This window comes from Flavobacterium sp. FlaQc-28 (assembly GCF_044007415.1).
In the GTDB taxonomy this organism is placed as follows: domain Bacteria; phylum Bacteroidota; class Bacteroidia; order Flavobacteriales; family Flavobacteriaceae; genus Flavobacterium.
The window spans coordinates 57,672-115,342 of record NZ_JBIPCM010000007.1 but is presented as its reverse complement, the minus strand read 5'-3'; the positions used below and the strand labels follow the sequence as shown (position 1 = coordinate 115,342).

Below are 57,671 nucleotides of genomic sequence, written 5' to 3'. Positions count from 1 at the left end.
CAGTGAAGTATATTTTTTGTTTTCAGCAGATGCGGACAGTTAAAGGTTCTGCAATTAATAATTTTATGAAATTGTATTATGAATGAAATTGTAACCAAGGAAGATCTGAGACAGTTTGGTCTTCTTCTAGTTGATAAAATACAGGCTGTATTTAAAGATAAGGATTCTGGACGGAAAGAAACTTTGGAACCAGAGTGGATTAAAAGCAAGTCTGTGAGAAAACTGCTTGATATTTCAGCAGGTTCAGTACAGAATCTTAGAACAAGCCAAAAAGTCCGTTTCAAAAAAGTGCTTGGATCGTACTACTACAATAAAGAAGATCTTCTAAAACTTTTTGATGATGATAAACACTAAAAGATTAAAAGAAAGCTTTATAATGAGTTATCTGTCAATGTATAGTAATGATCCTAAACTAAATGTCTGGCACCTATCAATTTTGACAGCAATACTGGGATTAGGCTATAGGCAGGGCCAAAGAAGAAGGATTAAAGTCAGCCGTAGTAAAATTATGGAGCTATCACATGTGAATACGCTGCCGACTTATCATAAGTATTTTAAACAGCTTCAGGATTTAGGATACATTAAGTACACCCCATCTTATCATCCAGGATATAAAAGCGAAGTTAAGTTGTGTAAAAAGAGGCTATCTCAAAATATTTGAGATAGCCTCTTTTAATTTTAAATATATTTTGAAATTTATTTATCACGAAGAAATGTTGTATTTCTTTTTGATTGCCTGAATTTCCTTTTCGAGCCTGCTGAGAACCGCCAAATCAGGCTTAGACATTTTGGACCCAGTTTTATTGAGTTTTTTATTGAGAATAGACATTTCACGTCCGATTGTGGCCTGCTCCGTTATAGCATATGCCTCAGTCTGTTTTACTGATGCATGACCCAGCAGTTCTTTAACTACATTAATAGGGACGTTGTTATTTAATGTCACAGTGCTTCCAAAAGTACGGCGTGCCATATGCGTGTTTAATGTAAAAGGAAAGCCGCACAAGACTGCCACCTCTTTTAGATACTCATTCATTTTCTGGTTGGATGAAACAGGAAGCACGGTTCCACGCTGGATACACAGCGGGTGCTCTTTATATTTTTCAACTATTTTCAGTGCTTGGGGAAGAAGAGGGACATTAAATGATGAGTTTGTTTTCTGCCTTTCGGACATAATCCATAGATTTCCATCAATGCCTTCTTTGATATCAGTTTTCTTTAATTGATAAGCGTCTATGTAAGCCAGACCAGTGTAGCATTGGAAGACAAATACATCCCTTACGACATTGAGCCTGTCAGTTGTGAAATAATGACTTTCAAGTTCGTACAATTCCTGTGCGGTGAGTGGTTTTTTTACCAGTTTTGTTTTACGTCCCTTAAAGTTCTTAAATGGGTCCTTGGTGATTAACTCCTTATCAATGGCGCGGATTACAATCTTTTTGAAATTTGCAATATACTTTAGGGTGGTGTTGTTGCTGCAGTCGCGTACAGTTCTAAGGTAAAACTCGAAGTCCTTTACAAACTCAAGATTCAAATCCGCAAATTCAAGATCGTGCTTTTTAAGCTTGAATTTTATAAACGCAGTCAAATGGTTTTTAGTAATGGTAAACCGGTCAAGGGTGCCTTTTGCATAGCCTTTTCCAAGAAGCGCCTCCATTTCATCATTATGCTTTTGAAATTCTTCGAGAACCTTAATCTTTGGCGCGGTCCTTCCCAGAACCTCGTCCATAATTTTCTCAGCGGTTATGGTTTTGCCGCTATACATCATTTCGGTTTTGATTTCATTGATTTTTAAAGTCAGCGAATCCAAAAAGAAGTTCAGCGACTTTGCATCTTCCTTTGAGCCGACCGCTCTTTCGAACCTTTGGTCCCATCGTGTATTATCCCATTTTCTCTTAGTTGAGCTTTCCTTACGGATACCGTCAACAGTTATTCTGAAATATACGATCCATTCTTTACTTTCTATTTTGGGTCTTTTTAAAAAGAATCCCAAACCAAAACTGCTTTCCAACATAATCCTACTTTTTAAATTAATAAATGTAGAATAATATTACTGCCAAATCAAGTCGTTAATCTCGTTAACCCCCATGATATAAGGGATTTTTACTGTTTCTGGTGCACTTTTCAGCGCGCCGGAAAGTGCACCGATTCTGCACCTTTAATTTTGTGAGGATTTATAAATATTGAAAACAGGCCTAAAATAAAAAAAACCTGCAAATCCTTGAATTTGCAGGTCTTCAGACATTTTTTGTGGCTTTTTGAAAAGATTGAAAACTTTAAGTTTTCCGCCTTTTTGGCCTTTCCGTGGGGAGAGCAGGATTCGAACCTGCGAAGTTCACACAGCAGATTTACAGTCTGCCCTCGTTGGCCGCTTGAGTATCTCCCCGAAGCTTTGTATTGTTGCGCTTTGTTGTTCTAAGCGGTTGCAAATATAGGAACGTTTTCTACATCTACAAACAAAAAACGAACTTAATTTTAAGTTATTTTTAAATTATTTTTTAATTGATTGGAATTGAATAAAATAAAAATCTCCTAAAATGTATTTTTTTTTAAATATTTTTAAAAGTAAGAATATTTGTATGGTAATTTTGTGGTTTTTGCTTTGGATTTGATCTTTAATAAAGCCGTCAGTCCTTGCTTTTATAGATATATTAATTAGAATTAAGGGAAGAATATTTGTTTGGAATTACTCTTTGTGATTGGCTTATTCAAAAGTTTTATACATCAGAAAAATTTAAGTCATCATTATAGTACTCTTTTTTTAACTGAGTATTAATTTCTACTTGATTAATTTCTAATTTTAAATGAAATGGTATAAAACAAAAAAATCTCCACTAGGGAGATTTTTTTTATTTTATTCTAAGAATAGTATTATTTAGCTAAAAGCTCTAATACTTTAGCTCTCAATTCAGGACCTCTTAAGTCTTGAGCAACCACTTTTCCTGATGCATCAAGAATAAAAGTAGCTGGAATTGATTCCACATTATATTGCTTTGCAATTGGTTCATCCCAAAATTTTAGGTTTGAAACGTGTGTCCAAGTTAAACCATCTTTTGCGATAGCTTCCGTCCACTTGCTTTTGTCTTTGTCTAATGAAACTCCAACAATGTTTAATCCTTTTGAATGCAGTTCTTTGTAAATAGCTACAACATTAGGGTTTTCTTGTCGGCAAGGTCCGCACCATGAAGCCCAAAAATCAACGATAGTTACTTTACCTAAACTTTCTTTAAGCGAAACTACTTTTCCTTCTGGATTTGGCGCAGAAAAGTCTGCTCTTCATTTAGCGTTACCAACTGCTGGAGCTGTAGCACCAACTGCAGGCATTTTCGCTTGACCTAATTTTGTTTTAACCTCTTTACCTGGAGCAGTATTTTTTAATGACTCATCTAAAGCATTAAATAAACTTTCTGTTTTTTTAATGTCAGCGCTTGGGTCAGCAGCCATACCTTGAACAATTAAAACCGAGATAAATGATTTTGGATGACCTTCAGCATAAGCTAAATATTTCTTTTTGCTGTTTTCTTGTACTTCAGTTTGAATAGTCATGTATTGTTTCATTAAGCCATTGATAGTTGCTGTATCTTGAGCTTGTTGAGCTTGCTGCATTTTCTGAGTATTTTTTTTCTGAAAATCAATTAAGCTTTTTTGAGTTTTGTTAAGATCTTCTTGAAATTTTACATACTCATCGTTGCTGTAAGTTCCAGAAATTTTTGATTTATGGATACTGTCTTTATCAATTGCAATGTTGATTTCTCCTGTTTCTAAGATAAAAGGAATTGGTCCGTTTGCACCTTGAAGAATTAATGTATGGAAAGCTGGTTCAGTAACTTTTCCTTTTATTTCGAATTTTCCGTTTTCAACTTTTACTGTATCAAGTGCTAAAGGCATTCTTGTAGCTGGGTCTAGACCTTGAAGGATAATGGTTTTTCCGTTTTCAATTCCAGTTGCGGTACCAGTAATTAAGTATTCTCCGTCTTTAACTTTACTGCATGAAATGATAGCCGCAGAAGCTGTAAGTAAAAAAAGTATTTTTTTCATTATAAAAAATTAATTAGTTAATTGATTTGTGCAACAAAAGTATCTAAAATTATAAAACATACAGAATTTTGTAACCTAAAATTTTGTTATAGTTTTTTAGGTGTTAATTTGCCTATAATCAAGATGTTTGGTGCTTTGATTTGATTTAAAACTCTAGTTTTGGTTTTATTCTGAGGGATGATTTTGCTTTTTTTTAATTTTTAAGCATAAAAAAAACACTCTGTAAAAGAGTGCTTTTTAGAATATTTTTTAAGAAATCTATTCTTGATTTGTTTTCTTTCTCCAAGTAAAAGAGTTCAAAATGTGTCTTTTTGCAAATCTTCCAGGAGAATCTGCGTTAACCATTTTTACATAAGTAGCTTTAGGAACACTAATGTATTCGTAAACACTTCCGTTAGAAAAATCGATAATTAAACGACCTTCAACAAATTTATAATCAGTAATTGATGAAGTTGCGATAGTTTCAGTATATTCTGGTAAATTTAGTTTAATCGTTTCAGGATTAATACTTACCAAGAAATGGTACGCTTCAATGATAGCTTTACTTTTTTCTTCTGCCGCTTTTAAACCAGCATCATCACCTTGAAATTTATCAGGATGAGCTTCTTTCATCGCATTACGATAAATGGTTTTCAAATCTTTTAATTCAGCAGTTTTGTCTACGTTTAGTAACTTGCGGTATTCAACTATTTTTTTCATAAATAAAAGGTAACTTCTTGTCTATTAGTTCGAAATGAGTGTTTTTACTTCAAAACGACAAATTTTTTGCAAAGGTACACTTTTTTTTAACTTTTTAGTTTTCATCTAAAAAATATTCCAGAAAGTTATTGTAAATGCTGATTTAACCCCAATCTTCATAGCTGTCGGGAGTTACGTTTTTCTATATGCAGGGTTTTATAAAAAACACAAAGTTCGCAAAGCTTTGTATAAATACAGCTTTGCGAACTTTTTATTTTCATTTCAAACCCAAAGTAAAAAAAACTTAGTGTGCTTTGCGGTTAATTACCTTATTTCAACCTGAAGTCTGAAACCTGAAAAAAACTATTCCGGCTTATGATTTGCCTTATCAAAGTTTTTAGATTTTTTTGGATATTTATCGTAACTAATATCACTTGGATTTTCGATTATAGATTTTATTGTGATCCAATCACCAACAGTAAAGTTTGAATGTGCTATTTTATAATCTAAAAGATATTCACCACAGAAATAATTATTGTTTTCATCTTTTTCGATAATACCTGTATAAACTCCTTTTTGAGGCATTCTTTCTTGCGAATCTTTAGACATGATTTTTTTGTTTTAAATTTATGAGGCAAAGTTAATCAATTTATGTTTGTTTTAGGGAGTTCGAGACAATCTGAGTATATTTGCACATGCAGAAAAACTTTAAGCCACATCCAAATTCTTTTAAAAATACCTTTTGTGTTTTTCATGAAGTACTTCCAAATGAAATTGAAGGTTTAAAAAAACAGTTCGAAAGCAAAGCTGGGAGCTCTTACTATTATACAGAAGAAGGGATGTATCGTGTTTCGAACCATTGGGGAAGACTGGCAAACAGCAAATGGCGTTTAGTGGCACGTGAACCAGAGACGGAATCAAAAACAAAAATTGGTTTTGCCGCTTGGAACGAGTTTTATCCTGATAATGCTGAGGAAAAACTGTATTATTTAGAAGCAGATTTTGATAAAAACCTAGCAAATTATCAGCATAAGAATAATCCAAAATATGATAAAAAAGCAATTTTAAGAACAAGTTTTGAAACTGCAAAAAGGCTAAAACAAATTAGAAATTTGCAGCAATTAACTTCATGGGCAAAGTATTTTGATTATGATGATTTGGCCGATTTGCGAAAGCAGATTATTGATGAATTGATCTATACAGAGAAAACATTAGAAGAAATTAAAAGAGAGATATAATGGGACGCAATAACGAACGAAATATCAAAATTCACAATGACAAGTTGCATAAAGCGCAGGCAAAGAAAAAACAAGCCGAAGTTTCCCGCAAAGAAAAACTCAAAGAGATTGTAAAGAAATTCAACGAAAGTAAAAACGAAGAGTAATAAATTGTTTTTAAGATTCGGGTTTTATGTTCCAAGTTAACGTTGAGAACCTAAAACCTGAAACTTGAAACTTGAAACAAAATAACAATGAATTCAAAATTTGAAACCCTAAAAGCAAACGTTCAAGAAATTATCGATTTGATCGCTGCAAAAAACGACAGAGAAGCTAATAACAAATTGCTTGAAGTAAGTGATGAATTAGACGAAATGTTAGATCACGCCGAAGAAGATGAAGAACTTAGAGAAATCAGCAGATATCAAGTTTTATTGAATCAGCTTCATGTGAAAATTAACGGTGAAGAACAAGTTGACGGCGATGCATAAATGTTATTGTGATACAGGTTTACAGTTTGAAAACTGCTGTGGTTTGTATCTTGAGAAAAAACAAAAAGTGCCAACAGCTTTGGCATTAATGCGTTCTAGATATTCGGCATATGCGACTCATAATGCAGATTATCTTTTAGAAACTACTTATGTTTCTGAAAGAGGATATTATTCTAAATCTGAAATTTTAAAATGGGCAACCGTAAATAAATGGCAGAAATTGGAGATTTTAAGTTTTACAGAAAGTACTGTTGAATTTAAAGCTTATTTTTTGGATTCGAACAATCAACCACAAACGCATTACGAATTTTCTACTTTTAAATTGGAAGAAAACGAGTGGTTTTATGTCGACGGAAAGTTTGAATAATTGACATAATTCGGATAACTTTTGAATTGTTGTACCATAATACTTTAACTAAAAATTAATAAACGTTTCGTTTTTCATAATTCTAAAAAGCCTTAATTTTAGAATTATGAAAAACGAGTTTAAAAAAGGTTTTTATTTTAAGTCATACGAAGCTCCATTTCAGTCTCCGTTTGAGAAACTTTTTGGTATTTTCAAAGAGTTAATTACCCATACTTCGGGTGATTTTGATGAAGCTATAGATTGGCTTCGGGAATTGGATAAGGAATATAAGCTTACCGACGAAAACTATACTATCGATGATTTTATCGAAGATTTAAAAAAGAAAGGTTACATAAAAGACGAAGTAAAAGGAGATGGTACAAATGGTTTTGGTATCACTGCTAAAACAGAACGTGCAATTCGTCAGCAGGCTTTAGATCAGATTTTCGGAAATTTGAAACGTTCAGGAAACGGAAATCATAAAACGAAATACGCAGGAAATGGTGATGAACATACAGGAGAATTTCGTGAATTTAATTTTGGTGACAGTTTAGAACGTATTTCATTGACTGAAAGTCTAAAAAACGCTCAAATCAATAATGGAGTTGAAAGTTTCCAGTTGACCGAAAATGATTTGGTAGTTGAGGAAGCGCAGTATAAAGCACAAATGAGTACCGTTTTGATGATTGATATCAGTCACAGTATGATTTTGTACGGCGAAGACCGAATAACTCCGGCAAAGAAAGTTGCAATGGCTTTGGCTGAATTAATCACAACCCGCTACCCCAAAGATACACTTGATATTTTAGTTTTTGGAAATGATGCTTGGACAATTCCAATTAAAGATTTACCGTATTTGCAAGTTGGCCCTTATCATACCAATACCGTTGCCGGATTGCAATTGGCAATGGATATTTTGCGCCGAAAACGAAATACCAACAAGCAGATTTTTATGATTACGGATGGGAAACCAAGCTGCGTGCGCGAACGCGACGGCTCGTATTATATGAATAGTAACGGACTTGATGAATATATTGTAGATAAATGTTATACCCAAGCACAGCAAGCTAGAAAACTGCATATTCCAATAACAACTTTCATGATTGCAAATGATCCTTATTTGCAGCGATTTGTAAATCATTTTACCGAAGCCAATCAAGGAAAAGCATTTTATACTGGACTAAAAGGTTTAGGAGAAATGATTTTTGAAGATTATGAAACGAATAGGAAGAAGAGAGTTCGTTAAATAAGGTTTAAAGGTTCATAGTGGCAAAGGGACAAAGGTTTTTTTGACAACATGTATAGTATAGGTGGATAGCAGTGCGTTTAACACAATGTATGACACAATACTTATTATCTACAGAAAATAATAAAAACAACAAAACACATATTTCAATAAAATGGAAATAGCAACTATAAAAACATTAGGGCAGTTAAAAGCCTCAGGATATAAAAGTATTAGTATTAAGGATGAATTAAGAAATAATCTACGTGAGAAGATTAAATCAGGAAAACCTGTTTTTGAAGGTGTTCACGGTTTTGAAAACACAGTAATTCCAGAATTAGAACGTGCCATTCTTTCTCGACATAATATTAATTTGTTGGGACTTCGCGGACAGGCAAAAACTCGTTTAGCGCGTAAAATGGTCGAATTATTAGATGAGTATATTCCGTATGTTTCTGGTTCAGAAATCAATGATGATCCATTAAATCCAATTTCACGTTTTGCTAAAGATTTAATTCTAGAGAAAGGTGATGAAACTCCAATTTCGTGGCTGCATAGAAATGATCGATTCTTTGAAAAATTAGCAACGCCAGATGTTACCGTTGCAGATTTAATTGGAGATGTTGATCCAATAAAAGCGGCAAATTTAAAATTATCTTACGCAGACGATCGTGTAATTCATTTCGGAATGATTCCGAGAGCAAATCGCTGTATTTTTGTAATTAATGAACTTCCGGATCTGCAAGCCCGAATTCAAGTTGCATTGTTTAATATCCTGCAAGAAGGCGATATTCAAATTCGAGGATTTAAATTAAGAATGCCGCTCGATATGCAGTTTATATTTACAGCAAATCCAGAAGATTATACCAATAGAGGAAGTATTGTAACGCCTCTTAAAGATAGAATTGGTTCGCAGATTTTAACGCATTATCCTGAAAGTGTTGCCATCGCAAGAACTATTACAGAACAAGAGGCAAAGCTGGACGCAAATCAAAGCGACATCGTTTATGTGCCGAGTTTAGCCAGAGATATTTTAGAACAAATTAGTTTTGAAGCCCGAGAAAGTGAATACATCGATAATAAAAGCGGTGTAAGTGCCAGAATGAGCATAACAGCTTTTGAGAATTTAATTAGTACCGCAGAACGCCGAGCCTTAAAATCTGGAACAGATAAAACCATTTTACGTTTATCAGATTTTATGGGAATAATTCCGGCGATTACAGGAAAAGTCGAATTAGTTTATGAAGGAGAGCAGGAGGGAGCTGCTGTCGTTGCTCAATATTTAATTGGTTCAGCGATTAGAACATTGTTTTCTGAATATTTCCCGAAAATTGAAAAATTAGAAAAACCAGGCGAAAAAACACCTTATTCAGATTTAATAGAATGGTTTTTTACAGAAAGCGGTTTCGAATTATTAGACGATGCCTCAGATGCTGAATATAAAGGTATTTTAGATGAAATTTTGCCATTAGATATTTTATTAAAAAAATATCAGCCTCAATTAGACAAACAAGATATGCATTTTATGAAAGAGTTTGTTTTATGGGCATTGGTAGAGTATAAAAAACTTAGTAAAGATCGTTTTGCGCAAGGTCACCAATTTAAAGATATGTACGGAAGTTATATTAGTAAATTGTAGCACCTTAAGTGTAGTTTTTTTTAACACATAGAAGCATAGATTAATTTTTAGAAAAAGACGTTTAACTTATTAAAAGATGCATATAGCGGCTATGTTAAAGAAATGTGTTTCTTTTTGTATTCCTTCCTTATGCACAATAAAGTCTATGTTTCTATGTGTTTAAACTGTATTCAGCAAATTAAATACTGATTTTACAATCTTACCTGACAGTTATTTTTAAACTGTCGGGTTTTATTTTGCGAATTATGTTGATATATCAATTATATTTGTATCAAATAAGTAAGTCATGAAAATTGAAAATCCAACAGGAACAGCTCTTTATTCTATAGAAAAAGCAATTAAAGAATATCGAAAACTAGCACAAAAAAACATTACCAAAGTGGTAAAAGATATTACAGTAGATCAATGCTTGGTGCTTATAATACTACAGCAAAATGAGAGTATTTCTCAAAACGAATTGGCAAATCTTGTTTTTAAAGACAGTGCTTCTATCACAAGAATGATCGAATTAATGGTAAAAAATGATTACCTAACCCGAACAATTCACGCAGAAGACAGAAGAAAGTTCAATCTTGTAATTACTGAAAAAGGTTTGAAAACCATTGAATTAATAGAACCTGTAATTCAATTCAACAGAGAAACAGCTTTGCATGGTTTATCAATAAAAGAGATAACATTGCTTGATCAAACACTGCATAAAATAATAAGTAATTGTAAAAAATGATTGGTATGAAATCAAAATTGATCTTAGTAATGTTCTCGGTATTTGCTATTGGGTATTCGCAAAACGAATTGAGCAGCAAACTAGAAAAGTATATGGATGCGCAATTTGCTGTTAATGATTTTAGCGGCACTGTTTTAATTTCTAAGAATGATATAATACTATTAAAAAAAGCCTATGGTTTTGCTGATAATGAATGGAAAGTAAAAAACACAATAGATTCAAAATTTAGTTTAGCATCCGTTTCAAAACAGTTTACAGCAGCAGCAGTTTTACAATTGGCTGAAAATAAGAAACTTTCATTAGAGGGGCCTATAAATGAATATTTTACTGATTTTCCAAAGGGAGAAAAAATAACGATAAAAATGCTGCTGGCTCATAATTCAGGTTTGCAAATGGATTTTGATGAATTGTATTTATCAAAAACAGATTTAGATAAAGATTCTGTTTATGAGTATATCATAAAAAAGCCATTTCTGTTTGAACCTGGCACAAGTACGGCTTACAGTAATATAGGATATTATTTACTAGCAAGAATTATAGAGAAAGTATCAGGACAAACTTATGCAGCTTTTTTAAAAGAGCAATTGTTTGATAAAGCCAAGATGTACAATTCAGGCATCACAACAAATAGTACAATAGTTGATAAAATGGCTAAATCGTATTATTTTGAAAATGACAAACTAGTAAAAAATCCTTATATCAATTGGAATTTTAATATAGGCCATGATGGTGTTTATTCGACTATTGAAGATTTGTATTTGTGGAATAAAGCCTTGTTTGACAGCGAGATTATTTTGTCGAAAGAATCAAAGAAAAAGATGTTTACTTCATACAACGATCAAGATTTTGGGTTTGGGTTTTTGGTTAATCCATTCTACAGTCAAAATCATCAGTTAATTGCGCATGACGGCGGTTTTTTTGGAGCCATGACATCGTTCAATAAATTTACAAACGATAATATACTAATTACTGTTTTATCTAATAACCAGTCAAAGTCTTATTATATTGCATATGGTCTTGCTGGAATCTGTTTTGGAAAAGAAGTTGAACTTCCGTACAAACACATTCAAACTGCTGTAGATGCAAAAATCTATGACCAGTATGTGGGAGAGTATGAAAATATTAAAATTTTAAAGAAGGAAAACAAGCTGTATTATCTTGATTATGATATTGAGTTAGTACCAGAATCTCGAACTAGATTTTTTCGTTCAGACAATAACAATACTACAGTCGAATTTGTAAAAGATAAAAAAGGAAAAGTTACGCAGCTGGAAATTAGAAAGGCAGGAATAAAAGAGGTAAAAGTTAAAAGTAAGAAGGTATAAGTACTATTTTTGCATTCAAAATTTAATTCTATGCTGTTTTTAATTCTAAGTATACTTTGCAGTGTTACCGTTGGTGTAATCTTTAAAATTACCCGTAAATACAATGCAAATCCCATTCAAATTATTGCGTTCAATTATATAGCAGCATTAGTACTTTGTTATTTTACTTTTAGTCCAGATCTTACTACAGTTCATGAAGATGCTCCGTGGAATATTTATGCGGCAATTGGTATTTTGCTGCCTATTGTTTTTCTTTTTCTGGTATTTTCAATAAAACATATGGGAATTGTAAAAACCGATGCGGCACAACGATTATCATTATTTATTCCTATACTTGCGGCATGGTTAATTTTTAAAGAAGAATTTAATTCATATAAAGTAATTGGTCTTGTAATTGGGTTCATTGCGCTTTTATTCATTTTAAGAAAGCAGATGCAGAACGAGCAGAACAAGTGGATTTTTCCTGTCGCCGTTTTTGTTGGTTTTGGAGTAATAGATATACTTTTTAAGCAAATAGCACTTTATACCACTCTTCCTTATACCACATCACTATTTATTGTTTTTAGTATTGCATTAGCAGTCTCATTGTTAATAGTGCTTTACGATGTTATTTTTAAAAAGAATGGATTTAGTGCTAAAAATGCTTTGTTCGGAGCTTTAGTTGGGATTTTTAATTTCGGAAATATTCTATTTTATTTAAAAGCGCATAAGGCATTTGCTGAAAATCCATCAACAGTTTTTGCAGGAATGAATATGGGTGTAATCATATTAGGAAGTCTTGTTGGTCTTTTCTTCTTCAAAGAAAAACTATCCAAGATTAATATAATTGGGCTTTTTTTAGCGTTAATTTCTATTATTTTTATTGTTTTGTCGCAGTTTTAGTGCATTTTTTATCTTTTTAAAGCTTTAGTTTTCAGTTGGTTTTGAGTTGAATTAAAAGTTTTTAAAATAAACCCTACTAATTCTATAGAATTTATAAAATATATTTTATAGATTTGCATTAACAATGAAAAACTCTAGTCTAAATATCATTCCGTTTATGTGCCGCTTGACGATGTGCTGCATGATGAACAATGCAATGAAATGGCGTTAATAGAAAGTACTTGTTAGTTATTTTTTTTTTTTAGCCTTTCATGCACCATGAAAGGCTTTTTTTAGAACTAGTAAAAAACAAACAAAATGAGATCAAATAGAAATATCAATATTATGATGCCATACTGCTCAACAAAAGTTCCGTGTTGTACGTGCATCAACTGCTGATTTTAATCAGAAACAAAACAATTAAGTAAACCCAAATAAAGTAAATCATAAAAATTAAAAGCAACTATTATGAGTACAGAAATTATAAAACAGAATCCCTTTCAATCTATGATTGATCGTTTTAATATAGCTGCAGATATTCTAAAGTTAGATGAGTCAATCAGGCAAAAGTTGCAGCGTCCTGAAAAACAAATTGTAGTAAATTTTTCGATAACATTAGACAACGGAACCGAGCAGAATTTTGAAGGTTACCGCGTAATACATAATACAGCTTTGGGACCGTCTAAAGGTGGTATTCGTTATGACAATGCCGTAAACCTTGATGAAGTAAAAGCATTAGCTGCTTGGATGACATGGAAATCTGCTGTAACTGGAATTCCATTTGGAGGAGCAAAAGGAGGTATTATTTGCGATCCAAGAACACTTTCAAAAACAGAGTTAGAACGTATTACGAGAGCTTATACAAAAGCATTATCGGATATTTTTGGACCGCAAAAAGATGTTCCTGCACCAGACATGGGAACTGGTCCAGACGAAATGGGCTGGTTAATGGATGAATTTTCAATAGTTCATGGTAAAACAATTCATGCCGTTGTAACAGGAAAACATCTGCATTCGGGAGGTTCATTGGGCAGAGTAGAAGCAACTGGAAGAGGCGTGAGTATTATTAGTTTACTGACTCTTCAAAAACTAAAAATCAGGCCGGCAAGAGCAACAGCTGCTATTCAAGGTTTTGGAAATGTAGGATTACATTCGGCTTTATTTTTATACGAAAAAGGATTAAAAATTGTTGCAGTAAGTGATGTGTCTGAAGCATTTTATAATCCGCAGGGAATTAATATTCCAGAGCTTATTTTATATTATAATTTGAATAATAAAACCATTAAAGGCTATCCAAATTCCGTTGCAATTAAACATGAGGATTTGCTGCTTTTAGATGTTGATGTACTGATTCCTGCTGCCAAAGAAGACGTAATCACGCAGAAAAACGCGCATGACATTCGTGCAAAAATTATAATTGAGGCTGCAAATGGACCAGTTTCTTCAGATGCAGATAAAATTTTGCATGAAAATAATGTTTTGGTAGTTCCAGATATTTTGGCAAATGCAGGTGGTGTAACTGTTTCTTATTTTGAGTGGCTTCAAAATTCCTTGTTAGAATCGTGGAGAATTCACCAAATAAACAAACGTTTAGAAGATATTTTAGAAAAAGGATTTGAAACCGTGTTCAGAATTGCTGCTAAACACAATGTAACGCCTAGAATTGCAGCTTATATTATCGCTTTGAAAAAAGTAGCTGAAACACAATCTGTAAAAGAAGTAGCAGCCGAAGCGCCAAAATTCAAACAGAATTAATTTTGCTTTAAGCAAGGCTGAGATAGTTTGTTATTAAACACATAGAAACATAGATATTCTATGCGCAAAAAGAAAGCAAAGAGAAAATCATTTCTTTCACATAGATATGCTCTGTGCATTTTAATTAAGTGAAACGCCTTTTTTAAGCAGCAAAAACTATGTTCCTATGTGTTAAAACAATTACATAAAATGCATTAAGATTATTTTCATCGAGAGCAAGACTATGGAGTTTTTTTATCGGTGAAAATATCTTTTTTAATTTCATATCAATTCACATAATCTTTAAAAATGAAAAATATTAATTTTCTAGCATTTGCAATGCCGGCTTTTTTTCTTTTTTTATTTCTCGAATATAAGCTGGCACAACGAAAAAAAAGACCTGAAATTTTTAATTATGAAAGTTCTGTTTCTAATATAAGCATTGGTATCGCAGAGCGATTGATTAATTTGTTTATTGCCGGCAGTTTTTATCAACTGTATTATTTGATTTATGATGAATATAAAATTTTTGATATTCCGAGCGGTGTATTAGTTTGGATTGCCTTAATTCTCGCTACAGATTTTGTTTGGTATTGGTACCATAGATTAGGACATGAAGTCAATTTTTTCTGGGCTGCACATATTGTACATCATCATAGCGAAGAGTTTAATTTTACGGCGGCGGCCAGAATTACAACATTTCAGGCAATAGTTCGAACAGGATTTTGGTGTATACTGCCTTTTATTGGTTTTCATCCCTCTATGGTAATAACAATGCTTATTGTGCATGGAGCCTATTCGTTTTTTACACATACACAGCTTATAGGAAAAATTAAATGGCTGGAATACGTTTTTGTGACTCCATCAGTTCACGGCGTTCATCATGCTTCTGATGAAAAATATTTAGACAAAAACTACGGGGATATGTTTACGTTTTGGGATCGTCTTTTTGGTACTTTTCAAGAGGAAGAAGAAAAACCAAAATACGGCTTGACACATCCTTTAAAAAGTTACAGTTTTCTGTGGCAGCACTTTCATTATTACTTTGAAATTTTTGAATTATGGAAACGTTCAAAAGGTTTTAAAGCAAAATGGAATGCCGTTTTTGGAAGCCCGGCACATATGGATCAAGATATTCGTCCAACATTAGAAAAGCGTTTTTTACAAGATAAAAGCAATCCCAATCAAAGACTTCGTTTCAGGAACTACCTTTATATTCAATTAGGAATCTGTACTTTATTGTTAACGGTTTTTACCTATTATTTTGATCGTTTAAATATGTTAGATAAAGGTTTTGTTCTGGCATTAATACTTATAACATTAATTAACTGCGGTGCACTTTTAGAACAGCGTAAATGGATTTATTATCTGGAATACGCTCGTATTTTAATGATAACCACTTATTTCTTATACGAAGAAAATCTAACGATATTTTTCTTTGTTCCCTTGGCAATTATGATTTTTGCAGAGCAATTGTTTTCACTTAGTAAATTGTATCAAAATATTATTTTACAATTAGAAGCTGAGTAAAAAATGTTTGCCGCGAATTACACAAATTTTTCCCCAAGCAATTCGTAAAAATTTGTGTAATTCGCGGCAAATTTTTTACATTACAAATTCAATATTTACAAAATAAAAAATCATTTAAATGCTGTTAATCTGTGGCAAACTTTTTTATTCCTGACAGAAAAACTTATATCGTTTTAATCGCCATAATTTTCTCTTCAAAAGTATCTTTAAAATGGGATTTACTCTTAATCCTGGTTTTGTAAGTGTAAATTGTAGCCACAGAAAGTTCCAGAAATTCTGCCATCTGACTGCTTTCTTGAATACCTAATCTATATAAGGCAAAAATGCGGAGTTCTGTATTTAAAAGCTCTCCCTTTTTTACAATACATTTATGATCATTAGGGAACAATTGATTAAAATCGGTCACAAAAGTTGGGAATAATTTTAAGAAAATTTCGTCGAATTGATGAAAAAGATTTTCCCTTTCTTCCTTTACATTGTAGCGTTTTAAACTCGCAATAACTTCATCTGTTTTTTTGGTGATAATTTTGTGAAGTGTACTTTTTTGAATATGATCGATCTTATTGATAAAGGCTGAGGTTGCTTTGATAAAATACGTAATATATTCTTCTTTAATAGCATTGGCTTCGCTTAAGCTCACATTCATTTCTTGCAGCTGCGCATACGAAGAAGCCATTATTTTTCGGGCTTTGTTTTTCTCTTTTAGTTGTTTGAAAATAATAATCGAAAATAAAATAATAATCAAAGTGAGTATTGTCAATAAAATAATGATTTTTTCCAGCTTATCATTTTTCTCTTTTACATTGTTCAATTGTGCCTTTTCGATAATGGGCAGAATTGACGAAATCTCTATTTTTCGATGCCTTGCATTATAAAAAGTAGCATCGTCCATAGCGATATTAATATACTCATTTGCTTTGTCTAAATAGCCCATTTTAAAGAGTTCATTAGCTAGATTTCGCAGCGCAACCGTTTCTTTCGTGGCATTTTTAACATCGGCAATAGCGGCAAGTGCCAAGTATTGAATCGCTTTTTTGGTATAACCTCTTTCCGAGTAAATATAGCCTAGACTAGATGTTGCAATGCCGTAATAATCTGGCGGTAAATTGTAGTTGTTGATCCAATAACTAAAAGCAAACTCAGCGCCTCGCCAGTCTTGCTGCTTTAGTCGTTTTAAACTTTCTGCAGCCCAATATTCGTTGGTATTGGTGCCAATTAATTCTAAAGCCTTTTTTAGAAAATGATTTCCCTGTTGTACATAATGAATATTAAAACGCTGATCTTTATTGTAATCGGCCAGATCGTAATAAGCTCTAGCTTTTATGTTATAGTATTCGAATTTGTTTTTTAAATCGAGTTTTTTGTCATCAATCACATTCAGCGTATCAATAGCTTCTTTAAAAAGTCCTGACGATAAGAGTACAAAACCCTCTTTAATTCGGCTTTTAGCCAAATATTTGGGATCTTTTAAAACTTTGGCCTTGATTTTTGCTTCTTCCAAATAATAATAGGCAGAGTCATATTTGAATGATTTGTATTCGTCAAATAACGACATATAAGTATTATACAACTGTTCGTTGTTTTGACTAACAGTATATTTTGAAACATTCTTTTTTAAGGATTCAATTTTACGATATTTCTGTTTTAAGTAAATCTCTTTTTTCAGCAATGCATTATCTAATTCTTCAAGAATAGGATTGGTCTCTTTGGCGGTTAGAGAAAAACCCGCAATGAAAAAATACAAAATGAATATTTTTCGCATGGTTTTGTTTTGGTTTTAGGGGTAAGATAATTTATGGTTAGCGCAAACGCGTTTTAAATCAAAACTAATTAAAAACTGATGACTAGTAGTTTTTTAGATAGAAAGCAGTTCCTTAAGATTTCTTGAAAAAACATCTGATAAGCCTGAAAATGGCATAAAAATGTTAAAACTGCTCTATTTGTTTGCAATTATACAATAAAAAGTAATTAAATATATGTATAGTAAAAAAATATTGCTGTAAAATTTTCATATTATCATAAAGGCTGTCAAAAAAAGTGGGTTTGTGTCTTTACAGGATCTTGATTTTTATAAATAACACAAACATGTAATTGATTGGTTATTAGTAATTTGTGTTTAAAAATAATCTAGATAAATCTTGATTTTTCGTGGATGTTTTTTTTTAGATTTATTTAACATCTAGTTTCGTACTGTCCTTTTTGAGGGATAAAAAAACTAACAAAAAACCAAAATTTTATGAGATGTAAAAGTTATTACTTGTTAGCTCTGATGATCTGTTTTTTTGCAATAAGCTGCGATACTACAGAAGACGGAAGCTACGTTGATCCAATTACGATTTACGAAAAAGTAGACGGTAATTGGGGATTAACAAACTTGAAAATGGTCGATGATTTTGCCAAGGCAAATAAGATCGAGCCAAACGAAGAAAACTTGAGTACTTATTTTAACTACGAAGATTTTAAAATCAAATTCAACGTAGATGAAAAGAACAAACCAACAAGTTATGAAGTTACTGGTAATGTCCCGCCTTTATTTGCCCCAAAAGGATACTGGCAGCTAAGCTCAGATTTTCAGCCGACAAATCCGGGCAATCCTGTTAAGATTTACTTATACAGTGATGCCCAAAAAACTCAAAAAACAGACGAATTAAGAGTATCATCGATTCCTGGTAAAAACGGAGAGATGGAAATTATTTTAACCAGAAGCTCTGGAGGAACTCCGTTTGTGTCTTACGTATTTAAATTAAATGCTATTAATTAAAAAGTAATATGAAAAAATTTATATATACAATTTTACTAGCCCTTTTGATGGCGCCTAATTTTATAAAGGCACAAGAAGCCGCGGGATCAGTAGGCGCGATGTCATCATTTCCGGTCGTATACAAATATGATGAAAAAGTTACTTGGTTTTTTGATCTTTCGGCAACCACATTTGCAGAAAATGAAGATGTGTTTATTTGGATTTGGTCGCCATCAGAACCAGATGCTAACAACTGGGAGAACTCTTCAGATTTTGCAAAACTGACTTACGTTGGCAATAAAGTTTGGAGTTTCACTTTAACTCCCACTCAGTATTTTTCTAGAACCCCAGAAGAAATTGCTGCAAGTGCAGGATTTTGGTTTCGTTTAAAAAACAAAAACGGATCAAAACAAAGTGAAGTGGCAAATATGCCTTACACTGATTTTTCTTCTTTTTATACTGCAAATGAGCTGATCAGAGCTTATCCGACCAAACCAACTATTGATAAAGGATTAAGTATTTTGTTTAATGCCAATTTAGCGCCTGGTTTTGCTGGAGCTACAAGCGTTCACATGCACAGTGGTTTGAACGATTGGAATCTTAAACAAGAATATCAATCGTGGCTGCCTGAAATTGCGGCTAAAACAAAATTAAAAGATTTGGGTAATGGTTTTTATAAAATAGATTTAGTTCCTAAAGATTATTACAACGCACCAGATGGTTATATTATGGAAAATTTAGTTTTCTTAATGGTAAAAGATGATTGGGCAGGAACAATTCCAGATCAAGTTTTGTATGCTGGGGCTTATGTACCGCCGCCGCCGCCAGTTTTCGGTTTTTTTCCATTGCAAATTAGTCAGAAAGATTTTCTAGGAATGTCTAGAAAAAATAATGAAGCCGGTGTAAACAAATTAATCTACACTATTACTGCCGGAAGCAAAATAATTTCTGGTGAGTTTACTGGAGGGAAAGCAGAAATAAAGGGATTTGTCAATTTAGTTTCAGAACTAAACGGCATACCAAATTTAAATGAAATACATGTTTTGGTAAAAGACAATAAAGACAAAACAATTTCAGATACCACTATGCCGCTGAAAACTTTAGACAAATAATTCGCTATCAAATTAAAACATCAATTCTAATGAAATGAGCATAATCCAAAATTGGCTATAAAACCAATAATGGATATGTGAATTGCATATGATCGATAAAAAAAACAATAAATAACCGCATATGACTAGTAAAAATAAAAAAAGAGTCCTGCATCAAATGTGGACTACTCAATCGCTGGTATTCATGATTTTCATGCTTTTTCTTTCGGCAGGAATGTTTGCTCAAGAGAAAAAGCAGGTATCTGGTACTGTATATGACAACACAGGAAATGTACTTCCGGGTGCATCAATTATAGAAACGGGAACAAGAAACGGAACAACAACAGATTTTGACGGAAAATTTACCTTGACGGTAGCCGTAGGAGGTTCGATAGAAGTTTCATTTATTGGGTCAACAACTCAAAAAGTCCAAATTACCAGTTCTAGTTCAAAACTTGATATTCGTCTTCAAAACGACGGTTATCAATTAGCCGAAGTTCAGGTAGTTTCAGTAGGATATGGAACACAAAAGAAATCAGATTTAACAGGTGCTATTTCGAGTGTAAAAGCGGATGATTTAGTAAAAGGAACAATATCTTCGACAGAGCAGGTTTTGCAGGGAAAAGTAGCAGGATTAAACATTATTCGTCCTTCTGGAGATCCAGCGGCTGGTTCTACAATACGTTTGAGAGGCGGAACTTCCTTAACCGCAAGCAACAGCCCGTTAATTGTAGTTGACGGAATTGCAGGTGTAGATATTAATATAGTTCAGCCATCAGATATTAAAATTGTAGACGTTCTTAAAGATGCTTCGGCGACAGCCATATACGGTTCAAGAGGAGCAAACGGAGTTATTATAATTACAACAAAGTCTGGTACAAAAGGAGTTTCTGTAGTCTACAGCGGTTTATCAAGCGTGGGTTATGTTACTGATAATTTAGATCTTTTATCAGCAAATCAATGGAGAGGAGATGTTCGGTCAACAGGAAACAAAGATGCAGTTGATTTTGGCGGAAATACCAATTGGCAGAAAGCTATCGAGCAAACCGCAATCTCGCAATCGCATACTTTAAGTATTAATTCTGGAAAAGCTGACAGTGGTTTTAGAACTTCTCTTTCGTATTTAAACAATGAAGGTGTTATTAAAAAAACAGGTTTAGAAAGATTAAGCGGAAACGTTAATGCTTACCAATATCTTGGAGACAATAAAGAGGTAAAATTTGATACCGGTTTATTTGCCAATATAGACAAATGGCATCCTATGGATTATAGAATATTTGAGCGCGCTTACAATCTTAACCCGACAATTCCAGTTTATGATGCTAACGGACAATTTTCAGCTGTTTCTGGAAACGTGTATCAAAATCCTGTTGAAATTTTAACAAATAGAACTACTGATAATGAAAGACACAGATTGTTAGGTTATTTTAAAACGGAGGTTAAGTTTTTAAATGATTTTACGGCTGTTGCTAATATTTCGTACGAACATAATGCAGTAAAAGGGAGTACTTACAAACCTTCTTACGCCGTTATGGAAGGTGTAGATGAAAAAGGATATGGGCAAAAAACATATGCTGAGTATGCAAATGCGCAAGGCGAATTGTATGTAAATTACAATAAAGTAATAGACAAACATACTATTGGTGCACTTGCAGGATACTCTTACCTAGAAAATATTTATGAAGGTTTTGGAGCACAGCGAAGTGGTTTTGTAACTGATGCTTTCAGCTACAACAATCTTGGTGCAGGTTACAACTACCGTTTAGGCGATGTGTATTCGTATAAAGGAAAATCAAATTTAGTTTCGTTTTATGCTCGTGCAAATTATTCCTACGATGGCAAATATCTGCTTACGGCTACAGTAAGAAGAGATGGTTCAAGCCGTTTTGGAGAAAATAATAAATGGGGAACTTTCCCATCAGCGTCTGTCGCTTGGAAAATTTCGAGCGAAGAATTTATGAACGGAACAAAAGGCTGGCTGGACAATTTAAAACTTAGAGCAGGTTATGGAGTTACTGGAAATCAAGACGGAATTGGGGAATACAAATCGCTTTCGATTTTAGGAGTAGGAAAGGATAGTTACTACGATCCTGTTACAGAAAGATGGAGTTTGGCTTATTCGCCAACACAAAACCCAAATCCTGACTTAAAATGGGAGTCAACAAAACAATTGAATATTGGTGTAGATTTTAGTCTTTTTAATAGAATTACGGGTTCATTCGAATATTATTCAAAAAACACAGACGATTTATTGTATACCTACGAAGTGCCGCAGCCTCCATATTTAGTGGGAACTATGCTGGCAAACGTAGGAGAAATGTCTAATAAAGGAGTTGAACTTACTTTGAATGCTGATATTGTTAAAGGAGAAAAATTCAATTGGAATGCTAACTTGACTCTTGGTCATAATGTGCAAAAGATTGAAAAATTATCAAATCCTACTTATAAAACAGATGTTATTTACAGCGGATCGTTACACGGATTAGCAGGTATGTCTGGACAATATTCTCAAATTATTGCCGAAGGTTATCCAGTTGGAACTTTCTGGGGATTCAAGAATGCAGGATTAGACTCCACAGGAAAAATACAATACTACAATGCAGCGGGGCAAATAGTTGCAGAAAATGCTTTGGTTGATGCTGATAAAACAGATTTAGGAAATATTCAGCCAGATTTGACTTTAGGTATTGGAATGAACTTTACGTATGGAAATTTTGATCTTGGAATTTCTGGATACGGAATGTTTGGTCAAAAGGCATTAAATGCAACTAATATGATGTTAAATGATCCAAACAGATTACCAACATTCAATGTTCCTGATGCATTTTTAGGAAGCGGAATTACATCGGCGCCAAAATATTCTGATTATTGGATAGAAGATGCTTCATTCTTTAGACTTCAAACAGTAAGTTTTGGATATACACTGCCTTTAAAATTCAAAAAATCTAAACTTAGAATGTACGTAATGGGAGAAAACCTATTTGTAATTACAGGTTACAAAGGTGTAGATCCGGAAATAGGTTTAAATGCTCAAGACGGAATCAACCAAACTGGAGTAATAGATTTAACTGGATTGGCAGCTCCTGGAATTGACAGATACAATAATTATCCTCGACCAACAACGATTTCTGTTGGACTAAATTTTACGCTGAATAATTAAGCGAATTAACCAAAAAATATAAAAAATGAAAGTCAAAATAACAGCATTATTAGTAGTAAGCATGCTTTTTACGATATCATGTACGGATTTAAATGAAGATTTATATGATAGAGTAGAAGACGGGAATTTTGGAAATACTCCAAAAGAAGTCGACGCATTAGTTGGCGGAGCTTATTCTTCTTTAAGAGGATTTAAAGATGATATATCAAACAATTTTCCAACAAGTGAATATGTGTTTTTCCTGAATGAAACCGTTTCAGATGAAGCAACTATTCCAACAAGAGGAACAAACTGGTACGATGGCGGACAATATCAAGATGCACAAAAACATACTTGGAAACCTGATAACCGCATGATTCTTTCGGCTTGGCGTTACAACTATACAGGAATTGCAAAAATTAATGCGATCATTTATCAAGTAGACAAATCATCATTAACGGATACTGCAAAAGCTCCAATTTATGCTGAGTTAAAAGCCTTGAGAGCCTATTATTACTACAATCTTTTAGATTTATTTGGAAACGTGCCTATTGTAGTCAATTTTGAAGACACATCATTGCCGACAAATTCTACTAGAAAACAAGTTTATGATTTTGTAGAGAAAGAATTATTAGATGCCATTCCACATTTAACATCAAATGTTGTGTATTCTAAGTTTACAAAAAATGTTGCCTATTCTTTATTAGCGAGATTATATCTAAACTCAGAAGCTTTTATAGGAACAGCACGCTGGCAGGATTGTATCACGATGTGTCAGAAAGTTACGGGATACACTTTAGCGCCAGATTTCTTTGCCAATTTTGCAACGCAAAATGAAAAATCGCCAGAGATTATTTTTTCAATTCCATACGATCAAAAAGCGGGAACAATAGGAAATTATATGAACTCAATGTCATGTCATTACTTGCACAAATTGACGATTTCGGCAACGGGATTAGACTTTCCTTGGAGCGCAAACGGAATGTGCGCACAGCCTGGCGTTTATTCTGCTTTTGCGGATACAGATAAAAGAAAAAAATGCATGGTAGCGGGCGATCAAATAAGTGTAGCAACAGGGCAGGTTATTGTAATGGATAACGGTGAACCGCTTACTTATACAGAAGAGGTATCAAGTGTAGCTGATGCAAAAGAAAATCAAGGAGTTCGTTTAGGAAAATACGAAATGAAAGCTGGCGAACAGTGGGAACGAGATCATGATTTTGTATTGATTCGTTATGCCGAAATTTTAATGATGCAGGCTGAATGTTACGTGCGTTTAGGCAATCCCGATTTAGCAAAACCATTTGTACAACAAATAACAGCACGTGCGGGCGAAGAAATGCCGACAACGATAGATCTTCATTTTATAGATCGCGAATTGCTTAAGGAATTTACTTTTGAAGGAAGAAGAAGAACGGATAATATTCGTTTTGGAACATTCTTCCTGCCATGGTGGGAAAAAGGTGAAACGGAAAAATACAGAGCTATTTTTCCAATTCCAAGCACTGTTTTGACAACGAATAAGAACCTAAAACAAAACCCTGGTTATCCTGTGAATTAGGTTCTTGAATGTCAGTCTTCCATGTTGGTTAGTCGTGGAAGGCTGACATATTTTTAACATAAGTAATTTTAGGATGCAAATTGTGGACATATTATTTAACACATAGAAACATAGTTTTTTTATAAATAAAGTAAACAAAAAGAAACTCATTTCTTTCACATAGAGGATTATGTGTATTGCAATAAAGTGAAACGCCTTTTTTAAGTATTAAAAGCTATGTTTCTATGTGTTGAAATAATTATATCATATTTCTATTAAAAACAAACAGCACATCAATATGAAAAGATCTATCACATTATTATTTTTTGGGATCATGAATATTTTGGTCGCCGCGGGCTGCAGCAGCGATGATAAAGGTTCAGATAAACCAGTAGAACCAGAAGTATTAAAACCAGCGGCAGTTGAAAAAACAAACAGTACTAAAATTTACGTACACTACATGCCTTGGTTCGAAACCAATGAAAGCAGTGCCGATAAAAAATGGGGTTATCATTGGACAATGGCGAACAAAAATCCAAATACAATAGGAGCAAACAATCGTCGAGAAATAGCTTCCTACTATTATCCGCTTATCGGACCCTATCATTCAGGCGATAAAAATGTGATCGAAAATCATTTATTATTGATGAAATATGCAGGAATCGACGGTCTTTTAATCGATTGGTATGGCACTTACGATGTTAACGATTATAGAATGGTAAAAGAAAATACGGAACAGCTTATTGCAATGCTTGACAAAGTTGGTTTAGAATACGCCATTGTATATGAAGACCGCGTAACAAAAAATGTTGTCGATGCTGGAAAAGCAATTTCAGTTACTAGTGCCGCAAAAACGGATTTGGCCTATCTACAGAATAATTATTTTGATGATGCCAATTATATAAAAATAAACGGAAAACCCTTATTGCTCAATTTTGGGCCAATAGTATTACAAACACCTGCTGAATGGACAAACGTTTTTAATACTTTGACTGCAAAACCTACTTTTTTAACCCTTTGGGATCAATCTGTTGAAGCTGGAGCAAATGCCTCAGGCGAGTATGCATGGGTATTTAAAAACAGTACTTATTTGACTAATTTTTATACGAATACAAAACCAAAACTTTCGGTTGCAATTGGCAGCGCTTATCCAGGTTTTAAAGATTTTTATGCAGATGGCGGAGGCGAAGCTGCTATAGGATGGACAATAGAACATAACAATGGCGCAACGCTCGATGAAACACTTTTGTTAGCCAAAAATGCAAACTTAAATTATCTGCAATTGATAACATGGAATGACTTTGGAGAAGGAACCATGTTTGAACCCACAGTTGAATTTGGATACACCTACATCGAAAAAATTAAAGTATTTGCAGGAGTAAAAAATATTGAAACAGTTTTTCCTGATATAAGCAAAATGTATAATCTGCGAATCGAAAAGAAAAGCAATGCCGATGTTCAAAGAAAGTTAGATCAGGCATTTAATTATTTTGTTTCCATGCAGCCGGCAAAAGCAAAACAAGTAATAAACGAAATTAAATAAGAGTTGTAATTAATACAATCATATAATGAAAAACATAAAATACAGATACTGTTTAATCGCCTTTGCATCACTATTGCTCTTTGCCTGCAGTACGAATAAAACCTACAAAATCAAATCCCCAGGGAAAAATAATGAATTAGTTTTTGAATTGACAGAATCTGGTCAGCCTCAGTATAGTTTTATCTCAAAAGGGAAATCAGTTATTGAGCCTTCTTTAATGGGATTTGAATTTCAAGGAATCCAAAAAATGACAGATGGCTTTGAAGTAGTTTCCACCGAAGAAAAAACGACAGATGAAACTTGGGAACAGCCTTGGGGAGAATTCAAAAAGGTTAAAGATCATCATAATGAATTGATTATTCATCTTAAAGAATCAAATGGCGAAGAACGTTTAGTTGATATTATTTTCAGGGTTTTTGATGATGGTTTAGGTTTTAGATATGAATTTCCGAAACAGCCGCATTTAGGTAAAGTAAAGATTTCTAATGAAATTACACAATTCACTTTTAAATCAGATAATGATGTTTGGTGGATTCCTGTGCATCGCGAAAACAGTTATTATGAAAGCACTTATCGTAAAACTCCGATGAGTAAAACGGATACCATTAATACACCTGCAACTTTTGAAACGAAAGAGAAATTATACGTTGCTATTCATGAAGCTAATTTGACTGATTTTGCTTCAATGACACTTTTAAAAACAGGAGATAAGCAATACAAAAGTGACTTGGTGCCTTGGGCAGATGGTGTAAAAGTTTATGCCGAAACACCTTTTAAAACGCCTTGGAGAACAATTATTGTAGGAGAGAAACCTGGAGATTTAGCCGTTTCGACAATCATGCTGAACTTAAATGAACCTTCAAAAATTGAAGATCTTTCTTGGATTACACCTTCAAAATATATTGGAATTTGGTGGGGAATGCACTTAGAAAAGTATACTTGGGGACAAGGGCCTAAACACGGTGCAACTACTAAAAACACAAAAGAATATATTGATTTTGCAGCAAAAAACAATTTCGACGGTGTTTTGGTCGAAGGTTGGAATGAAGGTTGGGACGGCGACTGGACTGCCGACGGATCTGCTTTTAGTTTTGTAAAAGCATATCCCGACTTTAATCTGGAAGAAATTACAAAATATGCCGCCATGAAAAATGTTCGTTTAATAGGACATCACGAAACCGCAGGTGCCTCTAAACATTATGAAAGCCAATTGGAAGATGTATTTAAGCTGTATCAAAAAATGGGTGTAAATTCTGTAAAGACAGGTTACGTAAATAAATATTTAGATAAAAAAGAATGGCATGACAGCCAGTATGCAGCACGTCATTATAGAAAAGTAATCGAAACTGCAGCAAAATATCATATTATGATCGATAATCATGAGCCTATAAAAGGAACAGGATTGCAGCGTACTTATCCAAACTTTATGTCGCAGGAAGGCGGCAGAGGTCAGGAATATAATGCATGGTCTGTAGATGGCGGAAACACGCCGGAACATTTAACAACGCTGCCATTTACCAGAATGCTTTCAGGCCCTTTTGATTATACGCCTGGGAATTTCAATTTTGATTATAAAACACCTTCTGGAGCTCGAGTACAAACAACTTTAGCCAATCAATTGGCATTGTATGTTATTATTTTTAGCCCATTGCAAATGGCTTCAGACTTGCCTGAGAATTATGTTGGCAAACCTGAATTTAAGTTTATAAAAGAGGTGCCGTGTACATGGTCAGAAACAAAAGTTTTAGATTCTAAAATTGGCGAGTATACAACAATTGCCAGAAAAGATTGGGAAGAGAAAAACTGGTATTTAGGAGCCATTACCAATAGAGAAGCCAGAGATCTAAAAACAGCTTTATCTTTCTTGGATGCGGGAAAAGAGTACGAAGCAGAAATTTATGCAGATGGAGCAGGAGCGAATTATAAAACGAATCCTTATCCTGTAATTATTTCAAAACAAAAAGTGAATAATAAAAGCGTTTTAAATATAAGATTGGCAGCTGGAGGAGGAACAGCTATAAAATTTACTCCAATCGATAAATAAGTTAGTTGGTATATTTTGAATTAAGTTTGAGTTTGAGCAATGAACCCGATATCTTCGAAAAGGTATCGGGTTTGTTATTTTTTTTAATTCTAAAATTTGGAATTTAAAATTCTAATGTTTGTAAAGTTTAACATGATTACCAAAAGAGTATGTTGCAGCGATAGTTGGACCGTTATAACCCCATTTCAAGAACCCATTTAAGTGTTCTCTTGTAGTATCGACTTTAAAATTCAAACCAGTGTATCCTGCGGTAATGCTTAAATTTTGATATATGTTATATAAAAGTGATAAATTATAGCTGACAATTCGGCCATCGATATTATCAATTTTTACAGCCAGATAATTAGCATTTACATACAAACCAAAACGTTTTCCTAGAACAAATTCTCCCCATATTCCAACATCAGGTAAAGGAGCTGTAAAATTAAAACTGTCGTGGTATTCAAGACTGGCTTGGTTGGCATCTAAACGTAAACCTAAATCAGCAAAAAGTACGTGAGCACCAATCAACAGACCGGCTTCATACTTAGGTTTAGACAAAAAAGCATATCCGTAAGCGATACGAGCAATTTGTACGTCGAAATTAGCTGATACTCTAGAATTCACGTTATAGGTATGATCGCCAAAATTAATGTCTTTTTGCAGGGTTTTTGAAGAACTTCTATTAAGCGAAAAAAATTCAAATCCTAATCTTGATCGTCTTGAAATACGCCAATCAAAAGTTCCCATAAAGGAAGAACTTGATTTAGAGAAACCTAAATCATCTTCTAAATCTATTTCCGTAGCTCGATTACCGTTGTTAGTGCCAACCTCAATTTGTGTATTATTTACAGGAAAAAAAGCTCCTGCAGTTACTTTAAATCGTCTTGCATGCCAAGGCAAATCGTCAGCATAATCTTGCAGGTCATCGAAGTTGTTTTGTACGGCGGTTAAAGTGTCTTTTGTTGATGCATCTGCTACAATTTGTGCAGTAGATGAAAGATACGAGAACGGAATTATCAAAAAATAAAATAATCTTTTCATGAGGTTTATCTTTAAATTTATTGATGAATTTTTAACAATTAAAGTTAACAAAAAAAATCATTCATTTTGATTTTAGAGTCTTATTATTTGATTATCAGGTATATATTTTGAATGTTTTGTTAAATGCAGTCCATTTGGGGTATAATAGCCATCCTGCTATTGCGGGAGCGAATAGCTCGGCGTCATATAGAAAAAGCCCCAACTAACGCAATGTAAATTGGGGCTTTTTTTATATGAGACCACACCCATAGTTTTAAAATTTTGAAACTACTTTGTTCTCTTAAACTCTGTAATAATCTGCCCGCCAATGTACAATGGCTTTTTTGATAGAATCGCCCGAGAGGTTATTTTTAAGAGCATCGTCTATTAAAGTGAGAACTTCGTCGTTTGGAGCAAAACGAAGTGCAAATATTTGATCATCGGTAAATTTATATTCAATTTCTTCAAACCTTTTTCCAGTGAGTGTAAAATAGCGATAGCGAAGTTCTAAGCGTATAATTCGGTTTTGTAAAGTAAGTGCGTAATGCTGGCGCAGCATATAAGCGAGAAAAATAAGCAAGCCAAAAAGGATGCTGATAAATGACCAAATAAGCGTATCTGCTGAGGTAAAAGCAAAGTACAAACTGCTGAGAAAAAATAGAACTGCAAGCGGATAAAATACAAAATGATGTGCGGTATAAAATCGTATATGATTGTAGTAGGTTTGAATTTTCATAATGAAGAATGTTTATATGAAAGTAAAAAAAATAAAGCTACTCTAAAAGAATAGAATAGCTTTTTTTCTCAAAAATAAACTAACATAACCAATGTTTCCTTTATCGTAAAAACTTTTTAAAGTTTTACTTAGTAATATATTTATAAGTCTTATTAAGTATCAAATTGTCAATATTTTGACTTTGATTTATAATGGTAAAATTAGGTTATATGTAGTCATTGTTTGTTATATCTTGAGTATCAAATGTTATATGATTTCAATATAAAAAATTATAAAGTTCTTATGATCTTCCATTCTTCAAGCTTTGACGGCAGTGATTTACTAGCATTTGCAGGGCTTGTTGACGGCAGTGTTATAAGTTGATAGGTATCTTGAAGTTTAACATATTTCTTGAAAAAATGTGCCGCTTTTTGTCCGTTAAATAGTATGGTTTTTATATTAGGATGTTGTTTTAGAAAAGTTTCAAAATCATTGGCGATTTCATTTTTTATAGCACTGTCTAAACTTCCAACTCGATCGCAATGCTGCAATACATCCCATAAAGCAATTTTGTTTTGAAGTAAAAAAGCTTTTTTTGTTTCATAATCATTGCTGAAATCTTCACTGAAAATGGTAAATAAAAACTTCCAGAAGTTATTTTGATTGTGCCCGTAGTACTGATTGAGTTCTAAAGATCTTGTTCCAGGCATTGTGCCTAAAATTAATATCGTCGAATTTACAGAACTGATAGGAGCGAAGGAAAAACTTTTCATTTTATAAAATTAGTAAATTTTGCTCAAAGGCTCAAAGGTACAAAGGTACAAGGGTACAAAGGAGCGATGACATAAAACTTTGTTACTTTGCATCTTTGTACCTAAAAAAAACTGTTGCAAACAGTTTTTTTAACGTCCAAATCTATAATACTCTAAATCCTGATTTTTTTTGTTATTGATCGAGTCTAAAACAGAATTCATTCCCATTACGCTGAAAGTAATTCCGTTTCCTCCGAAACCTAAGATATAATGCTCGTTTTTTTTCGCGTTTGGTTTCCCAAAATACGGAAGACCATCTTTGGTTTCTCCAAAAGTTCCTGCCCAAGAATAATCTAATTTAAAGTTTGAGTTCGGGAACTTTTTTTGAAATTGCTTTAGCAAAAGCTGTTCTTTTTTAGGCAGCAGATTATCTCTTTTTTTAGGATCTTTAAATTCTTCGTCGCCTCCGCCCATTATAATTCGATTGTCTGAAGTAGCACGATAGTAAAAGTACGGATTTGCTGTATCCCACAGTATGGCATTTTTTAAGCAAAGCGGAATCTCTTCGATAGATTCAGATGCAATAGCATAAGTGCTTTTTAAGTCGACTATTTTCTCATTTAAAGTTTCGGTACTTTCGTAACCTGTACAATGTATAACGTGATCTGCTGTAATGGTATATTTATTCTCTGTTTGAGCAATACATCTTCCTTTTTGATTACTAATACTGATGATGTTGGTTCGATCAAAAACCTGCATACCATTTTGCTGACAATAATAAAGTAAGTCACCAGCCAGTTTAAAAGGATCAATAACTGCAGCCGTTTTCGATTCTAAAGCAGCAAGAGCATTTAATCCTATTTTTTCTAAATCCTGCTTGTTGAGCCAGCTCACATCAAAACCGAATTGTTTACGAACTTTAAATTCGTTTTTTAAAAATGGAATATCTTTTTTGAATGAGGTAAAATAAACACTCTTTTTAAATTCAAAACCGCAGTCGCTTTTAATAGTATCAATTATTGTTCGAAGATCAAAAATCGCTTTTTTTCCATTGTTGTAAGTGTCTACAGCGCATTTTTCACCTCTAAGTTTTATTAATTCATGTAAAGGCACATCAACTTCATATTGAAGTAAAGCTGTACTAGCTGCTGTGCTTCCGTTACAAACATCACGACGATCAGCAAGGACTATTTTTTTTCCCTGAGAAATTAATTTATATGCCATTAAAGCCCCAGTTATTCCGCTTCCAATAATAAGAATTTCAGTATTGATATCAGAGTTGATTGAAGGATAACTAATATTCATGGCATTTTTCAAAGGCCAGAAAGTTTCTGTAGAGCGTAATTTCATTTTTTAGATTTATTGTTTTACCGTTTGAATCGAGTTTTTTTTAAGACTCTTTCTTAGCATTTTCTTCTTTTTGTTTTTCCTGTTTTTCTTCTTTAGCTTTCGTTGCTTTCTCCTGTTTTTGTTCTTGCTTTTTCTCCTTTTCCTTCTCTTTTTTCTTGAAGTAACCTCTAAATAGGAAATTGCTTTTTGCAGCCTCCATATTATCACTAAAACCTTTTGTTCCTGTTTCTAAATTAGAAAGTGTATTCGAAACGCTGTTTGCCATTTTATCATCACGTACCAGCCTTGCCAAAGCACCGTTTCCGTTATTCATACTATGGCTGAAAATCGCTAACTCTTCAGAAATGACGCCTACATTATCAACGCTTTTTTTAACGCTTTTCATAATGTCGTTCATTTCTATACCGTCAATAGAAGCTATTGCACCATTGTTTTCAATAATTTTTTGTGATTTAGTGCCGGGAGAAATAGTCAGTACTTTATCGCCCATTAATCCATCAGAACCAATACCGGCGCGAGCATCGGTTTTTATAAACTCTCGTACTTCCTCTTTTATAACCATTGACACTACAACTGAGGAATCATTAATTAGCCTGATTTCTTCAACCGTACCAATGTTAATGCCTGAAAAGCGGACATTATTTCCAACTTCTAAACCGCTGACCGTTTTAAATTTTGAGGTAAGGTGAAATGTTGAACCAAACAGATTTTTTTGTTTTCCAATAAAATAAATTGCGGTTATAAAAAGTAACAAACCAACTGTTACAAACATTCCTAATTTCCAAGTATATCCAGATTGTTTCTCCATGATTTCTAAAGTTTTTATTTAAAAAAGGAACGAACCCATTTGTCTTCGTCTTTTTCTAATTCGTCATACGTTCCTTCGGCATGAATTACTCCATCTTTCAGCACTATAATTCGATCTGCCGTCATTTTTGCACAAGCCATATCGTGCGTAATTATTATAGCCGATGTTTTTTGTTTCTTTTTAATTTCAAGAATCAATTCGCTGATTTCTCTAGAAGTAATTGTATCTAATCCAGTTGTAGGTTCATCATACAATATGATTTCGGGTTTTAAAATCAGAGTTCTTGCTAAACCAATTCTCTTTCTCATTCCGCCAGAAAGTGCAGATGGCATTTTATCTACAGCATCACTTAAACCCACATTTTCCAGAGCTTCCATAACTTCATTTTCAATCTCTTCTGGCGATAGATCTCTTTTATGTTTGCTTAAAGTAAAAACAAGATTTTCCCGCACTGACATCGAATCATACAAAGCACCGCTTTGAAACAGAAAACCAATTCGAGCTCTTATTTTGTTAAGTTCATTTTTTTTGAGTTCCAGTATATTTTCATCAAAAACCGTTATTTCGCCTTTGTCTGGAGCGATCAATCCAACGATACATTTTATAGTTACCGATTTTCCTGAGCCTGATCGCCCTAGAATTACCAAATCTTCACCTTTATGCAAGTTCAAATTGATACCTTTTAAGACCTCGTTATCTTCGCCAAAAGTTTTATGTAAATCCTTTATAGCGATTATTACGTTTTGCTTTCTGTTTTTTGACTGTGGTTCTATATTTTCTTTTTCTTTAATCATCTTAAAAAAATAAATCAGTTATCTGTACTGCGAGCATATCAATAATAAATATGGTTAAAGAAGCTGTTACAACTGCAGAATTTGCAGCTTTCCCCACGCTTTCGGTTCCGTTTGCGGCATTAAATCCTTTAAAACACCCAATCATTCCAATAAAAAAGCCAAAGAAGAAAGTTTTAATTGTGGCAGGAATCAGATCTAAAAATTCCAAAGACTGTATGATCTGTGTTAGGTATCTGTAAAAATTGACGTCACCATGAATGTTTATTCCAAAATAACCTCCAATAATTCCAATCGCATCAGCAAAAAAGACTAATACAGGCACCATTAAAGTACAGGCTAAAATTCTAGTTACGACTAAATAGTTGTACGGATTAATAGCCGAAACTTCCATAGCGTCAATTTGTTCTGTAACTTTCATAGAACCTAATTCAGCACCAATTCCAGAGGAAATTTTTCCAGCACAAATCAAAGCAGTAATAACGGGTGCAATTTCTCTAATTAAGGAAAGTGCCACCATTCCTGGAAGCCAGCTTTCGGCTCCAAATTTTACTAACGTTGGACGAGATTGTAAAGTGAGTACTAAACCCATAATAAAACCTGTGATCGCTACCAAAGGCAATGATTTGTAACCAATAACATAACATTGTTTCAAGAACTCTTTGGTCTCATAAGGAGGAATTATAACCTCTTTAAAAAACTTCTTTGCAAACAAAGCTGCCTCTCCAATTTCTCTAAATGTATTTTTTAGGCTGAGAATCAAAATGTTTAGTTTTAAAGTTGCGTTAGAATTTAAAATCAATATTTTAACAGTTTTTTCTGCTTTTGTAATTATTTAGGAAAGTTACCCTGATAATTGTTAAAATTATTTACACAACTCTTTCTGAAGTTTATATAATTTTCATTGTGAGTTGATTAAATAAAATCTTGCCGAATGTGATATAACAAAAAATCCCTTTTGTTTAAAAAGGGATTTTCAGGGTTTAATAAAATATTGGTTAGTTTTACTAAGAGTTTATAGCATACCAAGTTCTGGATTTTAGTAACGGAATTACTTTAGATTGCGATTGTGCAAAATTTTCCATTAATAATCTTGCGGTTAAATAGCATATGGTAGATTCTGCACCTTGATTTAAGTTTACATTTTCTTTTTCAAGACCGTCGTAACCACCGCCGCTTACCGGATTATACATAATTTGGTTTAAGTGATTTTTACCTAAAAACCAATTAAAAGCGGTTTTCATTTTATGTTTATATTCTGGAAACTTAAACGCATTGTAAAATGCATTTAAAGTTTGTATGGTATAAGAAACATCAATAGGCTGTTCTCCAAAATGTTTTGGATCTGAGCCTTTTTGATACCATCCTTGATTTGAAATTACTTTAAAATTCTTGTTGACAAACATTTTTGATATTAAAAAATCCAATGAATCCATTGCAGCTTTTTTATAAACAGGCTTATTGGTTATTAGATAAGCATACAACATCGATTCTGGCAGAATCCCATTAGCATAGGTCAAATAATTTTCAAACCATTTCCATTCATCAGTGGCTGTGTTTTCATAATTGGCCAGTAGTTTTGAGTTCAGTTTATGTATAATGGCAGCTACATATAAGTTTGGAACTGCATTATGGTATAAATACAGTCCTTTTGTGGCAAAACCTATTGATCTTGGAGATGTAATGTTTTCTGCATATTTTAATGCATGCAGCAAGCATTTTTCGGCTTTTTTTGAAATACTCTCAGGAAGTATTGCAGCATTAGAAATAACAGTTCCTAAAGCCCAAATAGCTCTTGCATTTGAATCTTCTAAATTAACTTCGGCATTTTGTTCGATATGATCTCGGTAATCCTGATCGACATAATTAATAAAATTTCCTTTTGGTTTTTGACATCTTTCGATAAAATCTAAATAAATCAAAATGTAAGGAAGATCGCTTTTATCCTGTGTTAATTTATAATGCATACAAAATGCAATTAGGGCGCGAGAATTATCATCTAAAGTATACCCAGATTCTAGATCAGGAATAGAAATTTTACTAAACTGTATGATACCTAGGTCTGTTGTTAATTTTTTAATATGTTTTAATTGTATTTTAGGATAACTGTACTTAATTGCTGCCGGTTTTTCAATTAGTTTTTTGTAAGTGTTTATGTGAATTATTGCCGTATTTTCCCAAGATGAGGCTCTGGTTTTTCTAAAGGCATTGATTCCCATTTCGTGTCTTAGATTTTCATCCGAAATTAATTTAAGAGTTGATTCGGCAAACTGATCAACATTTCCAATATCGACCAAAACGCCGCAATCTGAAGTTAGAACTTCTCTCGTATGCGGAATTTTTGAAGCTACCATTGGGCAGGCACAACTCATTGCGTATGAAAAAGTGCCGCTTACCGCTTGGTTTGGATCTTTTGAAGTAAACAAATAAATATCAGTAGCTTTTAAATAATCTAAAAGCTCATCAGTATCTAAATACTTATTTATAAAACGAACATTATCTTTTAAGTTCAAATCTTCAACAAGCGCTTCAAGTTTATTTCGGTAGGCATCAACACCATCTTTAATTAAATTTGGATGCGTTTTTCCAATTATCAGGTAAAGTACATTTGGCTCTTTTTTAATGATTTTTGCCAAAGCCTGTAAACCAGTTTCAATATTTTTTCCTTCACCAAGTAATCCAAAAGTTGATAATACTAATCTGTCTTGAATATCATATTTTGCTTTAGCTTGATAGGGAGTTTCATAGATTACAATATGAGTGCCGTGTGGTACAGTTGTTATCATGCCTTTGGAAATATCATATTCTCTGATCAGAATTTCTTTGGACTGATTTGTCATTACAAAAACGGACTTACTGTAGCTTAGAAGTAATTTTACAAAAGTTCTTAATTCGTCATTCGGATTTGGAATAACACTATGGAAAGTAAAGGTTACGGGTTTTTTAATTGTATTTAAAAAATCTAATAAATGGTCTCCATATTGACCGCCGAATAAACCAAATTCATGTTGAATATGAACAAGCTTTATTTTTTCATCTTTATTGATTTCGTTGGCAGCTTTAGCATAATCATCTTTATTTTTTGTGTTTAAGGTAAAAGCTTGTGTTGGGGTTGTGTTGGGTTTATCGACCAATTCGCAAATTTCGCAGGTAATAGATTTGCCAAAAACATCGGTAATGCCTTTGATAGTATCTTGAGTATAAGTTGCGATTCCGCATTGCGTGGGTGGAAAAGTCGAGAGAAAAACTATTTTTGATTTATTTGATATCGTCTTCATGGGAGTTCTGTTTAAGTTTAGTTAATAAGTCTTTTCAGGATTAGTGAATCCATTTTAATTTTAGTAGCGGCAATATTTTAGGAGTTGTCAAAAACAATTCTCCTAACACAGAAAATAACATAGTCTGCATGCGTGTTTTTCACGAAGCAATCTAGAGGTTAAGTAATTGGTGTTGTTAGTTTCGAAATTAATTTCGAAAGAGCATTTTGCCCAAATAATGCAATGCAGGCTTATTAGACTTAGTTTTTGTTTTTGTTGCCGTCTGATCAATCAGGCGTTAGTCAACAGAAATGGTAATAAAGAAAAATAGAAGAATAGTTTAATAATTAGAGATTAGTTTTTAAGCTAATTAGAGGTTTGAGTATTCTTCAAACAATCTATATAAAATTAGTAATCAAGTCTATGTTTTTCTTTACAGAATACAATTGAACCGGTGAAAGTAAATTGCGTATCAAATAGAAGTTTCTTGTTGTTTTTTTTAATCAACAGAACATTTTATTTTAGTTTTAATAAAAGTATGATTCTTTTTTGAAATGAAAAGCTAAAATTTTGATAATTCTTTTTTAATGTAAGTTTTTGATAGTCAGTTTTCTAGTTTTAAATTTTAGAATTGAAAAATTAGCGATAAGTGTAATGCTTTTTCGTTATAAATGCTATCGGAATGCCAATGCAAAATATCAAAATTAATATGGAAAGCAATAAAGGAAAATCAAACTGTTTCGATGGAAGTTTAGGGAATGTAATAGGAAGCACAATAAGATTCATCACAATCCAAACAAATATGCCATACAAAATACCAGAAAACAAGAAGTTTTTTTGTAGAAAAGGAAAATAAGGATAGATTTTAAAGAAAAAATAAGCAAAAGAAAAGGCAATGAAATAATGAAGAAGTAAACCGTATAATGCCATTTGAGATCCGCCAATGTAAGCTTCTTGTTTAAAAATACCACTGGCAATTGATTGTAAAATTTTTTCGGCTGTTGTTTTGTGCAGTACTACAGCATAAATTAAAATTGCAGCCAGAATATCTAAAGTTCCTGCCAATAAGCCCGAAGATAAAACAGTTCTCGATTTTGATTTCATAGCATAAATTTTATATGAGTTAAAGTTTCTTTATTGATTTTAAAATTTTGTTTAATTGATTTGTGTGACGCTTTGTATGAATGAGTACAAAATTAATCCACTCGTAAATCGTGAATTTGTCAAAACCTGGAACTTGAAAATCAAGACAAGTTAAAGTTAAATCATATTTTTCAGCCGAATCTAATAAATCGAATTCAATTTTATGAAGTTTCTCCGTTAGCACTTTTTTATGGTATTCTTTTTTTTCGGGCTGTAAAAATATTGGAGCATCCATTTTTATGTCGAAGTTTAAAAAAAGAGCTTCAATATCCTTGACTTTTTCTTCGGGATTTCGAGTTGTCTTCTCCGTTTTTCCTGCAAAAAGTTCAGGATAACCAGAGCCGGCCAATATAATATGCTGTACGGATTGTCCTGCTGTCCAACTTCCTTCGTATGGAGTTTTATTTACTTCATTTTCAGAGAATGACGAAAAGACTTCGTTTAGATCATGAAACGTTTGAACTATATTTTGTTTGACTGCTGCTTTCATAATAATTAATCTTAAAGTAATTATACTGATGTAATCCACCAAGTATTCCCGAACGGATCAGTTACACCGCACGTTCTCCCATAATCTTGATTGCTTAAACCCATTAATGAAGCTGCTCCATTTTCTAACGCCTTTTTATAAGTTTCATCAGCATTAGGAACATAAACAAACAAATTTGCAGTTTGTTTGGGCCATTCAGTAACTTCATCGGTAATCATTATGGTACTTCCGTTTAAAGTAATTTCGGCATGCATAATGGTTCCATCTTCGCGTAGTGCCTTAGTATTTGTTTCTGTTGCTCCAAAAACGGTTTTCGTAAAATCAATAAATTTTGATGCGCCCGGTAAAATTAAATAGGGCATTATGGTTTGATGTTCTGCCGGAATATTCATTTTGCGGTATTTTAAAATTTTGGATTTTAAAATTACAAATTTTTATTGTATTATTTTGTAATTCAATTGATTATGATTTAATGAAGCACTTCGCAATGAAAACCATATGAGTTTACGAGCTCTATTATTTTGTGGTTTAAAATTTTAGAATCGTTAACTCGCAAAATTTTATCGCAATCTTCAAGATCAAAATTGATAGCGCTGTTAGGAAAATGCTCAAGAAGCTTTCCTACAATCATTACTGATTGCTCAACTTCTTGAACATTTGTTTTGAAAACTTCTATCATCATTTACAAATTTTATAATGCGATATTTTTATAACGCTCAATTTTATGATAATAGGTATAAGAAACAGCTAAAATCACTAAAAAGATTAATGGAAAGAAACCTTGAAAGCCAATTCCGTCAACTGCAAAATGGCTGATTGAAGCGAATATAAAATCGAAACCAAATCCGGCATAAGCCCATTCTTTTACATTTTTAGGAACTGATGGAATCACTAAAACCAAAACACCCAAGATTTTGAAAATGACTAATGCACTTCCAAAATACTCTGGATATCCTAAATGTCTGATTCCTTCTTTAGCTAATTCAGTTTGAGAAGTTAATGCCGGCATAACGCCTTCGAATAAAAAAATAATAATTGTCGTAACCCAAAAAATAATTTTTGCTTTTTTCATGTGGTATTTTTTAAATAGTTATTAGTTAATGTATTACAAATGTAATGATCTTATATTTCTGATAAAATACACATTTACGACTATTTTAGGGGCATTTACGACAAGATTAGTTAATTGTTAGTTGTTAGTTGGCTTTACCATATAGTTTGTCATCCCGAGGAACGAGGGATCTTCGCGAGAAACTCTGCAATTAGAATCGACAATCTTTGTGGAGCTCCTAACGAAGATCCCTCGTTCCTCGGGATGACAAGATTGTGTTGACTGCTTCACTATGCTTAACATGATATAAATGCGAAAAATTGGAATTTAAAATTTACGTAAGCTGGTAATTTGTAATCAAAAATAAATCCTCAAAACCCAATCTTGTATAAATGCCTTTTCCTAAAGCTGAAGCTTGTAATTGTGCATATTCACAATCAGCATCAATTGCTTTATTGATAGCAAATTTCATGATTTCTTCGGCAAAACCTTTTTTGCGCATTTCTGGAATAACGCCGACACCATGAATTCCCATTGTTTTTTCGGTTTGAAAAAGTGTAAGTGTTCCAATTGGTTTTTCTTCAAAATGAACCAGATAAAACGCTGCATTTTCGTAATTATGAACCAATGTTTCTTTACTGATTACATAACTAAAAGACAACGGATAAATATCAGACCAGGTTTTGGCATCTTCTTCATTTAAAACTCTTTTAAATGTCAGATTGTTTTGAAATGGGATTTTTTCGCCCAGTTTCAAAGCCATAGCCATCAATTGAATTCGAATAGAAAATCTGTTCTTTTCAAAGATTTCATTTGAATTACTTCCGAAAATATTCCAATATGGAATAACTAATTTGGGATTTTCTCTCATTATTTCCATAATCTGCGGAAGATTTTCTTCGGTAATATCTTCTCGAAACCATAAGCGGTTTGGCCAGCCGGAGTTTTCTATTTGAATGAATTCAAAAGGATCGTTTTTATGATAGGAAAGAAGAGGAGTGGCAACAGTTCTCCAAAGCGTTGTTAGGTTGTCAATATTGTCTTTTATGAGGGTTGTATTTTTCATTTTGAATATCGAATTTAAATCTGAAACAAAGATAAAATTAGCTTTCCCGAAAAACCTTTACATATGTTGATTTACAAATCTTTTTCCATACTTTTTCTAATTCTGCTTAACTGCGTTGGCGTAATTCCCAAATGTGATGCAATATGTAACAAAGGCACGCGTTCGGCGATACTTGGATGTTTCTCTAAAAGTTTGAGATATCTTTCGGTTGCGTTTTGCATTACCAGCGCCACTTCTCTTTGTTCTTTATCAATAATCCAGTTTTTTTCTAAATGAGCGATATAAAAGTTTTTGAGATCTTCCTTTTCATTAAGTAACAAAATGTATTTTTTGTAATTAAGGTTGATGATAATGCTGTCTTCTAAAGCTTCAATAGTAAAATCTGAGGGTGATTGCAGCATCAATGAAACTTTTGAACCTGCAAAAGAGTTTTCCATAAATAGATTTTTATTATAGAAATTTCCCAGTTGGTCAGTAATAAAAGCTCTTAGAATACCTTTTGCCACAAAATGAAGATTTTTAGCAATTTCTCCATTTTGCACTAACGTTTCTCCTTTTTTAAGCGTTTGAAATTCTGTAATGTTCTCAATTAATTTCCACGATCTTTCAGAAATAGGAGAGTAGCTTTCAAAAGCTAGCTTTAGATTGTTGAGGTATATTTCTTTATTGAAAGTCATAGTTAATCGTTTTGCAGTCAAGATGCTAAGAGATACAGTTTACTGTCGCGAATTTCACTAATTTTCTCGAATTATTTTTAGAGTAAAAAAGAAATTAGTAAAAATTAGTGCAATTTGTGTCAAACATAAAAAAAATGGTGCCTCGATGACTTTACAGCAAATAAAAAACCGCCAGAAACTTAAAAGCTTTTAGCGGTTTAATCAGAAGTTATTTGTAACGTTTTAGAGTTTAATCGGCATAATGATAAATGCTTCTTTTTACTGTATTATTTATTTTTTCGAGCGTTACTTCTGTTACACCGCCTTCATAATTCATAGAAATAGCTACTTTATCTTTAGTGATTTGATAATCCATAGAGATTAACCCATTTTTATTTATTTCAACAGATTTACTTTCGGCTGGAATGGCACTTAAAAAGTATTCTGATTCTTCTACTTCTTTATTTTTAATAATGTTTTGATATACTTTATCAAGATCTGTATTTTTTAGAATACATTCTCTTCCAGATCCCATTTCTACTTCGATGTCTTTACAATCTTCTTTTTCCTCTGCCTTTTTTTCTTCTTTTACAACTGCAACTGTGTCTGCAGGTTTTGTTACTGGTTTTAATTCTTCATTCGAATTGTTTTGTTTGCAATTTGTAAATAGTAAAGCTAAAAGAGCAAGGCATGTAATTTTCTTCATGGGTTTTGATTTATTTAAATATTTGTTTTGCCAAAGGCATTAAGTCAAAAAGTTTGTTGCCACGAATTTCACAAATTTTCGCGAATTATTTTTATAAATATTTAAATAAAAAATTAGTGGAAATTTGTGAAATTCGTGGCAACCATAAAAAATGTTGTTTCTTAGTACTTTAGCAGTAAAACTAAAAAAACGCCATGAAACCCAAAGGTCTCACAGCGTTTTCATCTCAAAAAATAAATAATTAACGGGTATTATTTCCAGCCTCCGCCAAGAGCGCGATACAAATCTGTATTGGCTGTAAGTTGTTGTCTTTTTAAATCGGCTAATTCTAGTTCGCTTTGTAATAAATTGGCCTGCGCTGTTAAAACTTCAAGATATTCTGCCATACCGTTTTTGAATAGTAGGTTAGCATTTTTAATCGCTTGCTGTAATGTTTTTACTTTTTCTTTTAAGAAAGTTTCCTGTTGTTGTAATTTCTCTACTTTAACCAAAGCATCCGAAACTTCGCTTACAGCAACCAAAACCGATTGTCTAAAAGCTAAAACCGCTTTTTCTCTTTCTGCTACAGCGATATTATATTGTGTTCTCACTTTTTTGTTGTTCAAAAGCGGTTGTGTTAAACCTCCAGCGACAGTTCCAAATAATGAAGCAGGAATGTTGAACCAGTTGCTGGCTTCAAAAGAGTTTACACCGCCTTGAGCCGTGATTCTTAAAGCGGGATATAAATCCGCTTTTGTGATTCCTACGTTTGCATTAGCTGCTTTTAAAGCCAATTCGGCGCTTTTTACATCAGGTCTTCTGCTTACTAAGGCAGATGGAATTCCAACAGCTGTATTGTGTTTTACCTCAATTGTACTTAAACTAGTTGTTCTTTCTTTAGAATTCGGGAAAGAACCTGTTAATACGCTTAATGCATTTTCCTGAATCGAAATATTCTGTTCCAATAACGGAATCAATTGCGCTGAATTTAATTTCTGTGCTTCCGATTGTTGAATCGCTAAAGTAGTTACTTGACCAGCATCGTATTTTAATTTGATAATATTCGTTGTACTATCATTTAAACGAAGATTTTGTCTGGCAATATCCAATTGAGCATCCAGCATCAAAAGATTATAATATCCTCTCGAAACATTGGCTACAATATTTGTTTGTAATGCTTTCTTAACTTCTGCAGATTGTAAATATTCTGCGTAAGCACCTTTTTTCTGATTTCTGATTTTTCCCCAGATATCTGCTTCCCACGAAAGTGAAGCTCCTGCAGAAAAGTCATCAATATGATTTTGACCTAATGCTTGACCTAAGTTCTTACCTGTAAAACTATTGTCAGATGGATTGCTGGTACTTGCGTTTACGAGTAGATTAACCTGCGGTACATTCCCCCATTTTGATTGGGAAAAACGGTAATGTGCAATTTCAATGTTCTTTTCGGCCATCTGCAAATCGTTGTTTCTCGCAACGGCGCTGTCGATCAATTTGATAATATCTTTTTCGGTAAAGAAGTTTTTCCACTCCACATCGGCAATACTGCTTGTATCGTTTGAAACCGATGCATTCCTGAAATTCTCAGGAAATGCATCTTTTGGAGTTTCAATATCCTTAGAAACTTTACAGGATATTAAAGTGGTGATCAAAATGGCGATCATCACGATTTTGGTTATATGATTTTTCATTTAGTCTTTTTATTAATTTTTTATCCTTTGGGTTTAGTTTTTTAAACACATAGAAACAAAGTTTTTTGAGGATTTAAAAAAGGCGTTTCACTTGTTTAAATGAACATAGTTTAGCTATGTGTGGAAACTAGTTTCTTTTACTTTCTTTTTTCGAGACAAAAATCTATGTTTCTATGTGTTAAAACATTTTTTCACGCAAAGGGTTAAATTTCTGTACAAGTATCTTTTCTAGTTTCAAGATCTTTTGAGATTCTGTACGATATATATCCAATGCCGATTATTATGGCGACAAGGATTGTTGTGATATAGTTTTCCATGTATTATTTTTCTTCGTTATGAATTACGGCAACTGGTTTTCCAGAAACCTTTTCTTGTAAATGCTGGAAGATGATGAATAAAACAGGAATGATAAACAAACCTAGAATTACTCCTGAAATCATACCTCCGGCAGCACCAATACTAATAGAGTGGTTACCTTGAGCTGATGGTCCTTTGGCGCTCATCATTGGCACTAAACCAACAATAAAGGCAAGAGACGTCATGATAATTGGTCGTAAACGTAATTTGGCAGCATCAATTGAAGCTCTAACTAAAGCTTGTCCCGATTTTCGTTTCTGAACGGCAAATTCGACAATCAAGATGGCATTTTTGGCAAGAAGTCCAATCAGCATGACAAGTGCAACTTGTACATAAATATTGTTTTCGATTCCAGTTAAACCAATAGCTACGAATACTCCAAAAATACCTGCAGGGATTGACAAAATAACCGCTAGAGGAAGGATATAACTCTCATACTGTGCAGCAAGTAGGAAATAAATGAATATCAAACACAGTAAGAAAATTGTAGCCGATTGCCCTCCAGAAGAAATCTCCTCACGAGTTTGGCCCGAGAATTCAAACCCGTAACCTGCAGGTAATTGTTGTGCTGCTACTTCTTCAATTGCTTTAATGGCATCTCCGGAACTAAATCCTGGTTTCGGAATCGCATTAATAGAAATTGAGTTAAATAAATTGTATCGTGAAGCGGTTTCTGAACCATAAATACGAGTCAGTTTTACTAAAGTATTTATTGGCACCATTTCGCCTGTTTTGTTTTTCACAAAAACTCTGTCAATAGCTGTTGGATCGGCTCTGTCTTCGATATCGGCCTGAACAACTACTCGGTAATATTTACCAAATCGGTTGAAATCAGATGCTTGCGCGCTACCAAAGTAAGCCTGCATGGTTTGTAAAATGTCTTTTACATTGACACCCAATTGATTTGCTTTCTCATCATTAACTTCCAATTGCAATTGTGGATAATCGGCTTTAAAAGAAGTAAAGGCAACTGCAATTTCCGGGCGTTTCATTAATTCTCCGATAAAGTTTTGAGAAATACCGCTGAATTTATCCAGTTTTCCTCCCGTTTTATCTTGAAGAACTAAATCCAAAGCCTCAACGTTACTAAACCCAGGAACAGTTGGGAAACTGAACACGAAGAAACTTCCGCCAGAAATACTGCCCAGTTTACCACGTACCTGATTCATGATTTCGTCAATGTTTTTAACATCGCCACGATCTTCATTAGGTTTAAGCAATACGAAAACTACTGCAGATGATGGACTTGTAGAATTCGTCAATAAGTTGAAACCTGAAATCGCTGTTACGAATCTTGAAGCGTCTAAACCTCTTAAAGTTTTTTCAGCTTCGGTCATTACTTTCTGAGTTCCGTCTAATGATGTTCCTGATGGTGTATTTACTGCAATCGCAATAAATCCCTGATCTTCTGTAGGAATAAATCCGGCAGGAGTTGTTTTTACCATGATTACTGTTGCAATAGTAATTAAAGCCAATCCGCCTAAACTCAACCATTTTCTTCTGATTAAGAATTTAAGTCCGCCTACGTAACGATTCGTTAAAGATTCAAAACTGCTGTTGAAAGCGGTAAAGAATTTTTCTTTAAATCCTTTTTTTACATAAGGCGCATCATGATCGTGTGCTCCGTGATTATCTTTTAAGAATAATGCTGCAAGCGCCGGACTCAATGTTAAGGCATTTACTGCCGAAATTACAATTGCAATTGCCATCGTAAAGGCAAACTGACGATAGAAAACTCCTGTTGAGCCTTCCATAAAACCAACCGGCAGGAATACAGCAGCCATTACCAGCGTAATCGAGATAATAGCACCCGTTATTTCGTGCATTGCTTCATGGGTTGCGATTTTTGGAGACAAACGTTTGTGCTCCATTTTCGCATGCACCGCTTCGACTACCACAATAGCATCATCGACCACAATACCAATCGCCAGAATTAATGCGAAAAGCGTTAAAAGGTTGATCGAAAATCCGAATAACTGCATGAAGAAGAACGTTCCTAAAATTGCTACAGGTACAGCAATAGCCGGGATTAATGTTGATCTAAAATCTTGCAAGAAGATAAATACCACAATAAATACCAGTATAAAAGCTTCTAGCAAGGTATGTTGAACCTGTTCGATAGATTGGTCAAGAGATACTTTTGTACTATAGAAAATATTGTGTTTTATGCCTTTTGGAAAGTCTTTAGAAGCTTTTTCCATCATTTTATTGATAGCAATCTGAATTTCATTAGAGTTAGATCCCGCTAATTGAATCACCCCAATTACAACTCCTTTTTTACCATTTAAACGTGTTAAACTGTTGTAAGAGTAAGCACCAAGTTCAACTCTAGCTACATCTTTTAAACGAAGTACTGAACCATCTGCGTTAGAACGTATCGCAATATTTTGATAGTCTTCTGGTTTGGTTAGTTTTCCTTTGTATTTAATAACATATTCAAAAACTTCCTTGCTTCGCTCTCCAAATTTCCCTGGAGCCGCTTCCAAACTTTTGTCCTGAATAGCCGCCATTACTTCATTTGGCGTTACTTTATAAGTTGACATTTGTGTTGGATTCAACCAAACACGCATAGAGTAATCTTTAACACCACCAAAAATACTGGCAGAACCTACACCCGGAATACGTTTTAGTTCCGGAATAATATTAATTTGTGCATAGTTGGCAACAAAAGTCTGATCGTATTTTGCTTCATCATCAGTATACATACCAATCGCCATGATGAAACTGTTTTGTTGTTTCGCCGTAATAATACCTTGTTGTACAACCTCTGCAGGAAGCTGGCTTGTTGCTTGTGCAACTCTGTTTTGCACATTTACAGCAGCTTGATCCGCATCTGTACCAAGTTTAAAGAAAACAGTAATGGCCAAAGTACCGTCGTTACTGGCTGTAGAACTCATATAAGTCATGTTTTCTACACCATTTATAGATTCTTCGATAGAAGGTGCCACAGAACGTAAAACCGTTTCTGCGTTGGCTCCCGGATATACCGCCGTTACCAAAACCGATGGCGGGGCAATATCAGGAAACTGTTGTAAAGGCAGTTTAGTTAAACCCAATACTCCCAGAATTACCAATAAAATGGAAATTACAGTTGCCAGTACAGGTCTTTGTATAAATATTTTGAACATTGTCTTTTAGAATTATTTTTGATTAGTTACTTCGGCAACTTTAGTTGATTTTTCTGGCTGAATCGCTTGTCCATCCTGAAGTTTGTCAATACCGCTTAACACGATTTGGTCACCCGTTTTTACACCTTCTTTAATTAAATAATTAGTACCGCTTTTGCCTGCAATTGAGATAGGCATTTTAGTAACCTTGTTGTCTTTACCAACAGTGAAAACAAAAACTTTGTCTTGCATTTCAACTGTTGCAGCCTGCGGAACTAAAATTGCATCGTCGTGGTTTAATCCTAAACGAATTCTTCCTGTGTTTCCAGAACGTAACGTTCCGTTTGCATTTGGGAAAGTTGCTCTAATCGTGATCGCTCCTGTAGTTTTATCAAACTGACCATCAACCATATCGATTTTTCCCGTTTGAGGATAAGCATTGTTATCAGCCAAAATCAAAGTAACTGGAGGTAATTTTTTGATTTTGTCGCCAAGTGAACTTCCTGCATATTGAGTCTTAAAGTTGATGAAATCTGTTTCGCTCAAAGAGAAATAAGCAAATACTTCGTGAACATCAGATAGAGTTGTAAGTGCTTCAACATCTGATACTGAAACTAAACTTCCTTGTTTTTTAGGTAATCTTCCGATGTATCCGCTCACTGGAGCTGTTACGTTTGTGTAGCCTAAATTAATTTTAGCAGAACCTACCATTGCTTTTGCCTGTTCGATATTTGCAGCAGCAATTTTTTGAGAAGCTTTAGCCGTTTTTAACTGATAATCAGAAACTACTTTGTTTTGAACTAGCGGCGTCAATTTATCAACTTCTAAATTTGCGTTGATCAAAGCCGCTTCTGCAGCGTGAAGACTTGCCAAAGCATTGTTTAACTGCTCACGAAACGGACGTTCGTTTATTTTGAATAAAGTTTGTCCTTTGCTTACATAAGCACCTTCGTCAACAAAAATTCTGTCAAGGTTTCCGCTTACTTGTGGGCGAATCTCAACATCTACGGTTCCTTGTATTGCAGCTGGATATTCAGCATCAGTAGTTGTATTAGCACTTGTAATAGCCAAAACTGGTAAAACCGGTGGAGGTGGAGCAGTAGGAGCCTGATTTTTATCGGCACAACTGCTTAATACTAAGGCCAGAATTAAACTGGTTATAATTACATTTTTCATTTTCATTGTGGTTTTAATTGGTTGAACATTTTCTCGGATTAAATTCATTGGTATTCTGGCATTCTCGGGATTCATATTTAATTGAATTAAATTATCTAACGTTGTTAAGTAAATGTGCACAAACTTCTATACTTTATATCTTTTTCATTTTATTTTTAAACCACTATTAAAGTATTTAACAGTGTTAAGTAAAGTCTAAAAAAAGAGTTTTATTACCTCTATTAAATTTTCTAACAGTGTTAAGTGAAAGTTATAAAAAAAAGGATTCTATGTTATCCCGTTTAAATTATTTTACACTGTTAAGTAAAAAATGAAAAAAAACTATTGTATTGATTTGATGATACCGCCAATGGCATCTTTCAAAATTTGAGCATTTATTGTTTCTAAAATATCACTTTTATTAATGATGTTTATGGCAATTAAACCATGAATAACAGAAAAGAAAGTAAAATACTTTTGTTTTATGATATCTTCACTAGGATTGCTGTCCTTCATAACTTCAGCAATAACACCAGTGAACAATTTGTAAGGTGCTTCCTGAGCCGAACATCGCTGTGCACAGCAGGTCATTTGAACACCAAACATTAACTGGTACATTTCAGTATTAGTAAAAGCGAAGTCCCAATAAGTCATCCACATGGCTTCTAATTGATCTTCGGGTTTTTCAAACTTGTCAATTGCAATTTGCAGCTCTTTAGCAAGCTTGTTAAAACCTTTGCCTGTCAATTCTTCTAATATTGCTTCCTTATTCGAAAAATATTCATAAATAATAGGAGCAGTATATTCGATTCTGTCGGCAATTTTACGCATACTCAAACCATTCCAGCCTTCTTCTTTTACGATATCATAAGCAGCGCCAAGAATGTTACTTCTTGTCTCTTCTTTTTGTCTTAAAATTCGATCTTTGCTAGCCATTTTATTCGAGTATTAAATCGTTTAACACTGTTAGGCAAATGTATGGCGGATTTTCGAATTTCAAAATATTTTTATCATAATATTTTCTTATCGTACAATAAGTGTTTTTAAAATTCTTTGCGAAGTGTTTATTTTATTGAACTTTTAGTTGTAATATTTTTTTTTAGGAGCAGATCTTTTTCGTTTTATAAGACCATTTGTCCCGCTCTACATTATATTTTTTGTGGTGAACCCCACCACAAAAAGATACCATTTCGATCGGGGCTGGGAGAGAACGTGCATTTTTTCATTAGAACTTTGTCAAAGTTGGCAGGAACAATTTTCTCTCAGCAAAATTCTAGAGGAATGAAATATTTATAGATTATTGATTACACAGTTTAGAAAGAGCTCCAGCGGAGCGACATATTAATATTGTACATCCAAAAGATATTTCGCCCCGCTGGGACTTAATTGGAAATGGTGTTTTAAACTGGACGGAAGTCAAGATCTACAATATTTTCCGAGCCTTTGTTTCTTTATCTTACAGGATATTTTTCTGGATTTTGAGAAGTATGAAAAACTGCATTTAAAAATACCGTTTTTGATAATTCATCAACAATAAAAAATGCAACGTACGGAAATTTTTTAAATGGAAGATAACGATAATTAGTATCGTGAAATTGATAGAAAGGATTTAACTGTAAGGATTTGTAAACCTTTTTGTAATCATTAAGAAAATCTAAGGCAATTTTTTTGCTAACTTTTAAAATATAATATTCAACTGCTCCCTCAATATTTTTTAATGCAATTGGAGAAACAATAATCTTATAGTTCATACTTCTTTTTTAAATCAGTATAAACAGATTCAGCATCAGTATAAAGGTTTTTATCTGAAATAATTTGATCATTTAATATATGCTGTTGTTCTTCTGATAACTCATATGGTTTTATATTTGCTATCTCAAATTTAATTTTAAGGGCTTTCATAAAAGCTTTTACAGCTTCTATTTGAGAAGCGTCTTCTGTATAAGCCGTGATATTAATTGCTTGCATGATATTAATTTACGAAAGTTGATAAACAAAGTTAAGACAAAAGTCTAATTTTAATGTTAATCTCTACAATTTATTTTTTTCTTCATTACTGCGAATTGCAATTTTTCGTAACATTACAACAAAAAGAAATGAAACTAACAACCATCATAAAAACCACAATTACAATCTTAATTTTCCAGCAAACCTTTTCTCAAGAAACCAAAAAAGAAACGGCTCCGCCACAATACACAATCGAAAACTGTGTCAATCATTTTGATATAAATAAAGCGACCAAAACCAAAGTAGGTTATCAATATTGGTTTGCTGATAAAAATTTCACACAAGAAAACACACTCAAAATGAGCATTGTCGAACCCGGAAAATCAACGCACGCGCCGCATCATCATCCCGAAGAAGAATTTTTCTATATCTTAGAGGGAACCGCCGAGTTTTTTTTAAACGGAAAAACCGTTACAGCCGGTCCAAATACCAGTTTTTATTGTCCGCCAAATGCCGAACACGGAATTAGCAATGCAGGAAAAACAGATTTGAAATATTTGGTAATTAAAAAGGATTTGAGGTAGAGTGTCCTGAATTTGTTCATGAAGTTTGATGTTTTGACATAAGAAGGCTCAAACAATGGTGAATCAACAAAAGATATTTATACAAGAAACTCCATAAAGAATTCCCTCAATCTTGTCATTTCGACTGAAGGGAGGCACATGAGATCACGAACTCACGAGGTAAATCGCACAAGTACATCGACAAGGATTTGTTAGAAAGCAAAACTTACTCAAAATGAAAATTAAGAAATTCAAAAGTTTCATTAAAACTTCTTATCAATTCGATTTTTTTATCTCTCCGCCATTTTTTTAATTCTTTTTCTCGGGCAATTGCTTCCTGTATCCAAGTGAATTTTTCGTAATAAACTAAAAACTGAATATTATATTTTGCTGCAAAACTATTTATATTTAAATCTATATTTTCTTTATGTTTTGAAAGTCTTTTTTTTAAGTTGTTAGTAACTCCAATGTAAAAAGATGTTCGATGTTCATTTGTTATAATATAGACATAGTAACTATGAAAACCAAGTTGCGGATTTAGCATTTTGTGTTTTTTTTGTACGAATATACGTATTTGTTTTTGGTTTGTCATTTCGACCAAAGGGAGAAATCACACACGTATATCGACAAAGATTGTCGACTCGCTTTCTGGAGTTTCTAGTGCGATTTCTCCTTCCAGTCGAAATGACAAGATTGTGTCAAATCGTACAGTATGTTAATACTCACAGTTTGTCATTTCGACCGAAGGGAGAAATTACATACGTATATTGACAAAGATTGTCGAGTCACTTTGCGGAATTTCTAGTGTGATTTCTCCTTCCAGTCGAAATGACAAGATTGTGTCAAATCGTACAGTATGTTAATACTCACAGTTTGTCATTTCGACCGAAGGGAGAAATCACATACGTATATCGACAAAAATTGTCGAGTCACTTTGCGGAATTTCTAGTGCGATTTCTCCTTCCAGTCGAAATGACAAAAATGTGATAAATGTTTGCTGAAATATAGATTTCTTATATTTGATAAAAGAAACATATTATTTGAAAGAAAAACCTTTCTTTTTAAATGTTTTTCTCTATATTTGAAGTTCTTAAATCTTCACATTAAGACAAAATAAAATTTGCCCTCGTACTATGTAGTAAAGTTCCGAAAGGACTTTGACGCCGTGAAGAAGCGTAAGACTGCTAAGGTATGAGGGTTTTTCTTAAATTCTTCAAATTATGAGAACAAAAACCCTTTCCAAAGAAGCCGAAACAAGGCTTATTGATTTTTTTAACCATGTTATAGATCTCGAAGATATGGCTAAAGCATTGCGACAAGTAAATTATATTTTAGCTTTGGGCGTATTGCGAGAACACGAAACCCTCCAAACCAGAGTAAATGAGTTAGAAAACGGCTTTTTTTGGCTCAATGAATTGGCTGAAGTTTTAAATCCTTATTTAAGTGAGGAATAAGATTTACAAAATAAAACCTCGGTTTTTTAAGATCGAGGTTTTATTAATTTGTATTGTTGTTGAGATTTTGATGCATTTATAAGACTGATCTTTAAGTTAAAAACAGATTTTTGTTAGAGATTTCGGGTTGTAATCTTTGTTATATTTAATTCTTAATTCAAATGAAAAATTCAAAAAATACTATAATTCATATTAGTTGTTTACTCATAATTCTTGTTGTATTAAATGGCTGCTCCTCAAAACACATTAAAAAGGTAAATCAAGATATAAAAACAGACTTTGGTATAACGCTGACCTCACCTTCACAAGGAATATTTTTTGTTGAGAATCAAAAAGTTGCAGCCTCAGAAGAAGAAATTGAAATTCATAAAAAAACGGCAGATTTTATTTATAATAAATACGGTCCAGCAACAGATAACAGATTTGTAGGCAGAACAAACGCCAGAGAATTAAAATTTATTACTGCTAAAAAAACATACCTTATAGATATTACGATGCTTAATAAAAGAACGGCAATGGTTTTGTTTGATGGTAAAAATAAACCTGTTATAAAGTATAACCCTAAAAAATATAATAGTAATGTTGAAAAGCATTTTATTGCCAATTCTAACTAAAATAACACCCATGCAAAAAAGCAAATACAGTATTATTTGTATCATTTTTTTCTTTAGCCTATATTCTTTTTCACAAGAAAAAGCGACCGATAGTCTAACTTACAATTTTTCTTCTTATGTAAAAGGAGCAGACAAAACCAAGGATAATACTTATATCCGAAAAGTAAATGTTTATAAGTCAGATATATCAGATCAAATCATCAAGTATACTTTTTTGTGTATGGATTTTAAATTTGAAGGCCCAAATAATGTTTCCTACATTCGAAGAGTCGCTTATGTTTTTGATGATATTACAGTTTTGGTCAATCCAAGCGGAAAGATAATTGATGTCATAAAACCTGAGGATATGGATACAAGATGGCAGGAAACAAAGGAAAAAATACTGCTTAGTTATTCTGGTTCGGCAATAACAAAATATTTAGAACAAGTAGAAGAAACTATAAATAACAAACAAAAGCTAACTGATTTTCTGCAGTCGGATGCCATGTATGGACTCCTTTTAAAAGGGCTTTCACAAATAAATAATCCGGATCAATTATCGAAGATAAAATTTAATAAAAAAGAGGATTTAAAAACAATTACAGCAAAATCGTTGTCAAAAGATGATAAGGAACAGTTTGTAATCAAGAAAAACACCCTTATAAAAGCCACTAAAGCAAGTGAATCTGTTAGCTACGAAATTGATTTACTGCCATACCAAGAGTAATAATTTTTAAAATATATACATATGACAACACATCCATATTGGGGAAATGTAGAAGAAGATTGGGCTGGTTACTCCTCTGAGATTTATTTTTCATATCCGTTTTTTGACAAGCCTAAAACAGAAGTTTTTTTAGGTGATGAATATGATGAAGAGGGCGAAGAAATTGAAACGCCTCCAACCGAAAAACAATTGACAGCATTTGCAGAAACGTATAGAATTTTTATTGATAATATCGAAAACCGTTTGGCAGATTTACAATTAAAATCATTTGAACGATACAAAAGAGTTTATGCAAAATATTATGAAAACAGCGAGCAATCAGGTGAACCTCCATTAAACATTGACAGCATTGAAAAACACAACGACTACATTAAAGATTTAATGTATTTAAGGATTTTGGACAACAAGACCATTAAGGTAACTATTCGGTACAAGTTAGATACTGAACATGGCATTGAATTTAAGTTTGTAGATGGGCAAATAGAAGATGTTGGGGGTATTTCAGAGACTTAGATAAAGAAAAAAAACTCGAGTTTGTCGAGTTTTTTTATCTTTATTTTGTGCTTACAAGCGAGGTTTTTTGTGTCTGTACTGTCTTTCTTTTTTCGCCTGTTTATTCAATTTCTATATATTCAGAGTTTCCTTTTTCGCTTCCATTTGTCAGCCATTCCCAATCTAAAGACAATTTTATTTTATCATTCTCTGTCAAACTAATTTGTGCCAATGCTTTACCCGCTTTTAGTTCATTATCTGTAGTCAAGCATTGATAAAGCATATTTAATTCGTTGTCTTTTAATTCCGCAATAATTTTTCCGTATTTAATTGTTCCACCAAAATAGTCAGCAGTTACAAGATTACCATCCTGATTATAATTAAAAACAGTTTCTGTGTTTACTTGTCCATTATTTGAATTTTGAATTAGGGCAAATTTTTTATTCTTGAAATTAAATTTACTCATGTTTTTTTGAGTTTTATTTTGGAGGCTTTGAGGTAAAATTTTGTTCTTAACCATAACTCAGAGCTAGGTTAGGATATTCAAACTTGAATATGTAAAAATTATTCGATATTGTGTTTGTGTTTTTCGAAGTATTTTACTGCCATTTCCAGAATTTCTTCTTTTGTAGTGAAGTTGTATTTTAGTCCATCATTTGCGACATACAATTCGCCGAGTTTTGGAGTGTATTGCTCTCCATTTGAAGGAAATGATTGTACAAGTGTCATCCAATGATTTCGGTGTTGATCTTTGAAAGAAAATAAAGTGTTTTCTGATATTATAAAAGTAGTTCCGTTATCGTGATCTAGAATTGAAGCACTCTTACTGCTGTCATAATTGCCAAAAATAGTTACATTGGGGTTGTATTTTTTTGACAATAATTCCGTTATTTTTGGTGTTAGCGGCATGATAAGTGGTTTTAGTTTTTTGAGTAGGTCTCGTAAAATTAAGACTACGGTTTTCAGTTATTTTACTAATATACGACTTTTTTATGTCACAATACGTCTTTTTTAAGTCAAAAAAAGCAGAGGATTTCAATTGAGATACTATAAAATAGCACTTGATATTTAATCAAATAGGCACAATCAAGTTTATCATCTTTTTAAAATTGACATTGTTTTCAGTCGTAAGTTCAATTTAGATTTTTTGTTTTTGATTTCAAAAACAAAAAAGGACAGCACAAAAGTTGCTGTCCTTTTTTAACAAATTAAAACCAAACCAAATTTTAAAATGCTGTATTCTAAAATACGTACAGTTTTTGGTAATGACTAAATTGAAGATAAAACGCAGGTTATTCGTTTATGACATCTCCTTCTTTAGTTTCTTCGCTGGCAATTTTTACCAGTTTATCTTTTGCATTCAAATCGCCAAATATTTCGATTTTATCGTCGATTTCTCTACCTTTTTTTACGTTAACTCTTGTTGCTTTGTGATTAAGCACTTTGATTACAAAAATGCCTTCGGCAGCATTAACCACTGCTGATTTTGGAACTACAAATGTGCTGTCTTTTGCGTTTAAAGGCAATAAAACTTCGGCAACCATTCCGGGTAATAAATTTCCTTTTGTGTTGTGAACGTCCATTTCTACACGTTCAGAACGTAATTTTAAATCTAAAGCGCCGGACATTCTTGTAATTTTAGCGGTAAAAGTATCAGGCAGAGACTTTACATTAAAACTCATTTCTTCACCATTATGTAAATATCCTGTATACAATTCTGGAACAGAAACTGCCAAACGCAATTTACTTTGTTCCTGAATCGTTAATAACGGTAAATCTGAACCTTTTCCTGCCGGCCCCACAAATGTTCCTAAATTGACATTTCTAGCGGCTACAACACCATCAAAAGGAGCTCGAATTTCAAGATATCCTCTCATAATTGCGACTTCTTTATGCGCTGCAATTGCCGCTTGTAATTGTGCATAATCAGAGTTCTTTTTTCCGCTTGCCATTTCAAGATCGTTTTTAGAAATCGTTCCTTCCACTTTGCTTGTTTCGTACAAACGATTGTAAGTGCTTTTGCTCGTAGCATAAATCGCTTCCATCGATTTTAATCTCGATTCGGCTGCAGCCAGTTGCGAACTGATTTCTGGTGCTTCAAGTACAATTAAAAGTTGTCCTTTTTTTACTTTAGAACCAATATCAACTTTTAATGTTTTTACAAAACTGCTTACTTTAGCGTATAAATCTACTTGCTGAAAACCTGTTAATTCAGCAGGTAAACGCAGTTCAGTAGTTAGCTTTTCTTTTTCTAAAAGAAATGTTTCTGTTTTAGGTTCGATTTCTGCGGTAACAGTTTCTTCTTTCTTCGAATTACAGCTGTTCAGGAAAAATAATGCTGCAAAAAACAGCGCGGTTGGTTGTAGTATTTTAGTCTTCATTTTATGATTTTGTATAAAAGATGATGTAATGTCTTATTTAATAAATAGGCAGAAAGGATAAAAGTGTCCGAGGTATTTTCACCACGTGGGACTTTCGGCTTTATGACTTTCCAGCTTTCGGCTTATTTAATGATGAGATATAATGGATACTTTCTTCGTCTTCAGGATCTAAAGAAACAGATTGTGTCGATGCTTTTTCTTGTGCCCAGGCAAATATTTGCGGCAGAATTAATAATACGGCAAAAGTCGAGAATAATAAACCGCCAATAACTGCTCGTCCTAACGGAGAAACCTGATCGCCTCCTTCGCCATGACCAATTGCCATTGGTAACATTCCCGCAATCATCGCAACTGATGTCATAATAATTGGACGAAGACGCAGCGCCGCAGCTTCACGTGCCGATTCTAATGCGTTGCCGTTTATTTTTCGCAATTGTTCTGCATTGGTAACCAATAAAACAGCATTTGCAATCGAAACTCCTACAGACATAATAATTCCCATATACGATTGTAAGTTTAGAGTGGAACCAGTTAATGTCAGCATAATTAGTGCTCCTAAAACTACCGCAGGAACTGTTGTTAAAATTACCAGCGAAACTTTGAATGACTGGAAATTAGCGGCCAACATTAAGAAGATTACAAAAATGGCAACCAATAATCCTACTTGCAAACTGCTTAATGTTTCCTCCAATACTTTACTTAAACCAATAGGATTAATGAACAAACCACGAGGCAGTTCTCCTAAAGATTTAATTGTTACAGAAACATCTTTCGCTGCCGTCCCCAAATCGGTTTGATTGATGTTTGCTGTAACTGTAATGTATGGCATTGCCCCTAAATTGTCATTTTCACCGCTTACAAATCCAGGTGTAATTTTTGCAACGTCGCTCAAAACAGGACGAAGCGAATTTTTTAATAACGGAATTTCTCCCATATCCGTTTTGCTTTTCATTTGATTCAATGGTACTTGAACCTGAACGTTGTATGATAATCCGGCTCTTTCATCAACCCACATATTTTTTTCGGTATATCGAGATGATGAAGTCGAAGCCACAAGCGAACGCGAAATATCATTCATATCAACTCCAAGTTCAGCGGCACGCGTTCTGTCAATATCAATATTCATTGCTGGATAATGAATAGGCTGACCAATTTGTACGTCTCTGAAATACGAAATCGCTTTTAGTTTATCGACAATTTGATTAGCGTATAATTCATTTCGTTTTTTGTCTTTTCCTGCAATTCTAATTTCAATTGGAGTAGGAGAACCTTGGCTTAATACTTTATCCGTTAACTCGATTGGCTCAAAAGAAACTTTAGTGTCTGGCAGTACTTTTTTAAGTCGTGCTCTAAAGTCATCTTTAAAATCATCCATATCAACATGATAATCTTTTAAACTTACCTGAAAAACGGCTTCATGCGAGCCTGCCATGAATAAATAAATTGGATTGATAGAGAATAAAGACGGATGCTGTCCTACATAAACAGAAGAAATTCCGATATGCTCTGGTCCAACCATTTTTTTCAATTCTTTTA

The 57,671-nt window shown here is 33.3% G+C and carries 56 protein-coding genes, 1 tRNA gene and 1 pseudogene (2 of these 58 cut by a window edge); 24 read left to right on the top strand and 34 right to left on the bottom strand.

The window, feature by feature from the left end; all coding sequences use genetic code 11:
* Both ACHRVL_RS17365 and ACHRVL_RS17360 read left to right on the top strand, forming a co-directional pair.
* Positions 1 to 43, top strand: the final stretch of a protein-coding gene (locus ACHRVL_RS17365; protein WP_395414735.1) for a hypothetical protein. It extends 260 nt beyond the left edge of the window; 43 of the gene's 303 nt are visible here — the last part of the coding sequence; its start codon lies off the left edge, out of view; its stop codon occupies positions 41 to 43.
* Positions 44 to 78: 35 nt separating this feature from the next.
* Complete coding sequence (locus ACHRVL_RS17360; RefSeq protein ID WP_393051528.1) at positions 79 to 354, top strand: DNA-binding protein; 276 nt, start codon at positions 79 to 81, stop codon at positions 352 to 354.
* A 349-nt stretch (positions 355 to 703) separates the two neighbouring features.
* Here the strand turns inward: ACHRVL_RS17360 and ACHRVL_RS17355 are convergent, their stop codons facing one another.
* The 6 genes and pseudogenes from ACHRVL_RS17355 to ACHRVL_RS17330 all read right to left on the bottom strand — a co-directional run bounded on the left by ACHRVL_RS17355 (position 704) and on the right by ACHRVL_RS17330 (position 5,322).
* Positions 704 to 2,011 carry a site-specific integrase gene (locus tag ACHRVL_RS17355; protein ID WP_031456394.1) on the bottom strand — a complete coding sequence of 436 codons (1,308 nt, stop codon included), beginning with the start codon at positions 2,009 to 2,011 and terminating at the stop codon, positions 704 to 706.
* A 291-nt stretch (positions 2,012 to 2,302) separates the two neighbouring features.
* Positions 2,303 to 2,383: transfer RNA gene (locus ACHRVL_RS17350), tRNA-Tyr, on the bottom strand.
* 485 nt (positions 2,384 to 2,868) lie between these two features.
* A pseudogene (locus ACHRVL_RS17345) lies at positions 2,869 to 3,255 on the bottom strand (peroxiredoxin family protein); the annotation flags it as partial.
* An 18-nt stretch (positions 3,256 to 3,273) separates the two neighbouring features.
* The gene (locus ACHRVL_RS17340; RefSeq protein ID WP_129055486.1) at positions 3,274 to 4,035 is read right to left on the bottom strand and encodes a DUF4369 domain-containing protein; all 762 of its coding nucleotides are present in this window, start codon (positions 4,033 to 4,035) and stop codon (positions 3,274 to 3,276) included.
* Positions 4,036 to 4,293: 258 nt separating this feature from the next.
* Entirely contained in the window at positions 4,294 to 4,734 is a 441-nt protein-coding gene (locus ACHRVL_RS17335; protein WP_089054020.1) for a KTSC domain-containing protein, read from the bottom strand.
* A 342-nt stretch (positions 4,735 to 5,076) separates the two neighbouring features.
* Positions 5,077 to 5,322 (bottom strand): hypothetical protein, encoded by a 246-nt coding sequence (locus ACHRVL_RS17330; protein WP_395414734.1) that lies wholly within the window; start codon positions 5,320 to 5,322, stop codon positions 5,077 to 5,079.
* An 86-nt stretch (positions 5,323 to 5,408) separates the two neighbouring features.
* Here ACHRVL_RS17330 and ACHRVL_RS17325 point away from each other — a divergent pair, with 86 nt between their 5' ends.
* The 11 genes from ACHRVL_RS17325 (at position 5,409) to ACHRVL_RS17275 (ending at position 15,805) form a co-directional block, all read left to right on the top strand.
* Entirely contained in the window at positions 5,409 to 5,951 is a 543-nt protein-coding gene (locus tag ACHRVL_RS17325) for a hypothetical protein (protein WP_129055483.1), read from the top strand.
* Positions 5,951 to 6,097, top strand: a complete 147-nt coding sequence (locus ACHRVL_RS17320) for a hypothetical protein (RefSeq protein ID WP_395414733.1) — start codon at positions 5,951 to 5,953, stop codon at positions 6,095 to 6,097. Before ACHRVL_RS17325 ends, ACHRVL_RS17320 begins: the two co-directional genes overlap by 1 nt.
* Before the next feature lie 87 nt (positions 6,098 to 6,184).
* Positions 6,185 to 6,421, top strand: a complete 237-nt coding sequence (locus ACHRVL_RS17315; RefSeq protein WP_089054024.1) for a hypothetical protein — start codon at positions 6,185 to 6,187, stop codon at positions 6,419 to 6,421.
* Positions 6,414 to 6,788 carry a YchJ family protein gene (locus ACHRVL_RS17310; protein ID WP_395414808.1) on the top strand — a complete coding sequence of 125 codons (375 nt, stop codon included), beginning with the start codon at positions 6,414 to 6,416 and terminating at the stop codon, positions 6,786 to 6,788. Before ACHRVL_RS17315 ends, ACHRVL_RS17310 begins: the two co-directional genes overlap by 8 nt.
* A gap of 106 nt (positions 6,789 to 6,894) precedes the next feature.
* Positions 6,895 to 8,013 carry a VWA domain-containing protein gene (locus ACHRVL_RS17305; protein ID WP_395414732.1) on the top strand — a complete coding sequence of 373 codons (1,119 nt, stop codon included), beginning with the start codon at positions 6,895 to 6,897 and terminating at the stop codon, positions 8,011 to 8,013.
* Between the two features lie 154 nt (positions 8,014 to 8,167).
* Entirely contained in the window at positions 8,168 to 9,631 is a 1,464-nt protein-coding gene (locus ACHRVL_RS17300) for an AAA family ATPase (RefSeq protein ID WP_395414731.1), read from the top strand.
* Positions 9,632 to 9,917: 286 nt separating this feature from the next.
* Positions 9,918 to 10,355 (top strand): MarR family winged helix-turn-helix transcriptional regulator, encoded by a 438-nt coding sequence (locus tag ACHRVL_RS17295; protein WP_395414730.1) that lies wholly within the window; start codon positions 9,918 to 9,920, stop codon positions 10,353 to 10,355.
* A 5-nt stretch (positions 10,356 to 10,360) separates the two neighbouring features.
* Positions 10,361 to 11,680, top strand: a complete 1,320-nt coding sequence (locus ACHRVL_RS17290; protein WP_395414729.1) for a serine hydrolase — start codon at positions 10,361 to 10,363, stop codon at positions 11,678 to 11,680.
* Positions 11,681 to 11,710: 30 nt separating this feature from the next.
* Positions 11,711 to 12,562, top strand: a complete 852-nt coding sequence (locus ACHRVL_RS17285) for an EamA family transporter (protein WP_395414728.1) — start codon at positions 11,711 to 11,713, stop codon at positions 12,560 to 12,562.
* Positions 12,563 to 13,009: 447 nt separating this feature from the next.
* Positions 13,010 to 14,296 (top strand): Glu/Leu/Phe/Val dehydrogenase, encoded by a 1,287-nt coding sequence (locus ACHRVL_RS17280; RefSeq protein WP_395414727.1) that lies wholly within the window; start codon positions 13,010 to 13,012, stop codon positions 14,294 to 14,296.
* A gap of 288 nt (positions 14,297 to 14,584) precedes the next feature.
* A complete protein-coding gene (locus ACHRVL_RS17275) occupies positions 14,585 to 15,805 on the top strand; it encodes a sterol desaturase family protein (RefSeq protein WP_395414726.1) in 1,221 nt (406 codons plus the stop codon).
* A 163-nt stretch (positions 15,806 to 15,968) separates the two neighbouring features.
* Here the strand turns inward: ACHRVL_RS17275 and ACHRVL_RS17270 are convergent, their stop codons facing one another.
* A complete protein-coding gene (locus ACHRVL_RS17270) occupies positions 15,969 to 17,567 on the bottom strand; it encodes a DUF6377 domain-containing protein (RefSeq protein WP_395414725.1) in 1,599 nt (532 codons plus the stop codon).
* Positions 17,568 to 18,041: 474 nt separating this feature from the next.
* Here ACHRVL_RS17270 and ACHRVL_RS17265 point away from each other — a divergent pair, with 474 nt between their 5' ends.
* The 6 genes from ACHRVL_RS17265 (at position 18,042) to ACHRVL_RS17240 (ending at position 27,902) form a co-directional block, all read left to right on the top strand.
* On the top strand, positions 18,042 to 18,566 hold the full coding sequence (locus tag ACHRVL_RS17265) for a DUF5004 domain-containing protein (RefSeq protein ID WP_395414724.1): 525 nt from the start codon (positions 18,042 to 18,044) through the stop codon (positions 18,564 to 18,566).
* 8 nt (positions 18,567 to 18,574) lie between these two features.
* Positions 18,575 to 19,657: a hypothetical protein gene (locus ACHRVL_RS17260; protein WP_395414723.1), complete on the top strand. Its 1,083-nt coding sequence runs from the start codon at positions 18,575 to 18,577 to the stop codon at positions 19,655 to 19,657.
* Positions 19,658 to 19,778: 121 nt separating this feature from the next.
* Entirely contained in the window at positions 19,779 to 22,796 is a 3,018-nt protein-coding gene (locus ACHRVL_RS17255) for a SusC/RagA family TonB-linked outer membrane protein (protein WP_395414722.1), read from the top strand.
* Between the two features lie 25 nt (positions 22,797 to 22,821).
* Entirely contained in the window at positions 22,822 to 24,336 is a 1,515-nt protein-coding gene (locus tag ACHRVL_RS17250; protein ID WP_395414721.1) for a RagB/SusD family nutrient uptake outer membrane protein, read from the top strand.
* A gap of 277 nt (positions 24,337 to 24,613) precedes the next feature.
* Positions 24,614 to 25,858, top strand: a complete 1,245-nt coding sequence (locus ACHRVL_RS17245; protein WP_395414720.1) for a glycoside hydrolase family 71/99-like protein — start codon at positions 24,614 to 24,616, stop codon at positions 25,856 to 25,858.
* Between the two features lie 25 nt (positions 25,859 to 25,883).
* Positions 25,884 to 27,902: a glycoside hydrolase family 97 protein gene (locus ACHRVL_RS17240; protein WP_395414719.1), complete on the top strand. Its 2,019-nt coding sequence runs from the start codon at positions 25,884 to 25,886 to the stop codon at positions 27,900 to 27,902.
* A 111-nt stretch (positions 27,903 to 28,013) separates the two neighbouring features.
* Here ACHRVL_RS17240 and ACHRVL_RS17235 read toward each other — a convergent pair whose 3' ends face one another.
* The 22 genes from ACHRVL_RS17235 to ACHRVL_RS17130 form a co-directional block, all read right to left on the bottom strand.
* On the bottom strand, positions 28,014 to 28,925 hold the full coding sequence (locus ACHRVL_RS17235) for a hypothetical protein (RefSeq protein ID WP_395414718.1): 912 nt from the start codon (positions 28,923 to 28,925) through the stop codon (positions 28,014 to 28,016).
* 280 nt (positions 28,926 to 29,205) lie between these two features.
* Positions 29,206 to 29,640, bottom strand: coding sequence for a DUF6526 family protein (locus tag ACHRVL_RS17230; protein WP_395414717.1), 435 nt, complete (start codon positions 29,638 to 29,640; stop codon positions 29,206 to 29,208).
* Positions 29,641 to 29,909: 269 nt separating this feature from the next.
* The gene (locus ACHRVL_RS17225) at positions 29,910 to 30,392 is read right to left on the bottom strand and encodes a DNA-deoxyinosine glycosylase (RefSeq protein WP_395414716.1); all 483 of its coding nucleotides are present in this window, start codon (positions 30,390 to 30,392) and stop codon (positions 29,910 to 29,912) included.
* A 129-nt stretch (positions 30,393 to 30,521) separates the two neighbouring features.
* Positions 30,522 to 31,721, bottom strand: coding sequence for an NAD(P)/FAD-dependent oxidoreductase (locus ACHRVL_RS17220; RefSeq protein WP_395414715.1), 1,200 nt, complete (start codon positions 31,719 to 31,721; stop codon positions 30,522 to 30,524).
* Between the two features lie 40 nt (positions 31,722 to 31,761).
* Positions 31,762 to 32,529: an MlaD family protein gene (locus ACHRVL_RS17215; protein WP_395414714.1), complete on the bottom strand. Its 768-nt coding sequence runs from the start codon at positions 32,527 to 32,529 to the stop codon at positions 31,762 to 31,764.
* Positions 32,530 to 32,543: 14 nt separating this feature from the next.
* Positions 32,544 to 33,323, bottom strand: a complete 780-nt coding sequence (locus ACHRVL_RS17210; protein ID WP_395414713.1) for an ABC transporter ATP-binding protein — start codon at positions 33,321 to 33,323, stop codon at positions 32,544 to 32,546.
* Between the two features lies 1 nt (position 33,324).
* Positions 33,325 to 34,083: an MlaE family ABC transporter permease gene (locus ACHRVL_RS17205; RefSeq protein ID WP_395414712.1), complete on the bottom strand. Its 759-nt coding sequence runs from the start codon at positions 34,081 to 34,083 to the stop codon at positions 33,325 to 33,327.
* A gap of 244 nt (positions 34,084 to 34,327) precedes the next feature.
* Positions 34,328 to 36,598, bottom strand: a complete 2,271-nt coding sequence (locus ACHRVL_RS17200) for a glycosyltransferase (protein ID WP_395414711.1) — start codon at positions 36,596 to 36,598, stop codon at positions 34,328 to 34,330.
* A gap of 618 nt (positions 36,599 to 37,216) precedes the next feature.
* Positions 37,217 to 37,681: a DUF1440 domain-containing protein gene (locus tag ACHRVL_RS17195; RefSeq protein WP_395414710.1), complete on the bottom strand. Its 465-nt coding sequence runs from the start codon at positions 37,679 to 37,681 to the stop codon at positions 37,217 to 37,219.
* A gap of 19 nt (positions 37,682 to 37,700) precedes the next feature.
* Positions 37,701 to 38,210, bottom strand: coding sequence for a DinB family protein (locus ACHRVL_RS17190; protein WP_395414709.1), 510 nt, complete (start codon positions 38,208 to 38,210; stop codon positions 37,701 to 37,703).
* A gap of 20 nt (positions 38,211 to 38,230) precedes the next feature.
* A complete protein-coding gene (locus ACHRVL_RS17185) occupies positions 38,231 to 38,602 on the bottom strand; it encodes a VOC family protein (RefSeq protein ID WP_395414708.1) in 372 nt (123 codons plus the stop codon).
* 77 nt (positions 38,603 to 38,679) lie between these two features.
* The gene (locus ACHRVL_RS17180; RefSeq protein WP_395414707.1) at positions 38,680 to 38,892 is read right to left on the bottom strand and encodes a hypothetical protein; all 213 of its coding nucleotides are present in this window, start codon (positions 38,890 to 38,892) and stop codon (positions 38,680 to 38,682) included.
* A gap of 9 nt (positions 38,893 to 38,901) precedes the next feature.
* Positions 38,902 to 39,282: a DoxX family protein gene (locus ACHRVL_RS17175; protein WP_089054043.1), complete on the bottom strand. Its 381-nt coding sequence runs from the start codon at positions 39,280 to 39,282 to the stop codon at positions 38,902 to 38,904.
* 313 nt (positions 39,283 to 39,595) lie between these two features.
* Entirely contained in the window at positions 39,596 to 40,327 is a 732-nt protein-coding gene (locus tag ACHRVL_RS17170) for a GNAT family N-acetyltransferase (RefSeq protein WP_395414706.1), read from the bottom strand.
* A 71-nt stretch (positions 40,328 to 40,398) separates the two neighbouring features.
* Positions 40,399 to 41,004: a Crp/Fnr family transcriptional regulator gene (locus ACHRVL_RS17165; RefSeq protein WP_395414705.1), complete on the bottom strand. Its 606-nt coding sequence runs from the start codon at positions 41,002 to 41,004 to the stop codon at positions 40,399 to 40,401.
* A gap of 229 nt (positions 41,005 to 41,233) precedes the next feature.
* Positions 41,234 to 41,689, bottom strand: coding sequence for a hypothetical protein (locus ACHRVL_RS17160; protein WP_395414704.1), 456 nt, complete (start codon positions 41,687 to 41,689; stop codon positions 41,234 to 41,236).
* 251 nt (positions 41,690 to 41,940) lie between these two features.
* Positions 41,941 to 43,359 (bottom strand): TolC family protein, encoded by a 1,419-nt coding sequence (locus ACHRVL_RS17155; RefSeq protein WP_395414703.1) that lies wholly within the window; start codon positions 43,357 to 43,359, stop codon positions 41,941 to 41,943.
* Between the two features lie 320 nt (positions 43,360 to 43,679).
* The gene (locus ACHRVL_RS17150; protein ID WP_395414702.1) at positions 43,680 to 46,844 is read right to left on the bottom strand and encodes an efflux RND transporter permease subunit; all 3,165 of its coding nucleotides are present in this window, start codon (positions 46,842 to 46,844) and stop codon (positions 43,680 to 43,682) included.
* 12 nt (positions 46,845 to 46,856) lie between these two features.
* Positions 46,857 to 48,074 (bottom strand): efflux RND transporter periplasmic adaptor subunit, encoded by a 1,218-nt coding sequence (locus ACHRVL_RS17145; protein WP_395414701.1) that lies wholly within the window; start codon positions 48,072 to 48,074, stop codon positions 46,857 to 46,859.
* 246 nt (positions 48,075 to 48,320) lie between these two features.
* A complete protein-coding gene (locus tag ACHRVL_RS17140; protein ID WP_089054049.1) occupies positions 48,321 to 48,914 on the bottom strand; it encodes a TetR/AcrR family transcriptional regulator in 594 nt (197 codons plus the stop codon).
* 515 nt (positions 48,915 to 49,429) lie between these two features.
* Positions 49,430 to 49,729: a type II toxin-antitoxin system RelE/ParE family toxin gene (locus tag ACHRVL_RS17135; RefSeq protein ID WP_395414700.1), complete on the bottom strand. Its 300-nt coding sequence runs from the start codon at positions 49,727 to 49,729 to the stop codon at positions 49,430 to 49,432.
* Positions 49,719 to 49,946, bottom strand: coding sequence for a DUF2683 family protein (locus ACHRVL_RS17130; RefSeq protein ID WP_395414699.1), 228 nt, complete (start codon positions 49,944 to 49,946; stop codon positions 49,719 to 49,721). The genes ACHRVL_RS17135 and ACHRVL_RS17130 overlap by 11 nt, the downstream gene beginning before the upstream one ends.
* Positions 49,947 to 50,074: 128 nt before the next feature.
* On the opposite strand from ACHRVL_RS17130, the gene ACHRVL_RS17125 reads away from it, so the two are divergent.
* Complete coding sequence (locus tag ACHRVL_RS17125; RefSeq protein WP_395414698.1) at positions 50,075 to 50,509, top strand: cupin domain-containing protein; 435 nt, start codon at positions 50,075 to 50,077, stop codon at positions 50,507 to 50,509.
* A 205-nt stretch (positions 50,510 to 50,714) separates the two neighbouring features.
* Here the strand turns inward: ACHRVL_RS17125 and ACHRVL_RS17120 are convergent, their stop codons facing one another.
* Complete coding sequence (locus ACHRVL_RS17120; RefSeq protein ID WP_129055419.1) at positions 50,715 to 51,032, bottom strand: GIY-YIG nuclease family protein; 318 nt, start codon at positions 51,030 to 51,032, stop codon at positions 50,715 to 50,717.
* Between the two features lie 676 nt (positions 51,033 to 51,708).
* Between ACHRVL_RS17120 and ACHRVL_RS17115 the strand changes: the two genes are divergently transcribed.
* The 4 genes from ACHRVL_RS17115 (at position 51,709) to ACHRVL_RS17100 (ending at position 53,775) form a co-directional block, all read left to right on the top strand.
* Positions 51,709 to 51,942: a hypothetical protein gene (locus ACHRVL_RS17115; protein WP_395414697.1), complete on the top strand. Its 234-nt coding sequence runs from the start codon at positions 51,709 to 51,711 to the stop codon at positions 51,940 to 51,942.
* Positions 51,943 to 52,103: 161 nt separating this feature from the next.
* Positions 52,104 to 52,556 carry a hypothetical protein gene (locus ACHRVL_RS17110; protein WP_395414696.1) on the top strand — a complete coding sequence of 151 codons (453 nt, stop codon included), beginning with the start codon at positions 52,104 to 52,106 and terminating at the stop codon, positions 52,554 to 52,556.
* A gap of 10 nt (positions 52,557 to 52,566) precedes the next feature.
* The gene (locus ACHRVL_RS17105) at positions 52,567 to 53,262 is read left to right on the top strand and encodes a hypothetical protein (RefSeq protein WP_395414695.1); all 696 of its coding nucleotides are present in this window, start codon (positions 52,567 to 52,569) and stop codon (positions 53,260 to 53,262) included.
* Between the two features lie 21 nt (positions 53,263 to 53,283).
* Positions 53,284 to 53,775, top strand: coding sequence for a DUF6985 domain-containing protein (locus tag ACHRVL_RS17100; protein ID WP_395414694.1), 492 nt, complete (start codon positions 53,284 to 53,286; stop codon positions 53,773 to 53,775).
* A gap of 100 nt (positions 53,776 to 53,875) precedes the next feature.
* On the opposite strand, the gene ACHRVL_RS17095 is transcribed toward ACHRVL_RS17100, so the two are convergent.
* From ACHRVL_RS17095 to ACHRVL_RS17080, 4 genes are all read right to left on the bottom strand, one after another.
* Complete coding sequence (locus tag ACHRVL_RS17095) at positions 53,876 to 54,220, bottom strand: hypothetical protein (protein WP_395414693.1); 345 nt, start codon at positions 54,218 to 54,220, stop codon at positions 53,876 to 53,878.
* A gap of 98 nt (positions 54,221 to 54,318) precedes the next feature.
* Positions 54,319 to 54,663, bottom strand: coding sequence for a hypothetical protein (locus ACHRVL_RS17090; RefSeq protein WP_395414692.1), 345 nt, complete (start codon positions 54,661 to 54,663; stop codon positions 54,319 to 54,321).
* Positions 54,664 to 55,046: 383 nt separating this feature from the next.
* Entirely contained in the window at positions 55,047 to 56,135 is a 1,089-nt protein-coding gene (locus tag ACHRVL_RS17085) for an efflux RND transporter periplasmic adaptor subunit (protein WP_395414691.1), read from the bottom strand.
* Between the two features lie 100 nt (positions 56,136 to 56,235).
* A protein-coding gene (locus ACHRVL_RS17080; protein ID WP_395414690.1) for an efflux RND transporter permease subunit crosses the window boundary here: on the bottom strand, positions 56,236 to 57,671 show its 3' portion. 1,855 nt of this gene lie beyond the right edge of the window; 1,436 of the gene's 3,291 nt are visible here — the last part of the coding sequence; the start codon falls outside the window, past its right edge; the stop codon is at positions 56,236 to 56,238.

Bases quoted from the DNA above. Each gene is read 5' to 3' on its own strand.
- ACHRVL_RS17240 (WP_395414719.1), top strand. From the start codon at position 25,884: ATGAAAAACATAAAATACAGATACTGTTTAATCGCCTTTGCATCACTA.
- ACHRVL_RS17120 (WP_129055419.1), bottom strand. From the start codon at position 51,032: ATGCTAAATCCGCAACTTGGTTTTCATAGTTACTATGTCTATATTATA.
- ACHRVL_RS17220 (WP_395414715.1), bottom strand. From the start codon at position 31,721: ATGAAATTACGCTCTACAGAAACTTTCTGGCCTTTGAAAAATGCCATG.
- ACHRVL_RS17175 (WP_089054043.1), bottom strand. From the start codon at position 39,282: ATGAAAAAAGCAAAAATTATTTTTTGGGTTACGACAATTATTATTTTT.
- ACHRVL_RS17295 (WP_395414730.1), top strand. From the start codon at position 9,918: ATGAAAATTGAAAATCCAACAGGAACAGCTCTTTATTCTATAGAAAAA.
- ACHRVL_RS17185 (WP_395414708.1), bottom strand. From the start codon at position 38,602: ATGAATATTCCGGCAGAACATCAAACCATAATGCCCTATTTAATTTTA.
- ACHRVL_RS17165 (WP_395414705.1), bottom strand. From the start codon at position 41,004: ATGACTTTCAATAAAGAAATATACCTCAACAATCTAAAGCTAGCTTTT.
- ACHRVL_RS17115 (WP_395414697.1), top strand. From the start codon at position 51,709: ATGAGAACAAAAACCCTTTCCAAAGAAGCCGAAACAAGGCTTATTGAT.
- ACHRVL_RS17270 (WP_395414725.1), bottom strand. From the start codon at position 17,567: ATGCGAAAAATATTCATTTTGTATTTTTTCATTGCGGGTTTTTCTCTA.
- ACHRVL_RS17190 (WP_395414709.1), bottom strand. From the start codon at position 38,210: ATGAAAGCAGCAGTCAAACAAAATATAGTTCAAACGTTTCATGATCTA.
- ACHRVL_RS17140 (WP_089054049.1), bottom strand. From the start codon at position 48,914: ATGGCTAGCAAAGATCGAATTTTAAGACAAAAAGAAGAGACAAGAAGT.
- ACHRVL_RS17200 (WP_395414711.1), bottom strand. From the start codon at position 36,598: ATGAAGACGATATCAAATAAATCAAAAATAGTTTTTCTCTCGACTTTT.
- ACHRVL_RS17170 (WP_395414706.1), bottom strand. From the start codon at position 40,327: ATGAAAAATACAACCCTCATAAAAGACAATATTGACAACCTAACAACG.
- ACHRVL_RS17255 (WP_395414722.1), top strand. From the start codon at position 19,779: ATGACTAGTAAAAATAAAAAAAGAGTCCTGCATCAAATGTGGACTACT.
- ACHRVL_RS17210 (WP_395414713.1), bottom strand. From the start codon at position 33,323: ATGATTAAAGAAAAAGAAAATATAGAACCACAGTCAAAAAACAGAAAG.
- ACHRVL_RS17340 (WP_129055486.1), bottom strand. From the start codon at position 4,035: ATGAAAAAAATACTTTTTTTACTTACAGCTTCTGCGGCTATCATTTCA.
- ACHRVL_RS17330 (WP_395414734.1), bottom strand. From the start codon at position 5,322: ATGTCTAAAGATTCGCAAGAAAGAATGCCTCAAAAAGGAGTTTATACA.
- ACHRVL_RS17315 (WP_089054024.1), top strand. From the start codon at position 6,185: ATGAATTCAAAATTTGAAACCCTAAAAGCAAACGTTCAAGAAATTATC.
- ACHRVL_RS17215 (WP_395414714.1), bottom strand. From the start codon at position 32,529: ATGGAGAAACAATCTGGATATACTTGGAAATTAGGAATGTTTGTAACA.
- ACHRVL_RS17085 (WP_395414691.1), bottom strand. From the start codon at position 56,135: ATGAAGACTAAAATACTACAACCAACCGCGCTGTTTTTTGCAGCATTA.
- ACHRVL_RS17355 (WP_031456394.1), bottom strand. From the start codon at position 2,011: ATGTTGGAAAGCAGTTTTGGTTTGGGATTCTTTTTAAAAAGACCCAAA.
- ACHRVL_RS17110 (WP_395414696.1), top strand. From the start codon at position 52,104: ATGAAAAATTCAAAAAATACTATAATTCATATTAGTTGTTTACTCATA.
- ACHRVL_RS17360 (WP_393051528.1), top strand. From the start codon at position 79: ATGAATGAAATTGTAACCAAGGAAGATCTGAGACAGTTTGGTCTTCTT.
- ACHRVL_RS17300 (WP_395414731.1), top strand. From the start codon at position 8,168: ATGGAAATAGCAACTATAAAAACATTAGGGCAGTTAAAAGCCTCAGGA.
- ACHRVL_RS17150 (WP_395414702.1), bottom strand. From the start codon at position 46,844: ATGTTCAAAATATTTATACAAAGACCTGTACTGGCAACTGTAATTTCC.
- ACHRVL_RS17160 (WP_395414704.1), bottom strand. From the start codon at position 41,689: ATGAAGAAAATTACATGCCTTGCTCTTTTAGCTTTACTATTTACAAAT.
- ACHRVL_RS17325 (WP_129055483.1), top strand. From the start codon at position 5,409: ATGCAGAAAAACTTTAAGCCACATCCAAATTCTTTTAAAAATACCTTT.
- ACHRVL_RS17225 (WP_395414716.1), bottom strand. From the start codon at position 30,392: ATGAAAAGTTTTTCCTTCGCTCCTATCAGTTCTGTAAATTCGACGATA.
- ACHRVL_RS17125 (WP_395414698.1), top strand. From the start codon at position 50,075: ATGAAACTAACAACCATCATAAAAACCACAATTACAATCTTAATTTTC.
- ACHRVL_RS17265 (WP_395414724.1), top strand. From the start codon at position 18,042: ATGAGATGTAAAAGTTATTACTTGTTAGCTCTGATGATCTGTTTTTTT.
- ACHRVL_RS17145 (WP_395414701.1), bottom strand. From the start codon at position 48,074: ATGAATCCCGAGAATGCCAGAATACCAATGAATTTAATCCGAGAAAAT.
- ACHRVL_RS17245 (WP_395414720.1), top strand. From the start codon at position 24,614: ATGAAAAGATCTATCACATTATTATTTTTTGGGATCATGAATATTTTG.
- ACHRVL_RS17105 (WP_395414695.1), top strand. From the start codon at position 52,567: ATGCAAAAAAGCAAATACAGTATTATTTGTATCATTTTTTTCTTTAGC.
- ACHRVL_RS17235 (WP_395414718.1), bottom strand. From the start codon at position 28,925: ATGAAAAGATTATTTTATTTTTTGATAATTCCGTTCTCGTATCTTTCA.
- ACHRVL_RS17155 (WP_395414703.1), bottom strand. From the start codon at position 43,359: ATGAAAAATCATATAACCAAAATCGTGATGATCGCCATTTTGATCACC.
- ACHRVL_RS17320 (WP_395414733.1), top strand. From the start codon at position 5,951: ATGGGACGCAATAACGAACGAAATATCAAAATTCACAATGACAAGTTG.
- ACHRVL_RS17230 (WP_395414717.1), bottom strand. From the start codon at position 29,640: ATGAAAATTCAAACCTACTACAATCATATACGATTTTATACCGCACAT.
- ACHRVL_RS17130 (WP_395414699.1), bottom strand. From the start codon at position 49,946: ATGCAAGCAATTAATATCACGGCTTATACAGAAGACGCTTCTCAAATA.
- ACHRVL_RS17135 (WP_395414700.1), bottom strand. From the start codon at position 49,729: ATGAACTATAAGATTATTGTTTCTCCAATTGCATTAAAAAATATTGAG.
- ACHRVL_RS17310 (WP_395414808.1), top strand. From the start codon at position 6,414: ATGCATAAATGTTATTGTGATACAGGTTTACAGTTTGAAAACTGCTGT.
- ACHRVL_RS17090 (WP_395414692.1), bottom strand. From the start codon at position 54,663: ATGCCGCTAACACCAAAAATAACGGAATTATTGTCAAAAAAATACAAC.
- ACHRVL_RS17095 (WP_395414693.1), bottom strand. From the start codon at position 54,220: ATGAGTAAATTTAATTTCAAGAATAAAAAATTTGCCCTAATTCAAAAT.
- ACHRVL_RS17305 (WP_395414732.1), top strand. From the start codon at position 6,895: ATGAAAAACGAGTTTAAAAAAGGTTTTTATTTTAAGTCATACGAAGCT.
- ACHRVL_RS17250 (WP_395414721.1), top strand. From the start codon at position 22,822: ATGAAAGTCAAAATAACAGCATTATTAGTAGTAAGCATGCTTTTTACG.
- ACHRVL_RS17285 (WP_395414728.1), top strand. From the start codon at position 11,711: ATGCTGTTTTTAATTCTAAGTATACTTTGCAGTGTTACCGTTGGTGTA.
- ACHRVL_RS17180 (WP_395414707.1), bottom strand. From the start codon at position 38,892: ATGATGATAGAAGTTTTCAAAACAAATGTTCAAGAAGTTGAGCAATCA.
- ACHRVL_RS17195 (WP_395414710.1), bottom strand. From the start codon at position 37,681: ATGAAATCAAAATCGAGAACTGTTTTATCTTCGGGCTTATTGGCAGGA.
- ACHRVL_RS17260 (WP_395414723.1), top strand. From the start codon at position 18,575: ATGAAAAAATTTATATATACAATTTTACTAGCCCTTTTGATGGCGCCT.
- ACHRVL_RS17275 (WP_395414726.1), top strand. From the start codon at position 14,585: ATGAAAAATATTAATTTTCTAGCATTTGCAATGCCGGCTTTTTTTCTT.
- ACHRVL_RS17335 (WP_089054020.1), bottom strand. From the start codon at position 4,734: ATGAAAAAAATAGTTGAATACCGCAAGTTACTAAACGTAGACAAAACT.
- ACHRVL_RS17100 (WP_395414694.1), top strand. From the start codon at position 53,284: ATGACAACACATCCATATTGGGGAAATGTAGAAGAAGATTGGGCTGGT.
- ACHRVL_RS17290 (WP_395414729.1), top strand. From the start codon at position 10,361: ATGAAATCAAAATTGATCTTAGTAATGTTCTCGGTATTTGCTATTGGG.
- ACHRVL_RS17280 (WP_395414727.1), top strand. From the start codon at position 13,010: ATGAGTACAGAAATTATAAAACAGAATCCCTTTCAATCTATGATTGAT.